Source organism: Streptomyces sp. NPDC000594 (assembly GCF_040299965.1).
In the GTDB taxonomy this organism is placed as follows: domain Bacteria; phylum Actinomycetota; class Actinomycetes; order Streptomycetales; family Streptomycetaceae; genus Streptomyces.
In genome coordinates this window covers 57,672-115,342 of record NZ_JBEPCY010000022.1, presented here as the reverse complement: position 1 = coordinate 115,342, position 57,671 = coordinate 57,672, and the positions used below count along the sequence as shown (strand labels likewise).

44 protein-coding genes (2 of these 44 cut by a window edge) are annotated in these 57,671 nt (G+C 73.3%); 19 read left to right on the top strand and 25 right to left on the bottom strand.

Annotated features, from left to right (window positions below):
* A protein-coding gene (locus ABT354_RS26080; RefSeq protein WP_351497988.1) for a MerR family transcriptional regulator crosses the window boundary here: on the bottom strand, nt 1-646 show its 5' portion. 125 nt of this gene lie to the left of the window's left edge; only the first 646 of its 771 coding nucleotides appear in the window; the start codon lies at nt 644-646; its stop codon lies beyond the left edge, outside the window.
* A 297-nt stretch (nt 647-943) separates the two neighbouring features.
* Between ABT354_RS26080 and ABT354_RS26075 the strand changes: the two genes are divergently transcribed.
* Together ABT354_RS26075 and ABT354_RS26070 are read left to right on the top strand one after the other, a co-directional pair.
* Nucleotides 944-1,696 (top strand): carbonic anhydrase, encoded by a 753-nt coding sequence (locus tag ABT354_RS26075; RefSeq protein WP_351497986.1) that lies wholly within the window; start codon nt 944-946, stop codon nt 1,694-1,696.
* Nucleotides 1,697-1,956: 260 nt separating this feature from the next.
* Nucleotides 1,957-3,186 (top strand): cytochrome P450 family protein, encoded by a 1,230-nt coding sequence (locus tag ABT354_RS26070; RefSeq protein WP_351497984.1) that lies wholly within the window; start codon nt 1,957-1,959, stop codon nt 3,184-3,186.
* A gap of 158 nt (nt 3,187-3,344) precedes the next feature.
* Here the strand turns inward: ABT354_RS26070 and ABT354_RS26065 are convergent, their stop codons facing one another.
* Nucleotides 3,345-4,586: a S8 family peptidase gene (locus ABT354_RS26065; protein WP_351497982.1), complete on the bottom strand. Its 1,242-nt coding sequence runs from the start codon at nt 4,584-4,586 to the stop codon at nt 3,345-3,347.
* A 425-nt stretch (nt 4,587-5,011) separates the two neighbouring features.
* Between ABT354_RS26065 and ABT354_RS26060 the strand changes: the two genes are divergently transcribed.
* Nucleotides 5,012-5,998 carry an aldo/keto reductase gene (locus tag ABT354_RS26060; RefSeq protein WP_351497980.1) on the top strand — a complete coding sequence of 329 codons (987 nt, stop codon included), beginning with the start codon at nt 5,012-5,014 and terminating at the stop codon, nt 5,996-5,998.
* 59 nt (nt 5,999-6,057) lie between these two features.
* Here the strand turns inward: ABT354_RS26060 and ABT354_RS26055 are convergent, their stop codons facing one another.
* Nucleotides 6,058-6,624 carry a DUF4291 domain-containing protein gene (locus ABT354_RS26055; protein WP_351497978.1) on the bottom strand — a complete coding sequence of 189 codons (567 nt, stop codon included), beginning with the start codon at nt 6,622-6,624 and terminating at the stop codon, nt 6,058-6,060.
* A gap of 155 nt (nt 6,625-6,779) precedes the next feature.
* Between ABT354_RS26055 and ABT354_RS26050 the strand changes: the two genes are divergently transcribed.
* Entirely contained in the window at nt 6,780-8,042 is a 1,263-nt protein-coding gene (locus tag ABT354_RS26050) for an acyl-CoA thioesterase/bile acid-CoA:amino acid N-acyltransferase family protein (protein WP_351497976.1), read from the top strand.
* Between the two features lie 101 nt (nt 8,043-8,143).
* On the opposite strand, the gene ABT354_RS26045 is transcribed toward ABT354_RS26050, so the two are convergent.
* Entirely contained in the window at nt 8,144-9,022 is an 879-nt protein-coding gene (locus ABT354_RS26045; RefSeq protein ID WP_351497974.1) for a hypothetical protein, read from the bottom strand.
* 331 nt (nt 9,023-9,353) lie between these two features.
* On the opposite strand from ABT354_RS26045, the gene ABT354_RS26040 reads away from it, so the two are divergent.
* From ABT354_RS26040 to ABT354_RS26020, 5 genes are all read left to right on the top strand, one after another.
* Nucleotides 9,354-10,067 carry a DsbA family protein gene (locus tag ABT354_RS26040; RefSeq protein ID WP_351497972.1) on the top strand — a complete coding sequence of 238 codons (714 nt, stop codon included), beginning with the start codon at nt 9,354-9,356 and terminating at the stop codon, nt 10,065-10,067.
* A gap of 107 nt (nt 10,068-10,174) precedes the next feature.
* A complete protein-coding gene (locus tag ABT354_RS26035) occupies nt 10,175-10,954 on the top strand; it encodes an SDR family NAD(P)-dependent oxidoreductase (protein ID WP_351497970.1) in 780 nt (259 codons plus the stop codon).
* A 100-nt stretch (nt 10,955-11,054) separates the two neighbouring features.
* Complete coding sequence (locus tag ABT354_RS26030) at nt 11,055-11,294, top strand: hypothetical protein (protein WP_351497968.1); 240 nt, start codon at nt 11,055-11,057, stop codon at nt 11,292-11,294.
* Nucleotides 11,295-11,398: 104 nt separating this feature from the next.
* The gene (locus ABT354_RS26025; RefSeq protein ID WP_351497966.1) at nt 11,399-12,055 is read left to right on the top strand and encodes an NADPH-dependent FMN reductase; all 657 of its coding nucleotides are present in this window, start codon (nt 11,399-11,401) and stop codon (nt 12,053-12,055) included.
* Between the two features lie 197 nt (nt 12,056-12,252).
* On the top strand, nt 12,253-13,191 hold the full coding sequence (locus tag ABT354_RS26020) for a metallophosphoesterase family protein (RefSeq protein WP_351497964.1): 939 nt from the start codon (nt 12,253-12,255) through the stop codon (nt 13,189-13,191).
* Between the two features lie 67 nt (nt 13,192-13,258).
* On the opposite strand, the gene ABT354_RS26015 is transcribed toward ABT354_RS26020, so the two are convergent.
* Nucleotides 13,259-13,531, bottom strand: a complete 273-nt coding sequence (locus ABT354_RS26015) for a hypothetical protein (RefSeq protein ID WP_351497962.1) — start codon at nt 13,529-13,531, stop codon at nt 13,259-13,261.
* 89 nt (nt 13,532-13,620) lie between these two features.
* Here ABT354_RS26015 and ABT354_RS26010 point away from each other — a divergent pair, with 89 nt between their 5' ends.
* The gene (locus ABT354_RS26010; protein ID WP_351497960.1) at nt 13,621-14,229 is read left to right on the top strand and encodes a GNAT family N-acetyltransferase; all 609 of its coding nucleotides are present in this window, start codon (nt 13,621-13,623) and stop codon (nt 14,227-14,229) included.
* A 242-nt stretch (nt 14,230-14,471) separates the two neighbouring features.
* On the top strand, nt 14,472-15,491 hold the full coding sequence (locus ABT354_RS26005) for a methyltransferase (protein ID WP_351497957.1): 1,020 nt from the start codon (nt 14,472-14,474) through the stop codon (nt 15,489-15,491).
* Nucleotides 15,492-15,524: 33 nt separating this feature from the next.
* On the opposite strand, the gene ABT354_RS26000 is transcribed toward ABT354_RS26005, so the two are convergent.
* From ABT354_RS26000 to ABT354_RS25990, 3 genes are all read right to left on the bottom strand, one after another.
* Nucleotides 15,525-15,770: a hypothetical protein gene (locus tag ABT354_RS26000; RefSeq protein WP_351497955.1), complete on the bottom strand. Its 246-nt coding sequence runs from the start codon at nt 15,768-15,770 to the stop codon at nt 15,525-15,527.
* The gene (locus tag ABT354_RS25995) at nt 15,767-16,048 is read right to left on the bottom strand and encodes a hypothetical protein (RefSeq protein ID WP_351497953.1); all 282 of its coding nucleotides are present in this window, start codon (nt 16,046-16,048) and stop codon (nt 15,767-15,769) included. The genes ABT354_RS26000 and ABT354_RS25995 overlap by 4 nt, the downstream gene beginning before the upstream one ends.
* Before the next feature lie 187 nt (nt 16,049-16,235).
* Nucleotides 16,236-17,588: a M64 family metallopeptidase gene (locus ABT354_RS25990; protein ID WP_351497950.1), complete on the bottom strand. Its 1,353-nt coding sequence runs from the start codon at nt 17,586-17,588 to the stop codon at nt 16,236-16,238.
* Nucleotides 17,589-17,726: 138 nt separating this feature from the next.
* Between ABT354_RS25990 and ABT354_RS25985 the strand changes: the two genes are divergently transcribed.
* Nucleotides 17,727-19,067: a helix-turn-helix domain-containing protein gene (locus ABT354_RS25985; RefSeq protein WP_351497948.1), complete on the top strand. Its 1,341-nt coding sequence runs from the start codon at nt 17,727-17,729 to the stop codon at nt 19,065-19,067.
* 119 nt (nt 19,068-19,186) lie between these two features.
* On the opposite strand, the gene ABT354_RS25980 is transcribed toward ABT354_RS25985, so the two are convergent.
* From ABT354_RS25980 to ABT354_RS25950, 7 genes are all read right to left on the bottom strand, one after another.
* Complete coding sequence (locus ABT354_RS25980) at nt 19,187-19,429, bottom strand: ferredoxin (protein WP_351497946.1); 243 nt, start codon at nt 19,427-19,429, stop codon at nt 19,187-19,189.
* A gap of 47 nt (nt 19,430-19,476) precedes the next feature.
* Complete coding sequence (locus ABT354_RS25975) at nt 19,477-20,721, bottom strand: cytochrome P450 (RefSeq protein WP_502983500.1); 1,245 nt, start codon at nt 20,719-20,721, stop codon at nt 19,477-19,479.
* A 192-nt stretch (nt 20,722-20,913) separates the two neighbouring features.
* The gene (locus ABT354_RS25970) at nt 20,914-21,693 is read right to left on the bottom strand and encodes a GNAT family N-acetyltransferase (protein WP_351497943.1); all 780 of its coding nucleotides are present in this window, start codon (nt 21,691-21,693) and stop codon (nt 20,914-20,916) included.
* A gap of 97 nt (nt 21,694-21,790) precedes the next feature.
* Nucleotides 21,791-22,837 (bottom strand): phosphotransferase family protein, encoded by a 1,047-nt coding sequence (locus tag ABT354_RS25965; protein WP_351497941.1) that lies wholly within the window; start codon nt 22,835-22,837, stop codon nt 21,791-21,793.
* Between the two features lie 86 nt (nt 22,838-22,923).
* Nucleotides 22,924-26,508 (bottom strand): S8 family serine peptidase, encoded by a 3,585-nt coding sequence (locus tag ABT354_RS25960; RefSeq protein ID WP_351497939.1) that lies wholly within the window; start codon nt 26,506-26,508, stop codon nt 22,924-22,926.
* A 288-nt stretch (nt 26,509-26,796) separates the two neighbouring features.
* Nucleotides 26,797-27,954, bottom strand: a complete 1,158-nt coding sequence (locus tag ABT354_RS25955; RefSeq protein WP_351497936.1) for an XRE family transcriptional regulator — start codon at nt 27,952-27,954, stop codon at nt 26,797-26,799.
* Nucleotides 27,955-28,297: 343 nt separating this feature from the next.
* On the bottom strand, nt 28,298-28,828 hold the full coding sequence (locus tag ABT354_RS25950; protein WP_351497934.1) for a CGNR zinc finger domain-containing protein: 531 nt from the start codon (nt 28,826-28,828) through the stop codon (nt 28,298-28,300).
* Nucleotides 28,829-28,853: 25 nt separating this feature from the next.
* On the opposite strand from ABT354_RS25950, the gene ABT354_RS25945 reads away from it, so the two are divergent.
* Nucleotides 28,854-29,765 (top strand): AEC family transporter, encoded by a 912-nt coding sequence (locus tag ABT354_RS25945; protein WP_351497932.1) that lies wholly within the window; start codon nt 28,854-28,856, stop codon nt 29,763-29,765.
* Nucleotides 29,766-29,945: 180 nt separating this feature from the next.
* On the opposite strand, the gene ABT354_RS25940 is transcribed toward ABT354_RS25945, so the two are convergent.
* The gene (locus ABT354_RS25940) at nt 29,946-32,528 is read right to left on the bottom strand and encodes an amino acid adenylation domain-containing protein (protein WP_351497930.1); all 2,583 of its coding nucleotides are present in this window, start codon (nt 32,526-32,528) and stop codon (nt 29,946-29,948) included.
* Nucleotides 32,529-33,441: 913 nt separating this feature from the next.
* On the opposite strand from ABT354_RS25940, the gene ABT354_RS25935 reads away from it, so the two are divergent.
* Nucleotides 33,442-34,377, top strand: coding sequence for an MBL fold metallo-hydrolase (locus ABT354_RS25935; RefSeq protein WP_351497928.1), 936 nt, complete (start codon nt 33,442-33,444; stop codon nt 34,375-34,377).
* A gap of 58 nt (nt 34,378-34,435) precedes the next feature.
* Here the strand turns inward: ABT354_RS25935 and ABT354_RS25930 are convergent, their stop codons facing one another.
* The 5 genes from ABT354_RS25930 to ABT354_RS25910 all read right to left on the bottom strand — a co-directional run bounded on the left by ABT354_RS25930 (nt 34,436) and on the right by ABT354_RS25910 (nt 39,797).
* Complete coding sequence (locus ABT354_RS25930; protein WP_351497926.1) at nt 34,436-35,665, bottom strand: MFS transporter; 1,230 nt, start codon at nt 35,663-35,665, stop codon at nt 34,436-34,438.
* Nucleotides 35,662-36,195 (bottom strand): GNAT family N-acetyltransferase, encoded by a 534-nt coding sequence (locus ABT354_RS25925; RefSeq protein ID WP_351497924.1) that lies wholly within the window; start codon nt 36,193-36,195, stop codon nt 35,662-35,664. The genes ABT354_RS25930 and ABT354_RS25925 overlap by 4 nt, the downstream gene beginning before the upstream one ends.
* On the bottom strand, nt 36,195-37,382 hold the full coding sequence (locus tag ABT354_RS25920; RefSeq protein WP_351497922.1) for a type III PLP-dependent enzyme: 1,188 nt from the start codon (nt 37,380-37,382) through the stop codon (nt 36,195-36,197). The genes ABT354_RS25925 and ABT354_RS25920 overlap by 1 nt, the downstream gene beginning before the upstream one ends.
* The gene (locus tag ABT354_RS25915; protein WP_351497920.1) at nt 37,376-38,710 is read right to left on the bottom strand and encodes a DUF6271 family protein; all 1,335 of its coding nucleotides are present in this window, start codon (nt 38,708-38,710) and stop codon (nt 37,376-37,378) included. The genes ABT354_RS25920 and ABT354_RS25915 overlap by 7 nt, the downstream gene beginning before the upstream one ends.
* A gap of 64 nt (nt 38,711-38,774) precedes the next feature.
* The gene (locus ABT354_RS25910) at nt 38,775-39,797 is read right to left on the bottom strand and encodes a phytanoyl-CoA dioxygenase family protein (RefSeq protein ID WP_351497918.1); all 1,023 of its coding nucleotides are present in this window, start codon (nt 39,795-39,797) and stop codon (nt 38,775-38,777) included.
* 1,135 nt (nt 39,798-40,932) lie between these two features.
* Here ABT354_RS25910 and htpX point away from each other — a divergent pair.
* From htpX to ABT354_RS25895, 3 genes are all read left to right on the top strand, one after another.
* The gene (htpX, locus tag ABT354_RS25905; RefSeq protein WP_351497916.1) at nt 40,933-41,847 is read left to right on the top strand and encodes a zinc metalloprotease HtpX; all 915 of its coding nucleotides are present in this window, start codon (nt 40,933-40,935) and stop codon (nt 41,845-41,847) included.
* 11 nt (nt 41,848-41,858) lie between these two features.
* Nucleotides 41,859-42,455, top strand: a complete 597-nt coding sequence (gene pspAB, locus ABT354_RS25900) for a PspA-associated protein PspAB (protein ID WP_351497914.1) — start codon at nt 41,859-41,861, stop codon at nt 42,453-42,455.
* 195 nt (nt 42,456-42,650) lie between these two features.
* Complete coding sequence (locus ABT354_RS25895; protein WP_351497912.1) at nt 42,651-44,426, top strand: lysyl oxidase family protein; 1,776 nt, start codon at nt 42,651-42,653, stop codon at nt 44,424-44,426.
* 153 nt (nt 44,427-44,579) lie between these two features.
* Here the strand turns inward: ABT354_RS25895 and ABT354_RS25890 are convergent, their stop codons facing one another.
* A complete protein-coding gene (locus ABT354_RS25890) occupies nt 44,580-45,953 on the bottom strand; it encodes a lysine N(6)-hydroxylase/L-ornithine N(5)-oxygenase family protein (RefSeq protein ID WP_351497910.1) in 1,374 nt (457 codons plus the stop codon).
* Nucleotides 45,954-46,000: 47 nt separating this feature from the next.
* Here ABT354_RS25890 and ABT354_RS25885 point away from each other — a divergent pair, with 47 nt between their 5' ends.
* On the top strand, nt 46,001-46,948 hold the full coding sequence (locus ABT354_RS25885) for a methionyl-tRNA formyltransferase (protein ID WP_351497908.1): 948 nt from the start codon (nt 46,001-46,003) through the stop codon (nt 46,946-46,948).
* An 85-nt stretch (nt 46,949-47,033) separates the two neighbouring features.
* Here the strand turns inward: ABT354_RS25885 and ABT354_RS25880 are convergent, their stop codons facing one another.
* From ABT354_RS25880 to ABT354_RS25870, 3 genes are read right to left on the bottom strand one after another with little or no spacing between them, the layout of a single operon-like run.
* Nucleotides 47,034-47,942, bottom strand: coding sequence for an ABC transporter ATP-binding protein (locus tag ABT354_RS25880; protein ID WP_351497906.1), 909 nt, complete (start codon nt 47,940-47,942; stop codon nt 47,034-47,036).
* Nucleotides 47,943-47,946: 4 nt separating this feature from the next.
* On the bottom strand, nt 47,947-49,071 hold the full coding sequence (locus tag ABT354_RS25875; protein WP_502983499.1) for a FecCD family ABC transporter permease: 1,125 nt from the start codon (nt 49,069-49,071) through the stop codon (nt 47,947-47,949).
* Nucleotides 49,072-49,073: 2 nt separating this feature from the next.
* The gene (locus ABT354_RS25870; RefSeq protein WP_502983498.1) at nt 49,074-50,099 is read right to left on the bottom strand and encodes a FecCD family ABC transporter permease; all 1,026 of its coding nucleotides are present in this window, start codon (nt 50,097-50,099) and stop codon (nt 49,074-49,076) included.
* Between the two features lie 184 nt (nt 50,100-50,283).
* On the opposite strand from ABT354_RS25870, the gene ABT354_RS25865 reads away from it, so the two are divergent.
* Nucleotides 50,284-57,671: the start of a non-ribosomal peptide synthetase gene (locus ABT354_RS25865; protein ID WP_351497902.1), read on the top strand. 10,639 nt of this gene lie beyond the right edge of the window; only the first 7,388 of its 18,027 coding nucleotides appear in the window; its start codon is at nt 50,284-50,286; its stop codon lies off the right edge, out of view.

Here is a 57,671-nt window from a genome sequence, read left to right as displayed (position 1 = left end):
TCCGGGTCCGCCACTCCGCCAGCACATCCCCGAGGGCGGCCGGGTCCCCGGCGGCGCGCAGCTGCTCCACAAAGGTCCGCACCCGCTCCAGCGGGAGTCCGCCGCGCCGGAGTTGGCGCACGACATGGGCGTCCCGCACCACATCGGGCGGATAGCGGCGGTGGCCGGTGGCCCGATCGCGGTACGGGCCCAGGATGCCAGCCTTCTCCCAGGCCCGCAGGGACGCGGGGTGCACCCCGAGCCGATGGGCGAGCACGCCGATGAGCAGATCCCCGGCGGGGGCGGAGCGGACGGCGGCGGGACGCGGCGCGGCCGTGAGGGCGTCCAGCGCGGCGGCGACCTCGTCCAGTGTGTCGCGCTCCCGCAGCAGTTCGGCATGGGCCCGGTCGACCAGCCGGAAGAGGGTCGCCTCGTCGCCCCGGTGGGCGGCGCGCAGCAGCTCGGCCGCCGTGCGATGGCCGTACCCCGCGCGCAGGGCGAGAAAGGCCCGCAGGGCGGCGGCGTGGACGGGGGTGTAGCGGCGGTGGCCGCCCGTGCCGCGCAGGGCCGGCGGGAGGATGCCGTCCTCCTCGTAGTTGCGCACGGACTGGGTGGACAGACCGTGCTCCCGGGCCAGATCGGCCGGGCGCAGGGCTGCTGGGGTCATGACGATCGCCTCTCTCGCCTCCGTATCACCGCGTCATCGTCCCCCGGACGCGGGTGCGACGGCCACGGCGGTCCCTGCGGGCGCGGCGAGGCCCTGGATACACCAGATGTGCCTGGTGGCGCAGGCATATCACCGGGGCGGGAGTTCACCCGAGTGATCATGTGAGGCCTATGAGAAAGCTTTCATGTAGATGAACAGATTGTCATAAGAATGTGAATGTGTGAATCGAAGGTGAACGCGCCTCTACGTTCCATGGCCATGACAGCAAACATTGAGCAACCTCAGGATGGCCATCAGATGAACGACGGTCGCCCGGAGGCCGGTTCACCGTCCCGGGAGAGCGCCGGACGCCGGACCGTGCTCCGGGCGGCCGTCGGCGGCGCCTCCGTCCTCGGCGCGATGGGAGTGCTGGGGAGCGGTACGGCCATCGCCGAGCCCCGGCCCGCCGACTCGCCGCGGACGAGGCCGCGGACGCCCACCGCCTCCCTCCAGTTGCTGACCGAGGGCAACCGCCGCTGGCGCACCCTGAGCCAGCGCTACCCCCACCACGACCTCGCCGCCCGGACGCGGGCCATCTCCGGACAGAGCCCCTTCGCGATCGTCCTGGGCTGTGTCGACTCCCGGGTCCCCCCGGAGCTGGTCTTCGACCGGGGCATCGGGGATCTGCTGACGGCCCGTTCGGCCGCACAGGTGCTGGACCAGGCCGTCGTCGGCAGCATCGAGTACGGGGTGCTGGCCCTCGGCATACCCCTGGTCCTGGTCCTCGGCCACCAGTCCTGCGGGGCGGTCAAAGCCGCCATCGAGGCGGACCGGACCGGAGAGACACTGCCCGGCAGCATCCAGTACCTCGCCGAGCAGATACGGCCCGCCATCGACCGGAGCCAGACGGGCGACGCACAGGTGCGGGCGACCACGGACGCCCAGATCCAGCTCGTCAAAGCGCAGTTGTCGGCCAATCCGCAGCTCTCCCCCCGGATCGCCGACGGACGGCTCGCCGTGGCGGGGGCCCGCTACGACCTCACCAGTCAGTCGGTGCATCTGCTCACCTGACCTGCGCGGAAGCGCCGTCCCCGCCGCGCCCGGCCACCCCGGGCGCGGCGGGCCGCGCCGGCGCACGACCGGGAGAGGGGGGGCTGATTCCGGTCTTGGACCGGGGGCGGCGGTCCCGCACAATCGCATCAGGGTGTGTCCTCGGCCGGCGGGAGAGCCCCCGGAGGAAAGGGCCCCCCGGGGCCGCTCCCGGGGATCCGTGCCGGCCGGCGGACCACAGCCAGGGCACGAGCCGAACGGCACTTCACCGGAGGTCTCGCATGACCGGCACAGGGACCCGTCCCATGGTCCTCGACAGCAGTGGCGGCGACCGTCTCTTCGCACAGCTCGGCGAACTCCGCTCCGGTGGCGCGGCGGTCCGGGTCGAGCTGCCCGAGGGCGTCGTCGCCTGGTCCGTCACCCGCCCCGACATCCTGCGGAGACTGGCGGCCCACCCCCAGGTGTCCCGGGACGCCCGGGGCGTCTGGCCGGGGTACCGGCCGGGCGCCATCGCCTGGCTCTACCCATGGGTGGACAACCGCTCCATGGCGACCAGCGAGGGGCTGGAGCACAAACGGCTGCGGAAGATGATCGGCCCGGCCTTCGGGCCGCGCAGACTCGCGGCGCTGCGGCCCCGGATCGACGCGATCGTCGCGGATCTGATCACCGATCTGGAGACGGCGGGGAAGGACGCCCCGCTGGATCTGCGGGCCCGTTACGCCCATCCCCTGCCCACCCGGCTGATGTGCGACCTCTTCGGCGTCCCGGACGAGCAGCGGCCCCCGATCATGGCGGGCATGGACCTGGTCCTGGACACCGGGGTCCCCGAGGAGCAGGCACGCCGGATCGACCACGACCTCAAGGTGGCGATGCGCACCCTTCTGGCGACCAAGCGCGTCACGCCCGGCGACGACATGACCAGTCTGCTGCTGACCGAGCACGACGGGGACCGGCTCACCGAGGAGGAGATGGTCGCCACCCTGCTGCTGATGATCGGCGCGGGGACCCAGACCGCGGTCGCGCTCGTCGTCCACGCGGCGCGGGCGCTGCTGCGCCATCCCGACCAGCTGGCCGCCGTCCTCGCCGACCCGGCGGGGTGGACCGAGGTGATCGAGGAGACGCTGCGGCTCCATCCGCCCGTGGTCCATCTGCCGCTGCGGTTCGCCCGGGAGGACATCGACCTCGGTGACGGTACGGTGATCGCCGCCGGGGACGCCATCATCATGGGCTTCGGTGCGGCGGGCCGCGATCCCGGACTCCATGAGCACGCGGAGGAGTTCGACATCGACCGCGCCGACAAGTCCCATCTCGCCTTCGGGCACGGGATCCACCACTGCCTCGGGGCACCGCTCGCCCGGCTGGAGGCGGCGGTGGCCCTGCCGGCGCTCTTCGGACGCTTCCCCCGCCTGGCGCTCGCGGACCCCGACACCGTACCGGAGCCGCACCACTCCTTCATCGCCAACGACATCGACGCGCTGCCCGTCCTGCTGGACGGCGGCCCGGCCCGCTGACACCCATCGGTGGCGGCGGGGGACGCGGAAGCCCCGCCCCGGTGACGGTCGGGTCCCGGGGAGCCGGGGCCGTCGGTCGCGAGGGCGGGGCGCTGTCCGCTGGGCCGGGGCCGGGCCGGTGGAGCGGCCAGGCCCCGGCGTCAGCCGGTGATGCGGTATCAGCCGACGTACAGCAGCCGGTTGGGCGAACCGGCACCCGGGTTGGTGACCACACCGGGAGTGGAAGCGGCCACCAGGGCGGCCGAGACCTGCGCCGGGCTGGCCGACGGGTTGGTCCCGGCATAGATCGCCGCGGCTCCGGCGGCATGGGGCGCCGCCATCGAGGTGCCGGATATCGTGTTGGTCGCGGTGTCACTGGTGTGCCAAGCCGAGGCGATCGAGCTGCCCGGGGCGAAGAGGTCCAGGACCGCTCCGTAGTTGGAGAAGCTGGACCGGGCGTCGGTGTTGGTGGTCGAGCCCACCGTGATCGCCTCGCCCACGCGCGCCGGGGAGAAGCCGGAGGCGTTGGCGTTGCTGTTGCCCGCCGCCACGACCGTGGTGACACCGGCGGTGATCAGTCGCCGCACGGCCGCGTCGATGGTGGCGTTGGCGCCGCCGCCGAGGCTCAGATTGGCGACCGCGGGCCGCGCCGCGTTCCGGGCGACCCAGTCGATACCGGCGACGACCTGGGCGGTGGTGCCGGAACCGCTGTTGTTGAGCACCCGGACACCGACGATACGGGCCCGCTTGGCGACACCGTAGGAGGTGCCGGCGACGGTACCCGCGACATGGGTGCCATGGCCGTTGCCGTCCTGGGCGACATTGTCGTTGTCGACGGCGTCGTATCCGTTGAAGGCCCGGCCGCCGAAATCGCTGTGGGAGATGCGGACACCGGTGTCGATGATGTACGCGGTGGTGCCCGCACCCGCGCTGTCCGGGTAGGTGTAGCTCCGGTTGAGCGGCAGCCGCCGCTGGTCGATCCGGTCCAGACCCCACGAGGGCGGGTTGGTCTGGGTGGCCTGGATGCTGACCTTCTGGTCCTGGGCCACGGCGGCGACCGAGGGGTCGGCGGCCAGCTTCTTGGCCTGGGCCTCGGAGAGCTGGACGGCGTACCCGTTGAGCGCGGTGGTGTAGGTGCGCTTGATCTTGGCGCCGTACTCCTTGGCGAGGGCCCGGCCCTCGGCGGAGGCGGCACGGACCTTGCTGTCCCGGAGCGTGACGATGTAGCTGTTCTTGATCGCGCCGGGCTCTCCCGCGTCTAGAATGCGGCCCTCACGCTGTTCGGGAGCGGGGGCGGCCGTCGCCGGAAGGGCGGTCATGAGCCCCAGGGTCAGGGCGCCCGCCACGGCGGCGCCCAGCGGGGGGAGCAGACGCCGGGAGCGGGAGGGGTTCGACCGACCGGTGTGACGCGTGGATTCCATCTGAGGGTTCCTCCTCATCGATGGTGCAAGTGGGGGGATGCCTACGCCGTCCGCCACCTGCGGGGCAGCGGACAGACGGGCAGCGGGATGTATGACAAGGCCATGACAACCTGCTGCCGCCTCAAAGATGAGCCGTCGCATAGGAATTGCACAAGGGTTCCTGCGCTCACGTCACACGTACGACACGTGCAGACACGTACACGCCATGAAACAGCGGAAGCGCCCGCCCCAAACGTGATGTGTCCCACGGTCCGCCGAAGGGCCGGAAAGCAACGGCTCCGTGCTCCTGTCCCGCCGCCTTCCGGGCGGGAGTTGACTTGGAGCGCACTCCAGCGGCGAGTCTCTTGACCGGCGCCCGTGGCGGACACGGGGCCGCACCGCACGGCCCTGTGCGCGCACGGACACGTACACATAAGGGGACATCCATGAAGTACCGCCGGATAGGCAGCCACCCGGACACCCGTCGCGAGGTGAGCGTGTTGTGCCTGGGGGCCATGCTCTTCGGCACCCGTACCGACGAGCAGACCTCCTTCGCGATCCTCGACCGCTATGTGGAGGCCGGGGGCACCTTCGTCGACACCTCCAACAACTACGCCTACTGGCTCAACGGCGGCCAGGGCGGGGAGAGCGAGAGCGTGCTCGGCCGCTGGCGCCGCAGCCGGGGCATCGGCGACGAGATCACCATCGCGACCAAGCTGGGCGCCCGGCCGCTGGCCCCCGGCACCGGCTTCGTGGAGAACCGTGAGGGGCTCTCCGCCGACACCATCCGGGCCGCCGCCGAGGAGAGCCGGGAGCGGCTGGGCATGGAGCGGCTGGATCTGCTGTACGCCCATATCGAGGACCCGGAGACACCGCTGGAGGAGACCGTCGAGGGGTTCGCCGCGCTCGTCGCCGAGGGCACCGTCGGGCTGCTGGGCGTCAGCAACCACTGGGCGTGGAAGGTGGAACGCTCCCGGGCCGTCGCGGCGGCGGCCGGACTGCCGGGCTATGAGGTCCTCCAGTACAGCCACAGCTATCTGCGGCGGCGCACCGACCAGCCCGACGCGCTCTCCCCCGACGGTGCCTGCGGCATCGTGGACGGCAATCTGCTCAGCTATGTCCGTGCGGAGCCCGCCCTGGCGATGGTCGCGTACACCCCGCTGCTCAGCGGGGCGTACACCCGGGAGGACAAGGAACTGACCCGCGATCTCGACCATGCCGGCACCCCGGTGCGGCTGGCGGCCCTCGCGGAGGTCGTCCGGGAGACCGGTGCCACCGCCAATCAGGTCGTGCTCTCCTGGCTGATCGGCGGCGAGGTGCCGATCGTGCCCCTGGTCGGCGCCTCCTCCGTGGCGCAGCTGGACGAGAGTCTCGCGGCGGTCGACCTGGAGCTGACCGAGGAGCAGCGGGCGAGGCTGGACGGCGCGTACTGACGCCGGGCGGGTACGGAAGCGGGCGGACGGGGTGAGCGGGCGGGGTACCGGGGTACGGGTCAGCCGTCGATGTCCAGCCGGGCGGCGATCTCCCGGGGCACCGGATAGGGCCGTTCCACCGGGAGGAGCCGCTGGGCCCGCGCCGCCTGACCGCCCCGTACCAGGGGTGCGATGCTCCTCACCCGGGGGGTGACATCGGTCAGTTCCACCACCCACTTCTCGGCGTAGTCACGGATGAGGTCCCGGCCGATCCCGACCTGGATGCTGTAGTGGTTGAGGGCGGCTCCACGCGGTGAGCGCTCGGGGTCCCACTGGACATGGACGGACGCCCGCTCCACGGCGTCGGGGTGGGAGGTGGTCAGCACCGCGCGGGACAGCGCCTCCTCCCATCCCTCCCGGGTGATCCGCACCGCGAGGATCCGCTCCTGGCCCGGTTTGCGCGCCCAGTTGCTGCGGTGCATGAGCCAGAGGAAGGACGGCTTGATCCAGGTCATGCGTCCAAAGGAGAACGGGGGGACGAAGCGGCCCGCCTTCAGCGCGGCATCGGCCACGGCCGGGGAGTACGCCTGATGGATGACGATCGTTCGGTTGTCGTACTGGGCACGTATCTGACGCAAGGGGACCATAACGGGGATGCTGCCACCACGGGTGAGGGCGGGACCAGCCGTTTTCCGCGGGGTGGCCACCGGTCCGGGGCCGGCACCCCGCCCGGACTCCCCACCCCCTGAATCCCCTGGTCCGGAGCCTGGTTTGGACCTTTCCGCTGATCCACCATGTCCTTATGGAAAGTTCGACCTTCAAAGGGCTGCTGGGGCTGGTGGTCCTGTCCCTGCTGGTGACGGGCTGTGCCGATGACACGGACGGCTCCGAGGGCAAGGGCGACCGTCCGGTCATCTCGGTCGACAAGGTGACGGCCCTGGTGGACGAACCTGTCCGGGTACGGGTCTCCGGGCTGCGCGCGGGCGAGAAGGTGACCGTCACCTCCGAGGCCGAGGACAGCGCCGACGCCACCTGGACCGGCCGGGCGACCTTCACCGCCGACCGTACCGGCACCGTCGATCTGAGCCGTGCCAGGCCCACCTCGGGGACCTATCGGAAGGCCGACCGCTGGGGGCTGTTCTGGTCGATGGAGCCACCGGCCGGGGATCCGGACGAGGACTCCTTCTACCCCACCCGTGATCCGGAGTCGGAGCGGGCGTACACCCTACGGCTCACCGCCCGTGCCGAAGGGCGGCCGGCCGCCCGCAAGGAGCTGACCCGCCGTCTGATGGACGAGGGTGTCACGGTCCAGGCGATCAAGCCCGCCCGGGACAAGGTCACGGGCCGGCTCTATCTGCCCCCCGCCGGGATGCCCCGCCGCGCACCCGTGCTGGCCTTCGGCGGCTCCGAGGGCGGACTGTCCATGGGCGGCGACGCGGCACTGCTCGCCTCGCGCGGCCATGCCACCCTGGCCCTCTGCTACTTCCGCTGCGGAGACGGGCCCGACTCGCTCAACGACATCCCGATGGAGTACTTCGCCACCGCGGCCCGGGTACTCGGCCGGAAGTCCGGCGACGGACATGAGCGCATGGCGGTGCTGGGCATCTCCCGGGGCAGCGAATCCGCCCAGCATCTCGCCCAGAACCACCCGGAGCTGATCCGCGACGCGGTGGTCTACGGCCCCGCCGACCAGTACTACATGGGCTTCCCGCACCATGAACGTCACGCGTGGACGGTGAAGGGGAAGCCGGTGAAGCCGGGGCCGATCCCGCTGGACCGGGTACGGGGCCGGGTGCTGGCCATCGCCGGGGGCGAGGACACGCTCTGGAAGTCGGCCCCGATGGCCGAGTCCATCGCCGACCGCAGCGGGAAGTCCGGACGGCACCGTGCGCTGATCTACCCGGAGGCGGGGCACGCGGCCATCTCGTTCCCCTCCTTCCCGACCGGGACGGTCGTCTTCCACCAGGTCGGCGATGTCACCCTGCCGCTCGGTGGCAGCCGGGCGGCCGACGCGCAGGCGCGGGCGGACAGCTGGCCGCGCGTCCTGGAGTTCATCGGGCGCTGACCCCGCCCCGGAGACGACGGGGGACTACGGGGGGGCGGCGGGGGGACGGCGGCACCCGGGGGCCCGGGGATCACGGCGTGATCGCCGCCGGTCGCGGTCGATCACGGCCGGGGCCGCTGCCGGGTGCCGGAACCGGCGTCGGGGCGGCTGTCGGGGCCGCGCTCCACGGTTGCGGAGGCATCGCGGTGCGCGCCGTCGTCCAGCCAGATCCGGGCGATCCCGGCGGCGGTGCGCAGTCCGCTCTCCCCCGGCCGGGTGACCGCGTGCCACAGCGCGGCCGGATCGCGCGGCATGACCACCGAGTCCACGGCCGTCTCGGTACCGGTGTCCGTACCGTTGTCCATCGGGTTGGGGGTGGCGGTGAGGATCTGGGTCCCGGGGCCGGCCGGCCCGAAGGTCCGGCCGGCGCGGACGCCGACGGCGGCCCGGACCGCATCCCGGGCGGCCTCGGCCGCCGAGCCCCGGGCGTAGCCGACCGTCACCCTCAGATCGCCGCGTCCGCCGTCCTCGCCGCTGCTCAACCCGGTGATGTCGAAGAGCCGGGGATCGAGACGGCCGCTGCGGACGAGTTCCCAGGCGTCGTCCGGGACCAGCAGCGGCTTCCCGTCGTGGAGGCGGAACCGGAGCGCGATCCGCTCGCGGCCCTCGGCCGACCGGAAGCCGAATATCCGCGCCCTGTCGTCCCCTTCGGTGCCGACCTGGACCCGGTCGCCGGTGATCAGGGTGATTCTCCGGAATCCGGGCAACCGGCCGTCCGGCGGAGCCCCGGACCCGGCCCTGGCCCCGTCTCCGTCTCCATCTCCGTCCGCGTCGCCGCCGTCCCCGTCCCCGGCATCCGCATCGGCGCTCCGGAGCTGTGCCGGGCTCTCCGCCTTGACCGGCGGGGTGGTGGGCAGTGATCCGTTCAGCTCCATGAGGAGCGCTCCGGAGGCCGACACGATGGCCGCGGCGATGGCGATGTCGTGGCGTCTGGTGAGCACCGTTCTCCCTGCGTCCGGACGGGAGCCGGGTGACAGGGCTCCCCCTGCCGGGTGAACCGTCCAGGGGGTGCATCAGGTTGGCCTACTCTGAACACTTGTCTAAAAATGATCGGCGAGCCCCTGTCCACCGAGGCAGCCCCGCACTCTCCCAGGAGCCTCAGGCTCAGGGAAACCGCAGGTCGTCACGGTGAAACAACGGCCGGTCCACAGGGGGCGCACGGCCGGCCCAGCGGTGCGGCAGCCCATCTGTTTTCCGCCACTCTTCCGCCACCCTTCCGTGACTCCTCCGCCCCCCCCCTTCCGTCCTCTCGCACTGGAGCCGTCTCCTCTCATGTCCCCCGATATCCGCCCCGGCCGTCGGTCCACGGTCGTCATCGCCGTCACGGGCGCCGTGATACTCCTGCTCGCCTGGGCCTCCCGCACGGCCGAGCGGGACACCGCCGGACGCAAGGAACAGGCCCGGAGCGAGGCCGCCGCCCCCTCCTCCCATCCGGAGACCCGGTCCGGGCACCCGGACCAGCAGGCGCTGGGCCGGCCCGACGCCCCCGTGGTGATGGTCGAGTACGCGGACTACCGGTGCGGCTACTGCGGACGCTTCACCCGCACCACCGAGCCCGAACTGATCGAGCGCTATGTCGACCAGGGGATTCTGCGGATCGAGTGGCGCCACTTCCCCGTCCTCGGCGAGGAGTCGGAGCGCGCGGCCCGGGCCGCCTGGGCCGCAGGCCGGCAGGGCCGGTTCCAGGAGTTCCACACGCTCGCCTACGACCCGGGGGCCACGGCGCGGGCCGGGGGCTTCACCGAGAAGGGCCTGACGGCGCTGGCGCGCCGGGCCGGGGTCGCCGATCTGGAGCGCTTCACCAGGGATCTGCGCGGGCGCGGGGCGGCGGCGGCCGTACGCGCGGACCGGAAGGAGGCGGAGCAGGCCGGGATGAACTCCACTCCGTCCTTCCTCATCAACGGGGTGCCGGTCATCGGGGCCCAGCCCACGGAGGTCTTCGTCGAGGAGATCGAGGACGCGTACGCGGACACGGCTGAACGGTAGGCGCGGCGGCGCCACCGAGCGCGGTGCGCGGCAGGGCGGGGCGGGGCGGTGGTCGCTGCGGGGCGCGGCAGGGCGGGGCGGTGGGAGGTACCGCCTAGGGTGCGGGAATGGACTCGCGCGCGTATCTCTCGGATCTGTTCTCGCTGGACGGCATGGTCGCGGTGGTGACCGGCGGGAGTTCCGGTATCGGCCGGGCCATCGCCGGGGCGCTCGGCCGGGCCGGGGCGGCCGTCGTGGTCGTCGCGCGGGGGCGGGAGGCGCTCGATGGGACCGTCGGGGAGCTGACGGCCGACGGCTGCCGGGCCGCGTGGGTCACCGCCGATCTGGGCGACCGGGACCGGCTGCGCGCCGCGGCGGACGAGGCCGCGGCGGCCTTCGGCGAGCCGGACATCCTGGTCAACTCCGCGGGGATCAATCTGCGGCCCCCGATGGACGAGTTGAGCGACCCCGTGTGGGACACCACCCTGGCGGTGAATCTGTCCGCGCCGTATCTGCTCGGGCAGCGCTTCGGCCCCGGTATGGCCGAGCGGGGCTTCGGCCGGATCGTCCACATCACCTCCCAGCAGGCGCACCGGGCGTTCGTCCAGAGCGGTGCGTACGGTGTCTCCAAGGGTGGCCTGGAGTCGCTGGCCCGCTCGCAGGCGGAGGCGTGGTCACCGTCCGGGGTGACCGTCAACACTCTCGTCCCGGGCTTTGTGGCGACCCCGCTGAACGCCAGGATCTCCGGCGACCCCGGGCGCTCCGCGGCGCTGGCGGCGCGGACCATGGTCGGACGCAACGGTCTGCCGGGGGACTTCGCCGGGGCGGCGGTCTTCCTGGCGAGCCGGGCCTCCGCCTATGTCACCGGGCAGTCCCTCTTCGTGGACGGCGGTTTCTCGGTCCACTGACATCCACTGACGCCTTTTCAGCGAACGGGCCGTCAGATGGGCGCGGCTCCATCAGGGTGATGCCTCCGCCCGTTTCGGGCGTCGGCTCGTTGTCCGTTTCATGATGGTCTTCCATGTGATCCGCTGTCTGGACTGCCGGGGCATCGGCACCGCCGCCGACACGGGTGAGCCGCTCGAACCCCTGATGGCCGCCGCCCTGGCGCACCGCGCCAGCGAGCATCCGCACACCGCCGAGTACGACATCCTGACGGTGGAGACCTGTACGCCGATGCCCGGGTGGGAATCGCTCGCGGAGACGCCCGCCGCCTGGGCCAATACCTGGCTCCGCCCCGTCTTCTGAGCCGCCCCGCGCCGGCCGGGTGACGCGTCCGGGCGGGGTGACGCGTTCGGGCGGGCCGGGCGGGGATCGGGGCGGACGGGTCGCCGCGGCAGTACCGTACGCGTGTGACGCATTCCTCACCGGACCCGCTGCGCATCCTGGTGCTGTCCGGCTCCGCGCGGACCGGCTCGCTCAACACACGGCTGTCCGCGCTGGCCGCCCGGGTCGTCGCGGCCCGGGGCGCGCTGACGGAGTCGGCCACCGTCGGGGAGTTCGCGGTGCCCGCCTACGACGGGGACCTGGAGGCCGCCCAGGGCGTGCCCGAGGGCGCCCGGAGGTTCAAGGAGGGGCTGGAGCGGGCGGACGCCTTCATCGTCGCCTCCCCCGAGTACAACGCCTCGCTCCCCGGCACGGTGAAGAACCTCATCGACTGGGCCTCCCGCTTCCGCCCGCAGCCCTTCAACGGCCGCCATGCGCTGGTGATGTCGGCCTCGCCGTCCATGAGCGGGGGCAATCGGGGGCTGTGGGCGCTCCGTGTCCCGCTGGAGCATCTGGGGGCGCGGGTCTACCCGGACATGTTCTCGCTGGCGCAGGCGCATACCGCGTTCACCCCCGAGGGGCTGCTCGCCGACGCCACCCTCCAGGGGCGGTTCGAGACCACCCTCGACGACTTCCTCAACCTGGTGGAGGCGGCGAAGCACTACCCCTGTGCCAAGAAGGCCTGGGTCGAGTACCTCGGGGAACGGCCGGCGGCGGTCATCGACCGCGCCCAGACCGGGTGATCGCCTCCGCCCGGACCGGATGACGACCCGTACCGGGACCGGATGACCGCCCGCGGACCCGGCGCCGGGCCCCGCCGGGCGCCTGCGGGGAGCGCGCGCCCTTGATCGTCCGGGGGTCGTGGGGCAGCATCGGTGGCCTCACCCACCGGAGGTCCGGCAGCGCGCCGGCCGGGCTCTCCCCATCAGTCTGGACAGCCATGCCGCACACACCGCCGGGCCCCGCCGCGCCGGACGAGCCCCTGCCCCCGCCCGCCCGCGCGACCGGGCCCCGGCTCCTCGCGGTGAGCGACCTGCATGTCGGGGTGGGCGACAACCGCCCGGTCACCGAGGCGCTGCGGCCGAGTCACGAGGGCGACTGGCTGATCGTGGCCGGGGACGTGGCCGAGCTGACCGAGGACATCGGCTGGGCGCTGGGGCTGCTGGCGGAGCGCTTCGCCAAGGTCATCTGGGCGCCCGGCAACCACGATCTGTGGACCACCCGGGACGACAGCGTCCAACTGCGCGGCGAGGAACGGTACCGGCATCTGGTCGAGTTGTGCCGGGGGCTGGGTGTGGTGACGCCCGAGGATCCCTGGCCGGTGTGGCGGGGGGCCGGCGGCCCGGCGGCGGTGGCGCCGCTCTTCCTGCTCTACGACTACACCTGGCGGGTTCCCGGGGCACGGACCAAGGAGGAGTCCCTGGCGCAGGCGCATGAGGCGGGGGTCGTCTGCACCGATGAGTTCCTGCTCCACCCGGACCCGTATCCGAGCCGGGACGCCTGGTGCCGGGCCCGGGTCGCCGAGACGCTGCGGCGGCTGGAGGCCCATGACCCCTCGGTCCCGCTGGTGCTGGTGAACCACTATCCGCTGGTACGGCACCCCACGGACGTACTGCGGTATCCGCTCTTCGCCCAGTGGTGCGGCACGGAGCTGACGGAGGACTGGCACCGCCGCTTCCCCACCACCGCCATGGTCTACGGGCATCTCCACATCCCGCGTGCCGATCTGTACGACGGGGTGCGGTTCGACGAGGTGTCGATCGGCTACCCGCGCGAATGGCGCCAGCGGGGGCACCCGTTCGGGCTGCTGCGGCAGATCCTGCCGCACCCGGAGCCGCTGGTGACCGGCTGGTCCGGGCCGGACCTGACGACGGCCTGACCGGGACGGAGCCGCCCCGGGGGCGGTCGTGGGCGAGCGCCGCGGCCCGGAACCCGCCGCAAGGCCGTCACCGGATGTCGCCGCGCCAGGCCCAGGCGCGGGCGCCGGGCTCCCTCGGCCGGTACACCGCCCGGCCGCCGGCGCCGTACCGGCCGATCTCGGTCGGCAGCGCCGCGCCCTCGTCCCGCTGCCGGTCGCCCCAGCCCGTCACATCCAGCAGCAGCCCGTCGAGCGGCCCGCCCACCAGCTCGGCGTAGGCCCGGCCGGGACGCGGACCGGGGTCGGGGTCGTCGTGGTCGGCGCCGTAGACCCGACCGCGCATGATCTGCTCGTCGTCCATGAAGGCAGCATCGCAGCCCCCACTGACAACCGCCCCGGCACGGAGGAAAGCCGGTGACCCGGTGATCCACTTCTGTCTACCCTGGGCCGATGGCCGAGACGACAGCGGACACGACCGTGGGAACAACGGTGGGGACGACGGTGGAGATACGGGAGATGGTCGAGGGCGACATCGACGCCGTCTCGGGGATCCGGGTGGCGGGGTGGCGATGGGGGTACGCCGGCATCGTCCCCGCGTCGTATCTGGACGCCATGACGGTCGCCGAGGACGCGGTGCGGCGGCGTGCGTGGTTCACCCATCAGCAGCGGCGTTCCCTGGACCTGGTCGCGGTCGACGGCGGGGTACCGGTGGGCTGGATCGCCGCCCGGCCCGGCGCGAACGGACCGGACGAACCGAACGGGTCGGGCGGGTCGGACGGACCCGGCGCGGGTGAGGTCCTCGCCCTCTATCTGCTCCCCGACCGGGTGGGCCGGGGCATCGGCCGGGCGCTGCTCGCCGGGGCGCACACCCGCCTCGCCGAGCGGGGGTGCCACCGCTCGGAGCTGTGGGTGATCGAGGAGAACCACCGGGCGCGCCGCTTCTACGAGCGGGCGGGGTACCGGGCCGACGGGGCCCGCCGGGACGATGTGTACGACGGCACCGCGCTGCCCGAGATCCGCTATCGGCGCTCCCTCGGCGGAGCCGGCTCCCCGAACTGACGGGCCGCGGGCCCGGACCCGCCGTACGGCCGCCGGAACGGACGGCACCGCACCGGCCCCCGGCCACCGGGCCGCCGGATCACGCGCACACCACCCGGTTCCGCGCACGACCCTGGCGGCGGGCGTCGACCATCGGCCATGATCGACTTTTCGCCGCCGCGCAACGCCCGTACCCCCTCCACCGTCTTCGCGGGCGAACGGCGCCGATGCCGGACCGCTTCCGCCCAAGGAGACCCCCGCGTATGACCACTTCCTCCGTCGCCCTCTCCGACGCTCTCGTCTCCCGGTCCTGGGGCTTCCTCGGTGACCGGGCGCTCCAGACCGCGGCCGAGATCGGGGTCGCCGACCATGTCGCCCACGGCCCGGCGTCGCTGGACGCGCTCGCCGAGGCCACCGGTACCCTGCCGGACGCCCTGGGGAGGCTGCTGCGCCCCCTGGTGGCCGACGGCTTCCTGGGGCTGGACGAGGACGGCGCCTATGTCCGTACCGAGCAGAGCGCCCTGCTGGAGTCCGCCCACCCGGAGACCCTGCGCCCGTGGTTCCGGCTGATGTACCGGATCACCTACCGCTTCCTGGACGACCCGCTGGTCACCCTGCGGACCGGGCGGCCGTCCTTCGAGAGCCGGTTCGGTGACACCTACTTCGGGCACATGGCCCGGAACCCCGAGGACAGCGCCGTGTTCACCGCCGCGATGGACAGCTTCTCCCGGCGGACCGCCCGTGCGGTGGCGGCCGCGTACGACTTCTCCGCGGCCGGGCTCACGGCGGACATCGGCGGCGGTGTGGGCACGCTCACCGCGGAGATCCTGGCCCGTCATCCCGGCGCCCGGGGTGTCCTGCTGGATCTGCCGGAGCCGGCCGGGGCGGCGCGCGCCGCGCTGGACGCGGCCGGGGTGGGCGACCGGGTCGAGGTGGAGACGGGTGACTTCTTCGCCGCCGTCCCGGCCGCCGACACCTATCTGCTCTCCTGGATCCTGCACGACTGGGACGACGAGCGGGCGCTGGAGATACTCCGGCGGTGCCGCCTGGCGCAGCGCGGCGGGGAGCGGGGGCGGTTGCTGGTGGTCGAGGCGGTGCTGCCGGAGCGGCCCGCGCCCGGGTTCGCGGGCTGTCTCGATCTGGTGATGCTCTTCGGTCTGGGCGGCCGGGAGCGGACCGAGGGGCAGTACGCGGAGCTGTTCGCGGCGGCGGGGTACCGGCTCACCGGGACCCGGGCGCTGGAGGCGCCGGGGATGCAGCTGATCGAGGCGTGCCCGGTCTGAGCCCCCGCCGCCGGTGCTGGGCCCGGGGGCGCGTCAGGGCGGCCCCTGGGCCCGGGTGACGGAGAGGACCCGTACCCCCGCGGAGACGTAGTAGACCGTCACACAGCCGCCGACCAGGGCCTGGCGGTAGTCGGGCTCCCGGATGGCGACGGATCCGGCTCCGTAGGGGTCGGCGGCGAGCGACCGTACTCCCATGTCGAAGCGGTCGCGCGCGGGGCCGGTGAGGGCGTCGAGGCAGACGCGTGCCTCGGTGGAGTACTGCACCCGGTAGGGGTTCACCGGTCGTTCCCCGCCCGTCCGTCGTCCAGTTGGCCGAAGCCGGTGAAGTCGCCGGTGCGCAGCTGGTCGGCGAGGGCGTCGTCCTCGTCCCTGGCCTCCTGGGGCAGGCCCCAGCGGGCCGCGATGAGCGGCACGTCGAGGAGGGGGGCCGAGCCGATCTCCCGGTCGAAGGCGGCGCGCTGGTCCTCGGGCAGGGAGTCGCGGATGCCGTCGAGGGTGCCGGGCAGATCCACGATCCGGCCCCCGATCCTGGTCCGCAGCACGGGTTCTCCGGCCATGGCGCGCTCCTCCCCCGGTCCCCCGGACCGATGTCCTGTCGTCCCCTCGGTGCTCCCCCTGAGTCTGCCCCGGGGTCGGCGGCGGAGTCGGGCGTACGGGATCCCGCGCCGGTGGCGGTCGGGCCGTCCGCACGCCCCCGCCCGGGCACCTCAGGGTGTCCGGGCGGGGCGGGGGATCGCGGCTCGGTCAGAGCCGTACCTTCCAGCTGACGCCGGTCTTCAGGGTAGCGGCGATCTTCGGGTCGCGGACGGCGGGGGTACGGTCCTCCACGGAGACGGTCAGGGTGTGGGGACGCAGATCGAGGAGGTGCTTGACCAGGTGGGTGACGGGGACTTCGGTGCGGCCGGCGAGGTGCTTCAGCTCCTTGCCGTCGAGCCGCCAGCGGACGCGCAGCTGCCGTCCGTCCTCTCCGGTCAGCCGGGGGACGGTGACCTTGGCGCGGTGGCGCAGGCGCAGGGTACGGTCGGTGGGGGTGACGGCGGTGACGGGCTTCGCGTGCCGGTAGAAGCCGGCGATCATGGCTTCGACGCCGGGCAGGTTGAAGGGCTTGCCGTTGGAGCGCATCAGGGAGTTGTCGGTGGGCCGGTTGAGGCCCTGGACGAAGTAGCCGCCGCCCTCGTAGGCGCCGATGGTGCCGCCGTCGGGCGAGGTCTCACCGAGCCAGCGGTGCCACTTGACCCGGTCCCGGCCGATGGCGTCGGCACCGAGGGTGGAGATGTTGGAGTCGGCGGGCTCGGGTCCGGTGTACCGCTCATAGCCGGGATAGCCGGGATAGAAGTACTCGTCCGCGAGTTTGCCGAGGGAGTGACCGGTCTCATGGATGGCGACCTGGCCGGACTTCTCGTTGTTGGCGGAGGCGGTGGCGATGCCCTCGTACCCCAGGGTGGCGCTGGGCTGGTTGTATCCGGCGCCGCCGTACTTGGCGCTGTTGGCGAGGACGATGACGAGGTCCGCCTCGGGCGCCTCGGCGACATAGCGGTCGACCTTGCGCTCGTCGACACAGAGCAGCCGCTCGATGTCGGCGCACCAGAAGTAGGTGCCGAGGGCGGTGTCGCGGACGGTGGCCTTGTCGGGGTCGCCGGAGACGCCGGACTCGTTGGAGACGGCGTCGACGGTCCAGACATTGAAGAGGTTGCGGTAGGTGGTGTACGGCTCGACGGCCGTCAGCTCGGCCCACTTCTCCTGGGCGTCGGCGCGGAAGTCGCCGAGTTCGGCGGTGGTGTAGCCGTCGCCGACGACGACGATGTCCAGGCGGTCGGCGGTGGATCCGTTGTCGACCAGCTTGGTGACGGTGCCGTCCTGGGACCGCTCGGTGGCGGAGAGCCGGGGCGCGGGACGGCTCTTGCCGTGCTGCGGGACCTCGACATGGCCGGAGCCGGCGGCGGTTCCGTCCTCGGGGCCGGGTATCTCGACCTCGACCACGGGCGGTGCGGCGGGGGCCGGGCCGGCGACCGCGCTGCCGGGGGCGGTGGCGAGTACGGCGGTGACGGCTACGGCCACACCGGCCGCCGTCATGGCTCTGCGCAGCGCTGGGCGCATGGGTCCTCCCCAGAAGGCGAGTTAAATGACTCAATAAATCCGATGAATGGCGCGTTTAAGCTAGAGGGGCGCTGGGGTGATGCGCAATGGCCCACCGCCCCCCAATACTGTGGACTGCCAGTCACCAGGGGGTTTTTCATGGATGAACCAGTCGAGATCGGGCGAAGAGTACAGCGACTCCGCGCCGAACGGGGACTGACCCAGCGGCAGCTCGCCGAACCGTCGTACACCCCCGCGTACATCTCCACGCTGGAGTCGGGCAAGGTCCGGCCGTCGGAGACGGCGCTGCGCTTCCTCGCCGGCCGGCTCGGCACCTCGTACGAGGAACTGGCGACGGGCCGCCCCGCCCATCTCGCCACCGAGCTGCGGCTCGGCCTCACCGACGCCCAGCGGGAACTGGCCACCGGCGCGGCCGACGACGCGGCCGTGAGCTTCCGGCGGCTGCTCACCGACGCCGAACATCTGGAGCTGCTCCCCGAACAGGCCGAGGCCCTGCTCGGGCTGGGCGACTGCGCGCTGGAGTCCGGGGAGCTGGAGGACGCCGGGCGCCACTTCGAGAGCGCCGAACAGCTGCTCGCCGGGGAGCCGCTGCCCCGGCGGGCCCGCGCGCTGCGCGGCCGGGCCATCGCCCATCTGCTCGCCGGGGAGCTGCGGTACGCCTGCTACCTCCTGGAGAACGCCATCGACGAGCTGACGGCGAACGGCATGGGCGACCCGGAGGCGCTGGTCCTGCTCTACACGGCCGTGATCGGTCCCTATATCGACATGGGCGCGCATGCCCGCGCCGCGCACGCCGCCGAACTGGCCCTGGCCCTCGCCCCCCAGGTGCAGGACCCGGCGCTGGTCGCCGGGATGCACCGGCAGGTCGCCCGGACCTTCCTCGCGGAGGGGCGCAACGAGGACGCCGACGCCTCCCTCGCCAAGGCCCAGACCATCTACCGGCAGCTGCGGCTGCGCACCGATCTCGCCCACTGCCACTGGATGCGCGGCTATGTCCACGCCCAGAACGGCGAACTCGACATCGCCGAGCGGGAGCTGCGGACCGCGCGGGACATGCTCACCGCCAAGCGGGCCACCCTCTACACCGCCCAGGTGGAGGTGGAGCTGGCGGATGTGCTGCGCAGACTGGAGCGGTACGAGGAGGCCGGGCGGCTGCTGTCGGCCCTGCTGGAGCTGGACGACCGGCACGGCGCGGTGCACGCGGGCGGTGCGCACCGGCTGCTGGGGATGATCGCGGAGGAGCGGGACGAGCCGGAGACCGCCGAGGAGCACTATGTCCGGGCGCTCGGGCTGCTGGAGCGGAGCGGCGCCAGCGGCGATCTCGCGGACCTCTGCCGGCTCCTGGGCGATCTGCTGCGCCGCACCGGCCGGGTGGAGGCGGCGCTCGATGTGTACCGCACGGGCCTCGGGCACCGGGCGGCGCCCGGGACGACCACCTTGGGGCCGTCCCCGGCCACTCCCCCGTTCCGGCTGGGCTGACCCGCCCGGCGCGGGCCCGGTCCGTACGCCGCCGCCGGGGGTACGGGCGCGACGGGGGCCGCGCCCGTACCGGCGGGTGGCGCCCCGGGCCGGTGTCCGACCGGGGCGGCGGGGGACCGTCAGGGCCGGTGCCCCGGCCCGCCGGGGACCCCCCGGCGGGAGCGGGCCCGGTCCACCACGGTGATCGCCCCGGCGGGGCAGACCCAGGCGGACTCCCGGGCCACGGCGTGCAGTTCGGCGCCGGGCCGGCCGTTCAGCAGCAGGACGAGCCCGTCCTCACCGTCCTGGTCGAAGAGTTCGGGTGCGGTCAGTGCGCACATCCCGGCGCCCAGGCAGCGCTCGCGGTCGACTTGGAGCTCCATCGTCTTCTCCTCCGAGGTCCGTCGTCTCTCCTGCTCCCGCCGCTCCGCTACCAGGTGACCGGGAGCCGGTGGACGCCATAGACATCCAGGCCCGCACGGAGCGGCACCTCGTCGGCCGGGACGGCGAGGCGGAGCCCGGGGAAGCGGGCGAGCAGCGCGGGCAGCGCGACCCGCATCTCGACCCGGGCCAGTTGCTGGCCGAGGCACTGGTGGATGCCGTGGCCGAAGGAGAGATGGCCGGTGGCGCGGCGGCGCACATCGAGGGTGTCGGGGTCGGGGAAGCGCTCCGGGTCGCGGTTGGCGGCCTGGACGGAGAGGGTGACGGTCTCCCCGGCCCGGATCACCGCCCCTTCCAGCTCGACATCCTCCAGGGCGGCGCGGAGCCCGGTGTGGGCGATGCTGAGATAGCGCAGCAGCTCCTCGACGGCCTGGTCGGCGAGTTCGGGCTCCGCCCGCAGGGCCGCCAGCTGTTCGGCGTTGCTGAGCAGGGCGAACGTACCGTGGGCGAGCATATTGGCGGTGGTGTCGAGACCCGCGCCGAGGAGAAAGCCCCCGACGCCGCTGAGTTCGTCGTCGGTGAGGTCGCTCTCCGCGATCAGATCGCTGAGCAGGTCGTCGGTGGGGGCGGCGCGCTTGGCGGTGACCAGGCCCCGGATGTATCCGGTGAGCGCCTCCATCGCCGCCATCTGGTCCTCCACCGTGGCGTCGATGCCGCTCAGGTCCGCCGCGTGCCGCCGGAAGATCTCCCGCTCCGCGTAGGGCACGCCGAGGAGTTCACAGATGACCTGGGCGGGAACGGGCTGGGCGAAGGACTCGACGAGATCGGCTCCCGGGCCCCCGCGCTCCATGGCGTCCAGGTGCTCGGTGGTGATCTCCTCGATCCGCTCGGTCAGCAGCCGCATCCGGCGCACGGTGAACCGGCCGGCGAGCTGGCGCCGGTAGCGCGTGTGCTCGGGGGCGTCGATCCCGGTGAGATCGCCGTCGGGGGCGGCGGGCAGCTCGGCCATGCCGAGATCCGCGAAGGGGTAGTGCATCAGCTCGTAGCGGGAGGAGAAGCGGGGGTCGGCCAGGATGCTCCGGACGGCGGAGTGTCCGGTGGCCAGCCAGCCGAGGTGTCCGTCGGGGTAGCGCATCCGGGCGATCGGTGCGCGGGAGCGCAGCTCGGCCAGTTCCCGTGGGGGGTCGAAGGGGCAGCCCTCGGGGCGGTCCATGGGCAGCGACACCGGTTCGGCGAGGGAGATCACCGGACCCGTCGCCTGCTCGGCGGGGTCTGTCGACGGCCGGTCCTGCATCGTGTCCTCCTGTGACGAATGGCGGCGCCGTGCTGCGATGCGCCGGTCCCTGGTGCGCCCGTCCCCCGTGCGCCCGTCCTCCCCGCACGGGAATGGCGTCACCCGGTGCGGCTTATGGCGTCACTATGGCACCAGGCATGTGCCACTACAAGGCGATGATGGCACTGCCGTAGCACCATGGCGGAAAATGACTCACGGACCGTCACTTTCCGCCGGGTGTAAAGAAGTTGTACCTCCGGACCCCCGGGGATCGCGCCACATCGGCCACATCACCGGCCCGCCGTACGGCAGTCGGAGCAGCGGTTCCCGGACGGCGAAGCCGAGCCCCCGGTACAGCTCACGGGAGCGGGCGCTGCTCGCCTCCAGATAGACCGGGGTCCCCTCGCGGTCGCAGCGGTCGAGCACCGGGCGCATCAGCGCCGTTCCGCGCCCCTGGCCCCGATGGGCCGGATGCACTCCGATCATCCACAGATAGAGATGGGGACGGCGGGGGTGGATCAGCTCCGTCAGGAGACCCATGAGTTCGACGCGTTCATTGCCCGGGTCGACCGCCGCCCGCAGGATCGCCCCGTCGCTCTGCCCGTCACCGCCACCGCCGTGACCGCCGCCATCGCCGTCACCGTCGCCGTCACCACCACCATCGCCGTCGCCGTCATCCGGAATGTCCCCCGGGCCGCTCCGGCCGGTCGCCCCGGGGCCCGGCGGCATCGGCAGCCAGAGCGCGGCGGCCGTACCGTCCACGGCGAGGTCGACCCGGCCGGCGCCGAGGACGATGTCCACGAAGGCACCCACCAGCAGGGGGTGGCGGGCGCGCCGGCGCGCCGGGTCCGGGAAGACCCAGTGGCTCACCGGGTCTTCGGCGAAGGCCGTGTCCAGCAGCCGCACCACGGCTTCCCGGTCCCTCTCCCCGGCCTCCCGGACCCCGGCCCCCGCGCCGGCCGACTTTCCCGTACCGCTCGTCCCGTCGTTCACTTCCGTACCGCTCCCTTCGTGCGTCCCGTGACCGGGACCTCGCCCATGGCATCACCCACGGCCCCGCCCACGGCCTCCTACCCGGGAGCCCCGGGGCTCAGCCCCAGCGGTCGAACAGCGCCTGGAGATAGTCCTCCAGCCGCCCCGCGAGCAGCTCCGGTGTGAGGTCGGTACGGCCCGACTCGCGCCAGGGGACGGCCACCTTCTCCGCGTCGGGGGCGAAGGCGAGGGCGTCCAGGACCCGCCAGTACAGATGGGCGCGCGGATCGCCGTCGAGTTCACCGCCCTCGGCGCGGTAGAGGCCGGCGAAGACCAGACCCGCGTCCGGCCCGTGCAGCAGGGCCAGGGTGGTGGCGCAGTGGGCCACATCGAGGTCGGCCGGTCCCCAGGAGGTCTCCACCCAGTCGACGACCCCGGTGATCCGCAGGGTGTCACCCGCCCCCTCGAAGAGGACATTGCCGGGATGGAAGTCCCGGTGGAGGAAGCGGCCCCGCCAGGGCGGCGCCGCCCCGGCGATCAGCTCCACGGCCCGCCGCCAGAGCGCGGGGCGCCCGCTCCGCGCGGGGGGACGGACCCGTTCCGGTGCGGTCCATGCCTGATAGACGCGGGGACGGGACCGCTCGGGGACCGCGATCCGGTGCACGGCGACCAGCTGCCGGGCGAGCAGCGGGGCCCGCGCGCCCGCGTCGGCGTCGTCCAGCCGGATCGTCCCCGGCAGCAGGGACATCAGCAGGGAGGGGTGGTCGCAGCGGTCGGCGGTGGCGTCCAGACCGCGCAGCCGGGCGACCGGCACCGGTGAGCCGGCGAGCAGCCGCAGGATCTCCGCCTCGCGCGTCAGCAGCCCTTCGGCGTGGCGCACATAGAAGGGCTTGACGAAGGAGCGGAGCACCAGCGGGGCGGGGTCGTGCGGCCCTTCGAGGTCGAGGCGGCGCATCACGGAGGTCCAGCCGCCGCGCAGCCGGACGGCGGAGGCGATCCGCTCACCGTCGCCGAGGTGCGAGGCGGCCCACTCCCGGGTCGCTCCCCAGGGCTCCGGGTGGTCGCCCGGGTCCGGCCGATGGCCCGGGTCCGGGTCCGGGTGATCACCCGGTGAACCCCCGGTGGTGGTCGACGTGTCCCTGGCCGGTCCGCTCTCCCCCGTCATACCCGTCACTCTAGCCACGCGGCCGGAACGCCGGAGGGGCCCGTACCGCCGGGTGGCGGTACGGGCCCCGGGTGGTGCGGGTGCCGTCAGCTCTTGTCGGGGCGCTCGGTGACGCGGAGCGCGTTCAGCAGCGGCTTGCCGTAGCCGCTGTGGGCGACGAAGCGGACGTTGAGCGTGCCGTCCGTCACGGTGACGGTGTAGGCGCGCTGGACGGCGGCGTAGGAGCCCGCCTCCAGGGCGATGTCGAGCGACGGCAGCACCTCGGTGCCCTCGGCGAGGACGTCGAAGACCCGCTTGTTGGGCCGGGCGCTGTTCACCTCGGCGAAGCCCAGCTCGACCGTGTAGACACCGTTCGGGACGTTGTCGAAGCGGTACTCGTACATCCCCTCACGGGCGGTACGGAAGAGCCGGGGGTCGTCGGTGCCGGTGATGGCCCGGGTGGTGGACCGGGTGGAGGTGTTGCCCTGGTATCCGTAGGAGCCCGCGCTGTAGCGCCGGTCCGGGGTCCAGGTGTCACCGAGGCTGTCCACGGCCTCGGCGCCCGCCCCGGTGTCCAGGGCGGCCTGGTAACGCGGCACGATGATCTTGACGGGTACGGTCACCACCGGGGCGCGACCGCTCCGGGACTCGACGCGCACATCGGCGGTGAGGACGGCGCCGGGGGTCAGCCCGGCGGTGTCCACCGAGAGTGTCAGGGCCTGCTTCTGACCGGACGCCAGCTCGCCCGAGGCCGGACCGACGGTCAGCCAGGGGGCGTCCTCGGTGACCGTGTACGGGGTCGCGGAGCCGGTGTTGGACAGCTCGATGGCGCGGGTGCGCCGCTGGTCCCCGGGGGCGACGATGTCCAGCGCGGTCCGTGAGGCGGCGACCTTGCCGGTCTTCAGCGACTCGGTGACCGTCACCACGGAGTCCGCGCCGACGGTGATCGTGGAATCGCCCTTCTCATAGGCGGGGGCGGTCACGGAGACGGCCTGCTGCCCGGCGGGGGCCTGGACGGTGTAGCTGCCGTCGGCGGCGGTGACGGCGGTGGTCGCCGTCGCTCCCGTGCCGACGGTGACCTCGGCGCCCCCGACCCCCTTGCGGTCGTTGGCGTCGACCACCTCACCGCGGACCACACCGTGCCGGGTGGTGCGGAAGGAGAGGGAGAGACCGTCGCTGAGGACCGCGCTGTTGAAGGAGTAGGAGAAGGCGTCGGTACCGGCGGCGTTCTCCACCCCGATGGTGGCGCCCGAACCGGCCCGCAGCCCGGTGCCGGTGGTGTCCTTGTAGTGGTACGAGACCCTGCCGTCCTCGCCGATCAGCGTGGAGACGGAGAAGCGCTCGCTCTGGGCCGCCCAGTGGGAGATGTTGCGCCACTCGATGACGAAGGAGCGGTGCGGTGCGGCACCGGTGACCCCGGTGTACACGGCCGCGTCCGCGCCGACGAGCAGGTCGTCCCAGAACGGGTAGAGGGCGGCGTTCGGCGTGCCGGTGCTGGGGATCTGCACATTGGTGTCGCTGGTGTGCGCCCCGCCGAAGCTCACCGTGCCATTGGTGCCGATGTGCGCGTTGGCGTAGTTCCTGCCGTACAGCGGTACGGGGAACGGCAGCCGGACGGCCTCGGTCACGGAGTCGCCGGTCAGGGCGAGCTGCTGGGTACCGGCGACATAGCCGGAGCCGCTCTGGGCCGCACAGGCGTAGCCGAAGGTGTCGGTGCGCCGGGGCAGGCTCACCGTGGCCTCGGTGGGCCCGGCGACGGAGATCGCGGCGGTGCCCGCCGTCAGGCAGCGGTGGGTGGTGGAGGCGCGCAGGGTGTAGTCGCCCAGCGGCAGGGTCACCTCGAAGCGGCCCTGGGCGTCGGTGGTGGCGGTGACCGGGGTGTCGACGACGGTGACCGAGGCCTGGGCCACGGGTTCGCCGCCCGCCTGGACGGTGCCGGTGACCGTGGCCGACGCGCTCTGGGTGAGCTGGAAGTCCTCGGTCCTGGTGCCGCCCTCGGCGACCGGGACGGCGGCCGACGAGGCGGTGGTGTAGCCGAACTTGGAGACCGTCACGGTGTAGCTGCCCGCCGTCAGGGCCGGGAAGGTGTAGCGGCCCTGGGCGTCGGTGACGGCGGTGCGGCCGGTCGGACCGTCGGCGACGACCCTGGCCCCGGCGACCGCGGTGGTACCGGAGGTGACGGTGCCGCCGAGCGCGCCGACGGGTCCGCGCGGGGCGGCCTGGACGGCGGCGAGCGCGTCGAGACGGCCCTCACCGAAGACATTGTTGTCGGCGGGGGTGCCGCCGCAGGTGGTGGCGTCCACATCGACGGCGCTCTGGTCGAGCAGGCCCTCGGTCTGCGCCAGGTCGTTCTGGAGGGCCGGCGACGCCGACCAGATCAGGGCGACGGCGGCGGCGGTGTGCGGGGAGGCCATGGAGGTGCCGGAGAACGATCCATAGCCGCCGTTGCGGACGGCGGAGCGCACATTGGCGCCGGGCGCGGCGATGTTGGGCTTGATGCCGCCCTCGTCACCGGCGCCCCGGGAGGAGAAGGAGGCGATGGCGTTGTTGATGTCGAAGGCGCCGGAGCTGTACGAGGCCACATAGTCGCCGGGTGAGCCGCTGGTGGCGCAGGAGGGGCCGTTGTTCCCGTTGGAGAAGGCGGGGAAGATACCGGCGGCGCGCCAGCTGTTCACGACCGTCTTGTACCAGGGGTTGTGGGCGGCGCTGCCCCAGGAGTTGTTGACGATGTCCGGGGCGAGATCGGGGCGCGGGTTCTGGCCGGAGCGGTCGGTGGGGGCGAGGATCCACTGACCGGAGGCGAGCAGGGACGCCTGGGAGCAGGAGCTGCTCTCGCAGCCCTTGGCGGCGATCCACCGGGCGCCGGGGGCGACACCGATCTTGTTGGCGCCGCCGTCGTCGCCGACCATCGTGCCCATGGTGTGGGTGCCGTGGTCGTTGTTGTCGCAGGGGGCGGTGCCCGAGCAGATGCCCGCGGGGTCGAACCAGTTGTAGTCGTGGCTGTAGGTGCCGTCGGCGTTGCGGCCCCGGTACTGGTCGTCCACGGCGGGGTGCTGGTAGTCCACACCGGTGTCGATATTGGCGACGACGATGCCCTCGCCCCGGACGCCGAACTGCTCCCACACCTGGGGGGCCTTGATCCGGTCGATGTTCCACTCGACGGCGTCGACGGCCCGCTCGCGCTCGCCCTTGATGGGCTTGGGGATGGAGACGGTGTCCTCGGCGTCGATCCGGGCGACCTCGGGACGCTGGGCCACGGCGTCGGCGAGCTTGGGACCGCCGACGACCCGTACGGCGTTGACGATCCAGTACGAGGTGTACTCGGCGCGGGCGTTGTCGAGGGCCCGCACCAGATCGGCCTGGGTGCGGCGGGCGTGTGCCCGCTGGGCGTCGACCACGGCTTCCGCGCGGGCCGCCTTGGAGGAGGCGCCGCGGGTGGCCCGGGTGAGGTCGGCGGCGCTGTCGAGGTAGACCCAGAAGGCGGTCTTCCCGTCGTCGAGCTGCTTCTGGAGGCGGGGTTCGATCTTCCGCTCGGCCGCGGAGGGCGACGGGGCGGCGTCGGGGGCGGGCGCGGCGAGTGCCGTGCCTCCCCCGAGGGGTAACAGGACGAGCGAGAGCAGCGCGGCGCAGGCCGTGCGCAGGGGTCTGATGCGTCCGGTCCGTCCGGTCCCTCTGGTGGTCCGTGGTGCCACGTGGTCTCCTCTTGCTGGAGGCGGGGGTCGCCCGCCCGAGAAAGTGCAGGAAACGTGCGTGGTTCAGGTGCGACTCACCCGATTTGTTGCCATGAACGGGTCAAGAACCGGTGCCATCGTGGAACACCGGGCACCCGGGGACAAGAGGGCCTGCGCGCCCCGGGCGTGTCCCGCGTCCCCCCGGCCCCCGGGGAGACCCGGCGGGGCTCCGGGGGCCGATCACCCCGTGATGGCTGTCCGCCCCGCCTCCCACCGGGGCGGGGCGACGGGGCGGACGCCCGCACGGGCTCAGGGAGCCCCTTCCTCCCCGGTCGGATGGAAGAGGAAGATGAACGGGTTCTCCATGCCGCACTCCATCTGGCGCAGCCGCGCCCACTTCCGGTCGGCCTCCGGAGCGCCGAGGCAGAGATCGGGCCCGCGGTCCTGGATGTCCACCCGCAGATGCTCGGCCCGCAGCCGGTATCCCTTCTCCGAGAAGGGCGGTTTCTCCGGATCCCCGCCGAGGAGCACTTCCTCCATACGGAACAGCTCCGCCCGGCCCAGCCGGTGGCCGCCGCAGCGCGCGACGGTGATGTCCGCGGCGGCGGTCCCGGCGTCGGCCACCCCCAGGCAGCGGTCGGGCCCGCCCCCCGGCGAAGGGAGGACGAACCGGTAGGTGCCGGCGGGAGTGACGCGCAGCGTGACCTCGGTCTGGCCCTTGCGGCACGCCGTCATGTAGGCGACACCGATCACCCTCTCCGGAGCCTCCGCGCCCTCCGCCAGGCAGTGGTCGCTCGCCGTGCTCATCAGATAGGTCCCGCGGGGCAGCGGCGGCGACAGGGACGGGCCGGCGGCCGCCGGTTCCCGCGATCCCGCCCCGGCCTCCTGCGACTGGTCCGCCCAGAGCACCGCGGCGATCACCGCGAGCGCGCTGAGGGGGACGACGACACTCCCCCGGCTCCCCCGCCACCAGGAGAACAGCCGGTCGAGCAGCCGCCGGCGGCCCGTCCCGGCCATGGGTCTCTCCTCCGGGGCGGGTGGCGCCGGGCCCGCGCGGCCCCCGGAAACCGACTCCCCGGTCCCCCTCGCCGGGTTCCTCGGGTAGCAGACGGTGCCATGGCAGCCGTCACCGCACTCCCCTCCGTGCCACCGGTCCCGGGCGCCTTCCCCGCCCCGGGTGCCCTCCCAGCGCTCGGCGATCCGCCGTCGGGCGGTGAGCCACTCCTCGGCCGCCTCGTCGCATCCGCCGCAGCCCTTCACCACGGCGAGGACCACGGCCTCGCTCGGGAGTTTGTCCCGGGTCAGGGCGTTGGCCAGGGTGCTCCGGCCGACGAACCGCCCCTCGGCCGCGGCCTTCTGTTCCAGTTGGCGATAGGTCAGCCCGGTGACGGTCTTCATCGTGCGCAGCGCGGCGACGAACGCCCCCGCGCCGCCGTCCAGCGGTGGTCGTAACAGAAAATCCTCCATGTCTCTTTCCCCCGTTCTGTGAGACGCAAGCAAGCTAGCCCAGGTGGTACTCCCCGGCCAGGACCCACGTCACCTTCCCGGCCATACTGCGGGACGGACCGTACGGCAACCGGTTGTTCCCGTACGGCGGGTCGCCGGGGTCATCACCACGGGATGGCCACGCAATCCCCCCATACGGAAGCCGACCGCCCGTACTGCCCACGCCTGGGCGGCACGGGCGGTGACGCCGACGGCGGTACGGCGGGACCACAGGAAACCATTCCGTGTCGCCCCGCACCCGAGCACATTCTTTTCGGCCCCCGCCCGCTCGGCCCAACGAAAGCGCACGTCCGCCGGTGCCCGATCACCGGCTCCGGTACGGAGCGGCCGCCCGGTAGCGGGCGACCGCGTCGGCGTTGCCGCAGCGGGCGGAGCAGTAGCGGCGGCGGCCGCCCCGGGAGCTGTCCACGAAGACCCGTCCGCAGCGGGACCGGTCGCAGCCGCCGAGACGGGTGCCGCCGGTCCACGCGGTAAGCACGGCGAGCCCGCCCGCCGTCACCGCCCGGACCCGCGCCACCACGTCCTCCTCGTCGGCGACCAGATGGAGATGGGGCCGCAGACCGTCGTGGGTCGTCAGATGGATCCGCCCGGCGGCGTCGTCCAGCAGGGCGTTGAGCACGGCGCACCGCTCGTCGGCCGAGGCCGCGGTGAAGACCGGGCGGAGTCTGCGGGCCCAGGCGCGCAGCGCGGCGGCGGCCCGGTCGTCGAGGGCGGGGCGGCGGATGGTGTGCGCGCGCAGCAGCCGTTCCAGTTCGGCGCCGTCCGGGTCGTCACCTGCGTTGACCAGGTCCGCGGCCAGTTCGGGCCCGGTCCGGTTGTCATGGTTGAAGTGCACTGACCCATTACCGCATGCTCGCCCGATGATCGTCACCCTCGAAGCCGTCGTCCCCGTCGCCCTGCTGATCGTCCTCGGCTGGTGGCTGCGGCGGGACGACCGGCTGGGCGGCCGGGCCTTCTGGGATCCGCTGGAGCGGGTCACCTATGGGGTGCTCTCCCCCGCGCTCTTCCTCTCCTCCATCGCCCGCGCCGATCTGGGCGGGGCGGACCCGCTGCCGATGGTGGGCGCGCTCGCCGGGTCGACGCTGGCCGTCACCGGGGTGCTGCTGGCACTGCGGCGGGTGCTCGGCCTGGACGGCCCCGGGTTCACCTCGGTGGTCCAGGGGAGCATCCGGCTGAACACCTATGTCGGGGTCATCGTCGCGGCCGGTCTCCACGGTACGGAGGGGGTCGCGCTGTTCGCCCTGGCGTCGGCGGTGCTGGTGCCGCTGGTCAATGTGGTCTGTGTGGCGGTACTGGCCCGGCACGGGGAGGGCGGCGGCGGGCTCGGCACCCTGCCCCGGCAGCTGGCCACCAACCCGCTGATCCTGGGGTGCGCCGGCGGGCTGGCGCTCAATCTCTCCGGACTGCCGCTGCCCGCGCCGCTGTTGGGGACGGCGGAGATCCTCGGGGAGGCGGCGCTGGCCTGCGGCATGCTCTGTGTGGGGGCCGCGCTCGCCTTCCGCCGGGCGCCGGGGGCGGGCCGGGCGCTGGCACTCGCCACCCTGCTCAAGCTGGTGGCGCTGCCGCTGCTGGCGGCGGGGCTGTGCCGGCTGTGGGGGCTGGACGGCCCGGCGGCGACCGCCGTGGTACTGATCCAGGGGCTCCCCACCGCGGCGTCCGCCTATGTCCTGGCCCGCAGGATGGGCGGGGACGCACCGCTGATGTCGGTCATCACCGCAGGGCAGACGGTGCTCGCGCTGATCACCCTGCCACTGGCGCTCCAGGCGGTCTGAGCGGGGGCGCCGCCGTCACCGCCGCCCGCCGAACCGTCGCGCCGACCACCGACCACCGACCACCGAACCGTCGCGCGGAGCACGGCGGCATTGTGGGGCGCGGGCCCGGCTCGTACAATCCGTACTGCCCGCCCGGGGCGCCCGGGCACGAGGAACCCCTGCCGCGGGAACGCGGGAAGCCTACACTCCGACCTGGCCGAAAATCGCCGGTGCGCCCGGGGGTGTGGAGTCGCCGTCCGGCCCGGTCCCCCGACGGCCGTCCGCAGGGAGCCTCAGTGAGCGCGGGAGCGGGTCGGTCCAGATCCGTTCGACCCGGGCGAGACAGTGCTCGCGATCACCGGCGGTTCCCTCGCGCCGCCAGCCGGGGGGCAGTTCCCGCCCGGCGACATGGAGGGCGTACTGCTCCTCGTCGTTGACGACGACCTCGTACCGCCGGGACACTGCCTCCCTCGGCCCCTCCGCACGGGAGACCGGAGCGGGGGCGACCGCCGGCGGGTCGGCGGGCGGCGGGTCGGCGCGCCGGACGGGCTCCTCCGGCCGCCCGGTCAGCCGGGCGCGGTCCACCTTGCCGGTCGGGGTCAGCGGGACCTCGCGCAGCACGGTGAAGGCGGTCGGGACCAGACCGACGGGCAGCCGGGCGAGGGCATGGCGGCGCAGCACGGCCGCGTCCGGCGGGGTGGTGCCCCGGTACTGGACATAGGCGGTGAGCACCGGGTCCGCCGGGTCGCCCGCCACGACGGCCCAGGCCGCCTCGACCGCCTCATGGGTGGTCAGGGCGTACTCGATCTCCCCCGGTTCGATCCGCAGCCCGCGCAGCTTGACCTGGTCGTCCAGCCGGCCCAGACACTCCAGCCGGCCGTCGGTGGTCCAGCGGGCCCGGTCGCCGGTGCGGTAGAGACGCGCACCGGGCTCACCGGAGAGGACATCGGGGACGAACCGCTCGGCCGTCAGACCCGGACGGCCCCGGTAGCCGGTGCTGACCCCGTCACCGCCGACGACCAGCTCCCCCGGACACCCCGGGGGCAGTGGTTCCAGGGCGTCGTCCACCACATACACCCGGGCGCCGGGGACCGGCCCGCCGAGCGGTACCGGGCGGGCCTGCCCCGGCCCGGAGTCGGGGACGGGGGCGGTGCCCGCGGTGGCCAGTACGGTGATCTCGGTGGGCCCGTAGAGATTGCGCACCCGGTCCACCCCGGCCGCGTACAACCGCGCGACCAGCGCCGCCGGGGGTGCCTCGCCACCGAGGCAGACCAGCAGCGGACCGGGCGGCAGCTCCTGCTCCCGCAGCAGGTCCTGGAGGAGGCTGGGGACCGCGCACACCCGGGTGGGTGCCCGGTCCGGGGGCAGTTCGGCGAGGTCGTGCAGGGTGTCGAGGAGTTCCAGGGTCCCGCCGGAGAGCAGCGTGGGCAGGATCTCCACCAGCGACATGTCGAAGCAGACGGAGGCGGTGGCCGGGGTGCGGGCGAGTGCTTCGGGCGGGGTGTCGCGGAGGGCCCAGCGGACGAAGTGGTCGAGGTTGCGATGGCTGACCACACACCCCTTGGGGCGCCCGGTGCTGCCGGAGGTGTAGAGGGTGTACGCGGCGGAGCCGGGGTGGGCGGGCGGGCGCGGGAAGACGGCGCCGGGAGGGGCTTCGGCGGGGAACTCCGCGTCGATGGTCTCCCAGGGGCCGTCGGGGAGGCCCGCCGCGCCGACGGTGTCGACCAGCACCCGGCGGGCCCCGGAGTCCCGGAGGGTGAAGGCGGTGCGCTCGGCCGGATAGGCGGGGTCGAGGGGGAGATAGGACCGGCCGGAGAGCAGGATGCCGAGCAGGGCGGCGATCAGCATGGGGGTACGGGCCATGCAGAGGCCGATGGGCTCGTTCTCGGGGACGCCCCGCTCGTCCAGCAGGGCGGAGATCCCGGCCGCCGCGGCGAACAGCTCGGCGTGGTCGAGCGGTTCGGTGTCGTACCAGCGGAGCGCCACCGCGTCCGCCCGCTCGCGCAGGACCGCCTCGGCGAGTCGGGCGAGCGGGACGGCGGGGGCCACCGGGGCGCCCGTGCCCGCGCGGAGCAGCGCGGCCCGGCGCTCGCCGTCGAGCAGGCGCAGCGCGCCGAGGGGGTGCCCGGGGCGGTGCACGGCGTCGGCGAGCAGGGTGAGCTGGGTGTGCGCCATCTCCTCGATGAACGGGGCGTCGTAACGGGCGGTGTCATAGGTCCAGCACAGGACGGGCGGGCCGGACGGGGGTGCGAGGAGGGCGGTGACGGTGAGTGCGCCGGAGCGGACGGCGTCGGGGAGGGCCGCGCCGCTCGGCGCGGGCACGGGTGCCGGGGCGCGGCCGATGGCGAAGACGGTGGCCGGAGGCGGGGCGTCCCGCTGCTCCGGTGCGGCCGGCGCCGTCCCCGCCGCCATGGCCGGTGCCGTCGCCGCCGCCGTGCGGACGGCCTCGTGGGCGCGGCGCACCAGTGCGGTGAAGTCCGGATCGCCGTCGGTACGACAGCGCAGCGGAAGGGGTCCGGACCCCTCCCCGGGGAGCGCGGGCCCGGGGCCGTACCCGATGGCCGGCTCCGGCTCCCCGGTACAGCGGGTGAGCAGGGCCAGGAACCCGGCGAGCAGCACGACGGCCGGGGTGGTGCCCTGACGGCGGGCCAGCCTCTGCACGGCGTCGGCCGTGGCGGGCGGCAGCGGGGAGAGATACGAGGCCCAGCCGGCGGAACCACTGCCTCCGGGCACCGTCGTGGGCAGGGCGGTGGTCGCGGCGGTCCGCTCCGTACGCGTCGGCAAGGTCCTACCCCCACATGTGTGCCGTCGATGGTGTCGCCCGGACGCGAACGGTGGCGTGCGGTCCCCCGTCCCGATGCGGGGTCGGGTCGGCCGGGGATGTCCGTGGGCGTCCTGGGATCTGTGTATCCCACCTCCCGGCGGGGGAGAAGCCGGGCCTTGCCGGAAACCGGCCCTGGCCGCCCGTGCCGGCCACCCTGGACCGAGCAGGGGCCGGGCGGCTGTCCCGGTCACCGGAGTGGGCACAAGCGGAACGGCCCATGAGACGGGTGTACGGGCAAGGGTGCACCCTGCGGCGGCATTCGGGCGGCGGTACGGGATGAAGCGGAGGCCCTGGGCAGGGTCTGCGGCCGGGTGCCGTACGGGCGGTAGCACAGGGGACCGCCCCCATGGGTGCCGACCGGGTCGCGCCGGGGGCCGGGGGATGGCCGGACCGGGCGCCTCCGGTTCATGGGTGCCGGGCCACCGCCGGGCCGTGGCCCTGGTCATCCCGGGGACAGGTGGGATCATCCCAGGAGTTACGGGGGTGGCGGCGCGGGCGGCGGAACCGACCCCGGCCGGCCCGCCGGCGGGCCCCGGGCACCGTCGCCGCCCCACCGTCACACCACCCGCTCCACGCCCCACCTGTCCCGTGAGTCAAAAGGCCGAAAGTCGATCGGCGCACCACGCGGTGATGTCCCGCGCACTCCGCCGACCACCGCCGCCGACCACCGCCGGGGCCGGGAGACCCGGGCAGCCCGGGGCTCTCCTATGACCGGACATATCACGTGATGATCGACTCCGCTCGGCAGGGCTCCCCTGGTCAGCCGGGGGTACGGGGGAAACAGAGGTCCGTCCCCCTTCCATCGGCCACCGGGCCGCGAGGACCCTGACCTCCACGAACCCGGCCCGTGCCGCCCGAGGAGTGAGTCATCCCATGAGTGATATCCCCGCCCCCCTCTCGCTGTCCGCGACGGCCGGCACATCCGGGTCCCCACTGGCGGCCCCCGGCTGGTCCGTGGACGACCGCTGCACCGACTGCGATGTCGCCCGGCAGCTCGCCCCGGATCTGATCGGCCGGGTCGGCCGCACCTCGAAGGTGCTGCGCCAGCCACGCGACGCCGCCGAGGAGCGCCGGATGCAGCTGGCCGCCTTCGCCTGCCACACCCGCTCGGTGCGCCCCGCCGCCGGCCTGCTGGACCCGGCGGCCGACCCCTATCCGGCCGCGCTCGACGACACGGTCCTGCTGTGCGGACACAACTCACCCCGGACGGCGGGGGCCAACTCCTATCTTCTGCGGCGGCCGGGCGGCGGGCTGATGATGATCGACACCCCCCGGTGGAGCGAGTCACTGGCGGCACGGTACGAGCGGCTGGGCCCGGTCACCGATGTACTGCTCACCCATCAGGACCATGCCGCACACGGCCGGACCTGGGCCGACCGGCTGAAGGCCCGGCTCTGGATCCATGAGGGCGACATCGAGGCCGCCCCCGACGCCGACCGGGTGCTGCGCGGCACCGAACCGGTGGAGGTGGGCCCGGGGGTGGTCGCCCATCCGCTGCCGGGGCACACCAAGGGGAGCGTGCTCTATGTCGCCGACGAGCGGTACTGCTTCAGCGGGGACAGCTTCTACTGGGCGCGCGCCACGGACGATCTGGAGATCGCGGAGAGTGTCGTCTGGTACTCGGTGGAGGAGCTGGCCGCCTCCCTGGACCGTACGGTGGAACGGCTGCGCTGCGCATGGGTGCTGCCGGGTCACGGCGGCAGCAAGAAACTGACGTTCCATCAGATGCGGGAACGGCTGCTGGCACTCGCCGAGCGCACCCGGAAACTGCGGCCCCGGCCGGTGGACTTCGCCGCGATCCGCTGGTGAGCCCCGGGCGGGCCGTCCGCGGCGGGCCGGATCCGGGCCGCCGCGGACGGGGCGCGACTCACTTCTCGGCGGGTGCGGGCCACTGGATCCGGGTGGCGCAGAGCGACACCAGCACGGCGGAGGCGGCGACCGCTCCCATGCCCCACACCAGACTGGTCCCCCCGGCGATGAAGCCGATGAGCGCGGGACCGGCGAGCAGCCCCGTGGTGCCCATCGCGGCCACCAGGGCGAGCGCGTCCGGGCCCTGCCTGGCCGCGGCGACATAGACACAGGGGGTCACCGCCGCCACGCCGAGACCGACACAGGCGAAGCCGAGCAGGGCCGGGACCACTCCCCCGACCAGCAGACCGAGCCCGAGGCCGAGACCGGCGAGGGCGCTGCCGAGGACGACGATCCGGCCGTCGCCCCAGCGGGTGCGCCAGTTGTCGGAGAAGATCCGGGCGAGGACCATCATCACCGAGACCACGGCGATGCCCAGGGGGGCCAGTTGCTCCGACGCCCCGGCGGCATCCTCCAGATAGAGGGCGGACCAGTCGTTCATGGAGCCCTCGGTGACGGTGCCGAAGACCATGGCGAGGCCCATCCAGATCGTCACCCGGGAGGGCAGGTTCAGCTTCCGGCGGGGCTTCGCCCCCTCCTGCTCCGTCCCCTCCCGCTCCGCCGCCGATTCCTCCGCGGCGGTGTCCTCCTTCGCCTCGGCGGTCCCGGGAGCGGTGTCCTCGGCGAGCAGCCCGGGTCGGGCAGCGACGATGAGCAGGAGCAGCAGGGCGGTGGCGATCCAGAAGTGTGCCGCCAGGGAGGAGGTGAAGGTGTTCACCCCGGAGGCGAACAGCGCGGCGAGGAAGGAGCCCGCGCTGAAGGTCGCGTGCAGTTTGCCCATGGCGGTACGGGCGAAGGCGGCCTCCAGGGCGGCGCCCTGGGCGTTCATGGCCACATTGAGGCAGCCCACGGCGACCCCGTCGAGGCAGATGACGGCCAGGGCGACGGGGTAGTTGGGGGCGGCGGCGAGCACCGGCAGCAGGGCGGCGAGGACCACCGCGGAGACGGTGGCGAGCTGCCGTGAGCCCAGGCGCCGCATCAGCACGGGGACCAGCGGGAAGGAGGCCGCCGCGCCCGCGCCGCAGGCCATCAGCAGCAGACCGATCTCGGTCTCGCTCAGACCGAGGCCGGACTTGAGCGCGGGCAGCCGGGCGGCCCAGGTGGCGTACTGGAACCCGAGGAAGAGGAAGAGCCCGCCGATCGCCAGCTGGGCGCGGCGGAAGTCCGCGGGGACCTGGAGCGTGGTCATGGGCGTGCTCCCGGTGCGGCGGTGGGGAGGTCAGGGCCGAGGGAACGGGACATGTAGACGGCGCGGCTGCCGTACCCCTGGGGCAGGGGGGTGTCCGGGTGGGGCCGGTAGCCTTGCGCGGCCCAGAAGGGCCGGCTGCCCTCGACGGCTATCAAGGAAATCCTTTCGAACCGCCGTGACCGGGCCGTGGCGGTGAGACGGCTCAGCAGATGGCGGCTGAGGCCGCCGCCCTGGAGATCACGGGCGATGACGAGATCGTGCAGATGGAGATTGGTCGAAGGGAAAACGGAGTCCTCCGCTCGGGACAGATCCGGGTACCGGAAGGGGGGATAGGGCAGGGCGAGCACATAGCCCGCGAGGCGCCGCCGGTGCTCCAGTACGAAGCAGGTGGCGGGCGAGGCGGCGGCCCTGGACTCCAGGGCCGCCCTGCTCTCCGACAGCGCGCAATCGGCGTACGCGCCGGCTTCGAGTGCCACGATGCCGTCCCAGTCGTCCGCGGTGATGGAGCGTACGCGGAAGTCGTGGTCCACTATCCGCGTCCCTCCCGCAGCGGTTCCCTTCCGGCCCAGGCATGGGGAAGGGGGCTGAATCCGTTGAACCCCCGGGTGGTGTAACTGGTGCTGTACGCACCGCAGGAGAGGATCCAGACGGGGTCCCCAGAGGCCACCCCCCGGGGCACCGGGACGAAGCCCCCCTCGGCCGCGTAGGCGTCGTCACTGTCGCAGGTGGGTCCGGCGATCATGGCGGGAACCTGCTCGGCGTCCGGGTGCGAGGGGAAGACCAGACGGTAGCGGAGTGCGTCCATCTCGTACAGCCCGTTGAACTTGCCGCAGCTGAGGTAGAGCCAGTACTCGGGGGCGCCGCCGGAGCGGCTCCGGGAGGAGAGCCGGGCCACATGGGCGCGGATGGCCCCGTGGTCGGCGACCAGATGGCGGCCGGGTTCGATGAGGAAGTCCAGCGGGGCCCGTGAGGACTCCCGCAGCCGTTCCATGCCCTCCCGGATCACCGCGAAGATCTTGTCCAGCGGGGGGTCCAGCCGATCGCCCCGGCGGTCGAGATAGCCGAGGGCGGGCAGCCCGCCGCCGAGGTTGACATGGTCCAGCTCGATGCCCCGCCGGCCGAGGTCGGCCACGACCTCCGCCAGGGTGTCGAGGCTGTCCCGCCACGCGTCGGCGGTCATCTGCTGGGAGCCGACGTGGATGGAGAGTCCCGAGGGGGTGAGCCCCAGCTCCCGGGCCCGCATCAGTACCCGCACCGCGTCCTCGGGCGAGCAGCCGAACTTCCGGGTCAGCCCCCACAGGGCCCCGTCCCCGCTGGTGGTGAGGCGGCAGAAGACCCGGGCGCCGGGGGCGTGGGCCGCGATGGCGGTGACGTCCTCGACGCTGTCGGTGGCGAAGTCGCGGATGCCCAGGCGGTGGGCCTCGGCGATGTCCCGGTCGGACTTGACGGTGTTGCCGTAGTGGACCGCGCCGGGCGGGGCCCCGGCGGCGAGCGCCTGGACGATCTCCCCGGGGCTCGCGGCGTCGAAGCCCGCACCGCACCGGGCCAGCAGGGCCATGACCTCATCGACAGGGCAGGCCTTGAGGGCGAACCGGACGGCGACCCCGGGAAGTTCATGGATCAGGGTGGTGTAGCGCTCCTCGATGCCCGCGAGGTCGAAGACGATCCGGTCCCCGGTGGCGGCGGTCAGCGCGGCGCGCAGCTCGGTGGTCAGCACGGCGGTATTCCCTCCCCGCCGGCGGCCCGGGGGACGGCCGTGGCCCGGCTCGCCCCGACCAGCGGCCCCCAGGCCTCGATCAGCAGGGCGAAGTCCTCGATATCGGCCTGGGCCTCGTCCAGCAGCCGGGGTCCGCGCGCCGCCAGCAGATCGGCGCAGGCCGTGTAGGGGTCGCCGAGCCGGCGGTAGGCCTGTTCCAAGACCTCCAGCCGGGTGATGTTCTCGGCACGGTCGAGCAGGCTGCTCTCCCGGACGAGCCGGGCGACCTCGTCGGCCCGGATCCGGTGGTCGGCGTCGAGGAGCGCGGTCCCGGCGTCGGCCATCCGGTCGTAGACCTCGTGGAAGTAGAGCATCGACAGCAGGAACTTCGCATAGCGCAGCTGGTAGGCGAGGAGCCCTTCCGGTGTTCTGCGCTCGGGGGTGTAGTAGTTGACGATATGGCGGTTGTGGAGGACGCCGGGGAGGGTGGCGTCGTGGACCGCGTGGATGAGGAAGTAGTCGCTGCCGATGGTGTCGACGGCGGGCGGCAGCGGCAGTGCCTCGTACACCCCCTGGTGGAAGCTGATGTTGCACATGTCGACGCGCATCGGGTCGACCTGGGTGAGCAGGGTGTCGTCCCCGGTGAAGGGGGTGTGGCCGGCTCCCCGGAAGGACTCGTCGACGAGGGCGTCGCGGCGTTCGCCGGACCAGGAGGCGGGGGCCCACAGTCCGATGATGTCGCGGTGGACCTCCTGGTCGCGTCGCTCGATGCCGCCGAGGTCGACGGAGGGTTCGCCGATGAAGGAGGCGGCCACCATCGAGACGGGTTTGGCCAGGTCGGCCTGGACGAGGACGGTCCGGTCGGCTCCGGCGGCGGCGTCGGCGGCCGGCTTTCCGAGGAAGGCCAGCTCCTGCCGGAGCGGGTGGACGGGCCGCCCGTCGTGGAACTGGTAGCGGCTGTCGGAGTCCCTGCGGTGGACGGAGGAGCAGCCGAGGGCCGCGGCGAACAGGAAGGCGCGGTTGGTGCAGGCGCCGTAGGAGACCGCCCGCGGGAGCATGAGGTCGAGCAGATGGTCGGGTTTGGTGGCCCCGGAGCGGTGGATCGCCTCCTGGAGGAAGGCGCGCTGGCGCGGCTCGTCCAGATGGTGGGTGACCACGCCGGGGACGGCGGGCAGTTCGCGGACGGCCCGTGCGTGGGCGGCGGCGGTCCGTTCGTCGGAGGAGTCGAGGATCAGCAGGTGCACCTCGACACCGAAGTGGACGGCCGCGTCGGCCGCCTCCTCGGCCAGGGCCGCGATGGTGGTCGCGCATTCACGGTTGGTGGGCAGGGCCAGGCAGATCTTCTGCATGCGGGTCTCTCGTCGTACCGGATCTCTGGGCGTTCCGGATCTCTGGGGTCCGTGGTGGGTGGTCTCACCCGTGCCAGGAGTCGAGCCCCAGCAGCTTGCGTCCGAGGCCGGTCAGGGCGGCGGTGTCATAGCGCTCGGACTCATGGCGGATGGCGTCGCCGACGAGGGTCCGGTTCCACTCGGGGGTGGACAGCGTCCGCCAGGACTCGACCCGGGAGCGGCGCAGCTCCTCGTGGGACTCCAGGGCGGGCATCATCGACAGGTACTGGACCGCGCGGACGCCGCCCGCGGAGGTGTTGGGGGCGACCCCGTGGGCCAGGAGACCGTTCCAGATGAGCAGGTCACCGGCGCGCAGCTCGGGCCGGATCACGGGGAACTCCGCACGGTCGACGGCGGGCCGGATGGGGTCGCGGTCGGCGGGCTGGGCGACCTTCCACGGCTCGAAGCGGTGGAACAGCTCCGGGTTGCACTGGAATCCGCCGTGGTCCGCCTGGGTGTCGTTGAGCGCGATGATGCCCTGGACCCGCTGGGGCAGCACCCCGAGGGTGGTGTCGACATCCCAGTGGAGTTCGATGTCGAAGCCCTCCTCGGTGGGGGCGATGAGGGCGCGGTCGCGGTTCTTGACGTTCGGCGGGTTGAGGTTGAGCCGGTCCAGCGTCACCCACAGCTCCTCGCAGTCCCAGACGTCCACAAAGGAGTCGTAGACCCGCTGGGCCTGGCGGCTGTCCCAGATGAGCTGGTGGTGGTAGGCCTCGACAAAGCCGTAGATGTGCAGCTCACGGTCGAGGTCGGTGCGGTAGGGCCGCTCCTCGTACCAGGTGTCGGGCCGGTCGGGGTCGAGGCCCTGGAAGTCCCAGGCGAAGTCCAGCAGCCGGAGCGCGGCGGCACGGGGGATCGCCTCGCGGACCACGACGTAGCCGTACTTCTGCCAGAAGGCGTAGTCGTCCTCGGAGAGGACGCGCAGCTTCTGGGACTTGTCGATCTCCCGCAGCTGGGTCTGGGCGAGATAGGACTCGCCGTCCGCGCTGAAGTAGGGAAGGGCGGACGGGGCGCGGTGCAGATAGCCGGGGCCGGGGTGTGCGGGCATGCGATCACTCCAGGTGGGAGAGGTGGGTGAGGGAAGGCACCGGACGCCGTCGGCGGGGTCCGGGCAGGGCGGGGCGCCGGCCCGGCCGCCCGGGGGCGGTCACGGTCGGTGCGCCGTGTGTCGCGCGGTGCGGCGGCGACGGATGGTGTCGCTCACGCCGGTCCGCCGGATCCGGGGCGGGCCGCCGGTGGGCGGGCGTCCCGGGGACGGCGGAATGCGTCGATACGGGTCGGTACGAGGGTGGTGGCCGGGGGTCCGCCGGTCATCGGGGTGGGGCGGACGGACCCTGCCGGGGAACGGCACGACCGGGGCCGCACAGGGCGGACGGGCGCACGGCGAACAGCGCCGGCGGGCATGCCGACGTCAGCGTCGGCGGGGCCACCGGTGGGAACGGTCCGCGGGGCGGACCGGCCACCCCGGGCAGGGGAAAGGGCGGTACGGGGAAGGGCTGGGCCGGGGTGCTTTCCTCCTTGGCATCGCTGTCCCGCACCAGGGCATGGCAGGCCCCGGGGGACGGGCGCGTTTCATGGCGCGCCGGACGGTCCACGCTCGTCCGGCGGGAAGGACGGCCGGGTCTGGCCCGCTCCGGTCCTCGATGGCACCAAGGTGGACTAGACCAACTTTCCGTGTCAACCCCCCTCGCATGCTGCCATGGTTGACGTGTCGTCGGCGACCCGCCGGGGGGCCCGGACCCGGCTTGCGTGGCCGGGAAGAGCGGGTAAGGTGCGGGGCGCCGGACCGGATCCGGGGTGAGTTCCGCCCCCGTCGGCCGTTCCTCCGTGCCTGCGTCAGCGCTGCCCGGAGCCCGCCCCGAGGCCCCCGCCGAAGCTCCCACCGCAGCCCCTCCGAAGTCACCGCCGACCATCCGCCCGCCCCCTTCGCCGCTCACCGACCGCAGACGGCCCATGACCGTGGGCCACCCCGGGCCGGGTCCGGCGGGAGCGGCCGGACCCCGGCGCGGCGCCCCGGTCCGGCCGGCGTCACGGCCGCAGTCACAGCCGAGGCCACGGCCCAGGTCACGGCCCAGGTCACGGCCCAGGTCACGGCCCAGGTCACGGCCGACATCACGGACGGCCTCGCGGAGGAGCACAATCGAGTGAGGGGGTGGACCGCACACAGCCCGGAGGGTGATCCGATGGCAGCCACCCGGAGCCGGTCCCGGTATGTCCCGGACCGGGGACTCACCACCCGCATGGCGACCACCATGTTCCTGATCGGCCTGCTCTACGTGGTCTTCGTGGGGGTGCTGCTCGCCCTGATGCGGGGCGCCTGGCCGCTGATCCTGCTGATCGCGGGCGGGCTGTTCATCGCCCAGTTCTGGTTCAGCGACCGGATCGCCGCCCGGGGCATGGGGGCCCGCGAGGTCACCCCCGAGGAGGCACCCGAGCTGCATGGCGCGGTGGACCGGATCTGCGCCCTGGCCGATATGCCCAAACCCCGGGTCGCCATCGCCCAAAGCGATGTCCCCAACGCCTTCGCCACCGGCCGCAGCCAGAAGACCGCCCTGGTCTGCGCCACCACCGGACTGCTGCGCCAGCTGGAGCCCGAGGAGCTGGAGGGCGTTATCGCCCATGAGCTGTCCCATGTCGCCCACCGCGATGTGGCCGTGATGACCATCGCCTCGTTCCTCGGCGTACTGGCCGGTCTGATCACCCGGTTCTCGCTCTACAGCGGCCTCGGCCGGGCCGGGCGCGACAACAACGCGGCCCTGGCCATGGCGCTGATCCCGCTGATCAGCGCGGTGGTGTACGTGATCAGCTTTCTGCTGACCCGGCTGCTTTCGCGCTACCGGGAACTGGCCGCCGACCGGGCCGCGGCGCTGCTCACCGGCCGGCCGTCGGCGCTGGCCTCGGCACTGACCAAAGTCACCGGCGAGATGGCCCGGATCCCCACCCGGGATCTGCGCCAGGCCGAGCCGTACAACGCCTTCTGGTTCGCCCCGGCCTTCGCCTCCCGCGAGAGCCTGGCCCGGCTGCTCTCCTCCCACCCCACGCTGGAACGGCGGCTGGAGCAGCTGGCGCGGATCTCCGCCGGACTGGCCAGGCCCTGACTGGAGGGGCGATGGGCTTCCTCGACGCACTGCTGGGCCGCACCAGGCCGGTCAGACCCGATCTGGACCGGCTCTTCGGGATCCCGTCGGCGGCGATCACCCTCCAGGCGGGGGCGGATCTCCTGCCGACCGGATCGGGTTCGGTCTGCTTCGCCAGCGTGGAGGGCGGCGCCTTCGCCACGCTGCGCACCGAGGTCCAGGAGCTGCTCGACGCCGACACCGGCCGGGGCGGGGTACCGGTGGAGTTCCAGCGGGACGCGTACGGCTACAGCTGGCTGCTGGTGCGGCAGCCGGCCGAGGACACCGCGTCCCTGGTCAACGATCTGCACGCGGTCAACACCCTGCTCCAGGAGGCGGGGTTCGGGCCGCAGCTGCTCTGCTCGCTGGTCTCCTTCCACGAGACCTCGGGGCCGGGCGCGCTGGCCCTGGTCTATCTCTACAAACGGGGGACGTTCTACCCCTTCGCACCGGTTCCCGGGGCCGCGGAGCGGCGGGACAACGCGCTGGAGCTGACGGTCCGGGCGCTGCTCGCCGACGACCTGCCGATGGAGTCCGATCTGTCCCGGTGGTTCCCGGTCTGGGGTGCTCCAGGGCTCACCGAAACATGATCACCGGACAATCTCTTATCAGCCAGACATACTCTTTTCAGCCAACCTCGCCGGAATGCCCGCCACCATGCAACCCCAGACGCCGTTCCTCCCTCTCCACCGACAGGTCACACCCGTACGCCCCGCGTCAGCGCCGGCCCCGGTGAGACGTGACCGCCATCGAACCGTCACGTGAATCCGTAAGACAGAGGAACGATGAACGCAATCCCACGTACCCGCCTCTGGCGCTCGGCGCTCGCCGTCTCCGCGGCGCTCGCGGTCACCGCCGGTGTGGCCGCCGCAGCACCGGACAACGGCAGCAAGAAGGCCCCCGCCGCACCCGGCACCCCGCAGCTGAGCCTGCTCGCCGCCGTTCCGTCGGTGACCTGGACCCGCTACAAGGCGGAGGGCGAGTTCCCCGGCGGCATCTTCGACGCCGACCTCGGTCTGCATCTCGCCTCCGAGAAGGCCCCCTTCGAGCTGCGTCTGAAGCGCGGCTCCTACGACAAGCCCATCGCCGTCGAGCAGATTCTGCACGACGGCAAGAAGAGGACCGTCAAGAAGCTTCCCGCCGGGCTGGTCAAGGACTTCGCCGGGCTGCCCGACTTCGTCGAGGTCACCTTCACCGACAGCAAGGGCAAGGTCGTCCGCAAGACCAAGGACAGCTTCTGCCCCAACAACGCCTCCGGCCGGCTGCGGCCGACCGGGCCGCAGTCCTCGCGCTTCCCGCAGGGCTGCCCCGGTAACCCGCTGACCGTCGGCTCGGTCTGGGGTGTCGAGAAGGACTGGGGCACCAACATCTACAACGGGCACTACGAGTGGGACGGCACGCCGTTCGACCTGCCCGTCGGTCAGTACACCGCCAAGGCGACGGTGGGGAAGAAGTACCGCGATCTGTTCGGCATCCCGAACAAGTCGCACACCGTCAAGGTCAAGGTGGAGGAGTACGTCGAGGAGGAGGGTCCGGTCGGCGGCGTGGCACAGCGCCTGGCCGAGCGGGGCCACTCCGGTGAGGGCGGCCACGCCGACCACCACGCCGGTCACGCGGGCCACGCGGGTCATGGCAAGAAGCCCGCCATGTCCCTCGCCCAGGCGACCGGTGGCACCGGCCCCTCGTACAACGTGGGCCACACCCCGTACCCGCCGGCCGGACCGGCGCTGCCCTGGGCGCTCCAGAAGAACGCGCGCTCGGTGGCCAATGTCGGTGACCGCGCCGGGCAGACGGACGGCTCGGCCCAGGCGGCCGGCGACCGTCCCAACGCCAAGCGCCCCACCGGCAAGGCGAAGGTGCCGAACGTTCCCAAGCCCGACCTGCGCTCGCTGCCGGCCTTCGGCATCGAGATCCAGCAGCCGGACGAGACGGGCAAGCCCGGCAAGGACTTCATGTCCTTCGCCGCCAATGTGTGGAACGCCGGACCGGCCGAGCTGGTCGTCGACGGCTTCCGTGCCAAGGGCAAGGACGTCATGGACGCCTATCAGTACTTCCACGACGCCAACGGCAAGCAGGTCGGCTTCTCCCCCGCGGGCTCGATGGAGTGGGACCCGCGTGAGGGCCACAACCACTGGCACTTCGTGGACTTCGCCAGCTACAGCCTGCTGAAGGCCGACAAGAAGGAAGCGGTCCGCAGCGGCAAGGAGGCGTTCTGCCTCGCCAACACGGACGCGGTCGACTACACGGTGAAGGGCGCCAACTGGTCGCCCGACAACACCGACCTCTCCTCCGCGTGCGACGGACCCACCCGGGTCTCCATCCGCCAGCGGCTCGACGTGGGCTCGGGTGACACCTACACCCAGGATCTGCCGGACCAGGCGTTCGACATCACCACCCTGCCCAACGGCACCTACTGGATCCAGGTCAAGGCCAACCCGGCCAACCGCCTGACCGAGACCAACACCAAGAACAACACCGCCCTGCGCAAGGTCGTGCTCGGTGGCAAGCCCGGCGCCCGGACCGTGACCGTGCCCGCGCACGGCCTGGTCGACGACCACTGACCCGGTCGACGGCTGATCACGGGGGAACACGGGTCCGTCCGGTGACGGAGGGCCCCGTACGACACCGTCAGCACCCTCTGTGAAACGGGGCCCGGTGGCATCGCAAGCGCCACCGGGCCTCCGTCTGTCCGGGGCACCCCGGACCCGCGCCGATCAGGGGCGGCCGGGCCCCTGGGCCGGTTCCGCCCGGGGGGCGCCACCGCGCCGGCCGATGAGGGAACCGAGGATCTCCCCCGCCCGTACCGCGGTGTGGGAGAGCAGGGTCGAGGTCAGCCCATGGCTGTGCTCGGTACCACCCTGGAGATAGATGTCCGCCGCGACCCCCGCGACGGTCTCCACCCGGTGGTCGCGCCCGACGACCAACTCGTCCTCCTCGTCACGGAGGCAGAGCTTGCCCAGGTCGCCCAGGCTCTCACCGATGCCCTGCGGCTGATATCCGGTGGCATGGACCAGCAGATCGGCGGCCAGCTCCTCCCGCTCCCCCGTCGGCAGGAACTCCACGGTGACCCGCAGCGCGTCCGGCCCGGGGACGACCCCCCGGATCCGGGAGGCGTTGAGCATTCTCAGCCGGCGTCTGCCCTGCACCTTCTCCTGGTACATGGTCCGGGAGAGCGATTCGATCAACTCCAGGTCCACCACCGAGTAGTTGGTGGACCGGTGGTAGTCGTCCAGGGCCTGCTTCACCTCGCGCGGGGCTCCGTAGTAGTGGTCCACCGCCTCGGGATCGAAGATCCGGTTGGCGAAGGGGCTGTCATCGGCCGGTGTATAGCCGTACTTGGCGAAGACGGAGCAGATCTCGGCCTCGGGGAAGGTGCGGTGGAGATAGCCGACCGCCTCGGCGGCGCTCTGCCCGGCACCCAGAACGACCGCACGGCGCACCGGGGTTCCGGCCGCCCGCACCTCCGCGACCCGGGGCAGCAGTTCACTGGTGTGCCAGATCCGGTCGGAGAGCACCGTACCCGGCGGAAGATGGGGCTCCAGGCCGGTGGCGACCGAGAGGCGGCGGGCCCGGTGGACCGTGGTGACACCGGCCGGATCCCTGCTGGTGACATCGAACCAGCGGACCTCGCCCTCCTCGGTGACCGGCTTGACCGAGACGACCTCCGCCCCGTACTCCACCACTCCCCCGACCCGCGCGGCGGCCCAGGCGAAGTAGTCGTGGAACTCGATCCGCAGCGGGAAGAGCGTCTTCTGGTTGAGGAAGTCCACCAGCCGTCCGCGCTCCCTGAGATAGCAAAGAAAACTGAAGTCGCTGGTCGGATCGCGCATGGTGACCAGGTCCTTGAGGAAGGACACCTGCATGGTCGCGTCGTCGATGAGCATGCCCCGGTGCCAGCCGAAGCGTGGCTGGCGCTCCAGGAAACAGGCGGCGATCCGATCCGCCTCGGGAGCCCGCGCGTTGTGTTCCCTGACCGCGATGGCGAGGGCCAGATTCGAGGGTCCGAAGCCGATGCCCAGGATGTCATAGATGGTGCCGGACGGGCTGTGCAGTGCGTTCACCACGTCGTCGCCTCCCTCAGCAGGCATATGTTAGATAAGGTTAGCCTTACCTTGCAATGTCCTGAGGAGGATTCATGCGGGTCGTCATGTTCGGCTATCAGACCTGGGGTCATCGCACGCTGCGGGCGCTCCTGGAGTCCGGGCACGAAGTGGTCCTCGTGGTCACGCATCCCCGCAGTGACCATGCGTACGAGAAGATCTGGGACGACTCGGTCGCCGACCTCGCCGAGAAGCACGGTGTCCCGGTGCTGCTGCGCGACCGGCCCGGCGACGACGGGCTGTTCGCGGCGCTCCGCGAGGCCCGGCCGGACATCATCGTCGCCAACAACTGGCGCACCTGGCTGCCGCCGGAGATCTACGACCTGCCGCCGCACGGCACCCTCAATGTGCATGACTCGCTGCTGCCGAGGTACGCCGGTTTCTCCCCGCTGATCTGGGCCCTCATCAACGGCGAGCGCGAAGTCGGCGTCACCGCGCACCGGATGGACGCCGAGCTGGACATGGGCGACATCCTGCTCCAGCGGTCGGTGCCGGTGGGCCCCCGGGACACCGCCGCCGACCTCTTCCACCGTACGGTCGATCTGATCGGACCGATCGTCACGGAGTCACTGGAGCTGATCGGTTCGGGGCGGGCGGTGTGGACACCCCAGGACCGTTCCCGGGCCAGCTTCTTCCACAAACGGGCGATCGAGGACAGCCGGATCGACTGGAACCGCCCGGCGGAGGAGCTGGAGCGGCTGGTGCGCGCCCAGTGCGACCCGTACCCCAACGCCTTCACCCATCACCGGGGCCGGCGCATCCGTATCGTCTCGGCCTCGGTCTCCCGCAAGTGCTACGGGGGCACCCCGGGGCGGATCTTCATCAAGGAGGACGACGGGGTGGTCGTCGTCGCCGGCGCGGACGCCCGCTCGGGGGACCGGCGGGGGCTGGTGATCAGACGGCTGCGGACCGAGGACGGGACCGAGCTGGCGGCGGGGGACTTCTTCCGGACGATGGGGGGCTATCTCACCGCCCGGCCCTGAGCACCGCCGGGCCCCGGCGCGGTCCCGGCGCACGGGGCGGGGCGGGGCGGGGCGGTCGGGGCGGGGCGGTCGGGCGGGACGGCCGTCAGACCTTGGCGACCGAGACGGCGCCGGGGCTCTCGTGGTACCGCCCCATCGGGATGACCATCGGGGTGCCGCTGACCGGGTCCGGGGCGATCCGGCAGCGGAGCCCGAAGACCTCCTCGACCAGCTCGGCGGTGATGACCTCGGCGGGATCGCCCTCGGCGACGATCCGTCCCGCCTTCATCGCGATCACATGGTCGGCGTAGCGGCAGGCCTGGTTGAGGTCGTGGAGGACCATCACCACGGTGCGGTCCTGCTCGCGGTTGAGATCGGTCACCAGGTCCAGGACATCGATCTGGTGGGCGAGGTCGAGATAGGTGGTCGGCTCGTCGAGCAGCAGTACGGGGGTTCCCTGGGCGACGGCCATGGCGATCCAGGCGCGCTGCCGCTGCCCTCCGGACAGCTCGTCCACCGGGCGGTCGGCCAGCTCGCTCATCCCGGTGGCGCGGAGCGCGTCATGGACGGCCCGCTCGTCGCCCTGGGACCACTGGCGCCACCAGGTCTGGTGCGGGGAGCGGCCCCGGCCGACCAGGTCGATCACGGTCAGCCCTTCGGGGGCGACCGGCGACTGGGGCAGGATGCCGAGGCGCTGGGCCAGTTCCCGGGTGGGTATCGCGTGCAGCGAGCGGCCGTCGAGATGGACCGCGCCCGCCGCCGGGGCCAGCAGCCGGGCCAGCGCGCGCAGCAGGGTGGACTTGCCGCAGGCGTTCGCCCCGACGATGGCGGTGACCCGGCCGGAGGGCAGGGCGACATCGAGGTCGTGGACCACGACCCGGTCGTCGTAGGCGAGCCGGAGTCCGGCGGCCCGCAGATCGGGGCCGCCGGTCGACAGCTCGGGACCGGCGGTCGGCAGACCGGAACCGGTGGGCGGCAGATCGGGACCGGCGGGCGGCGTGGTCTTCGTGGACATGGAATCAGCCTCCTGAGCCGGCGCGGTTGGCGCGGATGAGCAGCCAGAGCAGTACGGGGGCGCCGAGGACGCCGGTGACGACGCCGACCGGGAGCTCGGTGTCGTCGATCAGGGTGCGCGCGATCAGATCGGCGACCAGGACGACCAGGGCCCCGGTGAGCCCGGCGGCCAGCGGGGGCGGCCAGGCGGTCCGCGCCAGCCGCTGGGCGATCTGCGGCGCGGCGAGGGCGACAAAGGCGACCGGTCCCGCGGCGGCGGTGCCGAAGGCGACCAGGCCGACGCCGGTGATCAGGACGGCGAGCCGGACCGGCTGCACCCGGGTGCCGAGGGACCGGGCCACGTCGTCGCCGAGCTGGAGGGTGCGGAGCAGCCGGCCGAGCAGCAGGGCGACGGGGAGCAGCACCGCGACGGCGATGATCAGGGGGTTGATCTGGTCCCAGGTGCGGCCGTTGAGATTGCCGACGAGCCAGCCGAGGGCGGCCTGGGCGTCCATCTGCTTGCCCCGGGCCATCAGGAAGTCGCTGACGCTGGTGCAGATCCAGGCGACGCCGACGCCGACGAGGACGATGCGGTAGCCGGTGGTGCCGCGCTTCCAGGCGAGCAGATAGACGAGGAGGGCGGTGGCCAGGGCGCCGAGGAGGCCGAGCCACTGGGTGGGCAGTGCGGCGTCCCAGCCGAGGACGATGCCCGCGACGACGGCGGCGCTCGCGCCCTGGGTGATCCCGATCATGTCGGGGCTGGCCAGGGGGTTGCGGGTCATCGTCTGGAAGAGGGCGCCGGAGACCCCGAAGGCGACTCCGACCAGCACCGCGGTCAGCGCCCGGGGCAGCCGCAGCTCCTGGACGATCAGCTCGGTACCGGGGTCCCCGGATCCCACCAGCGCGCGGGCGACCTCGGTGAGGGAGTAGGGGATGTCGCCGATCGCGATGGACCAGCAGAAGGTCAGGGCGACGGCGGCGGCGAGGACGGCGCAGACCAGGGCCTGGCGGGGGCGGAGCACTCCGGATACGGGGGGCATCGCCAGCCGGAAGGGGATCCTGCCGGGCTGCCGGGCGGGGCCGCCGGGCCGCTTGTCGACGCCGGGCCGGTCCGCCGGGCCGGCGGGGTGGTCGGTGAGGAGGTCGGTCATGCTCACAGCTCCGCGAGTCGGCGGCGGCGGACCATCACGATGAAGAAGGGTCCGCCGATGAGGGCGACCAGGATTCCGGCCTGGATCTCGGTCGGTTTGGCCAGCAGCCGTCCGGTGATGTCGGCGGCGAGCAGCAGCGAGGGGGCGAGGACGGCGGAGAGCGGCAGCAGCCAGCGGTAGTCGGGGCCGATGCCCGCGTACTGGGTGAGGACCCGGGCCACATGGGGCACGATCAGGCCGATGAAGACCACCGGGCCGATGACGGCGACCGCGCCGCCGGTCAGCAGGGTGACGGCGGCCACGCCCAGCAGGCGCAGCGGGAGGAGCCGGACGCCCAGCGAGGTGGCGACGTCGTCGCCGAGGGCGAGCCGGTTGAGCGAGGGGCCGAGGGCGAGCGCGATGAGCGCGCCGGCCAGCAGGAAGGGGAGGATCCGGGGCAGGACCGCCTGGTCCTGGTTGGCCAGGGTGCCCGCGGACCAGAAGCGGAAGCGGTTCAGCGCGTCCGGGTCGGTGAGGGCGATGGCGCTGGTCACCGAGGTCAGCAGGGCGGTGACGGCGACACCGGCGAGGGCCAGTTTCACCGGGGTGGAGCCGGAACGTCCGAGTCCGCCCATGACATAGACGAGGACGCTGGCGGCGAGGGCGCCGCCGAAGGCGAACCAGATGTAGCCGTAGGCCGAGCCGAGGCCGAGGACTCCCACGGCGAGCACGATGGAGAAGGCGGCACCCGCGCTGACCCCGAGGAGGCCGGGGTCGGCGAGCGGATTGCGGGTCAGGGCCTGCATCAGGGTGCCGGCGAGCCCCAGCGCGGCTCCGGCGGCGACCCCGAGGGCGGTCCGCGGGACCCGTACCGACCAGACGACATTGTCGATCCGGCTGCTGGGGGCGGACCCGAGGAGGGTGTCCCACACCTGGCCGAGGGGGACGCCGAGGGCGCCGACGGAGAGGGAGAGGGAGATGAGGGCGACCAGCAGGGTCACGGAGAGCACGGGAAGGAGGACCGCGCGGGGGCGTTTCGCTGTGGACACCGGGCTCCCCACGTCACTTCGTTAGGTTAGGCAGACCTTCAATGTAAGCCACGCGGGGCCGTCGGATGACCCGTCTGCGAGGACACCCTGTTGATTTAGGTAATGCTTACCTTAGTATGACCCGGGCCCGCTCCCGGTCATGGCCGGGAACGATTCCTTTTCCTTTACGGGAGGCTCGGCCACCGTGTCAGGTTCCGAGGAAGTCGCCGTCCCCGCCGATCCCGAAGCCGCCGCCACCACCGATGCCGGGCCCGACGCGAGTCCCGGGGCCGGGTCCGATGCGAGTCCCGGGGCCGGTCCCGATGCGAGTCCCGACGCCGCCGAGGCGGCCCTCGCGTACTGGCGCAAGGAGCTGACCCCACCGCCCCGGGCGATGACCCTGCCGATGACGCTCCCGGCGGGCCGGCCCGGAGCGCCCCGGCCGGAGCGCGGCTGGGCGCGGGTGACCCGCCGCTTCGACCGGGATGTCCCGGACGCCGCCGGGATCACCGGGGTCGCCGCGCTGCTGGCGCTGCTCCACCGGTACGGCGGGGAGAACGATCTCACCGTCGGCCACGAGGGGCTGCCGGTACGGGTCCGCCTGGACGGGGACCCTTCCTTCGGCGAACTCGTCCGAAGGGTGGCACGGGCCGTGGAGGGGGCCCGTGCCCACCGGTTGCCCCTCGTGGTGCTCACCCGGGAGCTGCGGACCGGGGCGGCGGCGGGTGAGGAGGCGCCGTTCTTCACGACGGCGTTCACGACGGCGTTCACGACGGCGCCCGGGGCGGTGGCCGACGGGACCGAGCCGGTGGCGGTGGCCGACGGGACCGAGCTGGTGGTGGCGGCCGACGGCGGCGGGCTGAGCGCCGCGTACCGTACCGACCGGCTCGACGGAGCGGCGGTCGAGCGGTTCCTCGGCCACTGGGCCACCCTGCTCGCCGACGCCCCGCGCCGCCCCGACACACCGGTCACCGCGCTCGATGTGCTCACCCCCGGCGAGTACCGGCGCACCGTGGTGGAGTGGAACGCCACCGCCCATGATCTGCCGCCGCGTACCTGGCCGGAGATGTTCGCCGACCAGGTACGGCTGCGGCCCGGGGCGACCGCCCTGGTCCTCGGCGACGAGCGGCTGACCTACGCGGAGCTGGACGAGCGGGCCAACCGGCTCGCCCACGCCCTGATCGCCCGGGGCGCGGGCCCGGAGCGGATCGTGGCGCTGGCGCTGCCCCGCTCCACCGCGCTGATCGTGGCCGAGGTCGCCGTCCTCAAGTCGGGCGCGGCGTATCTGCCGATCGACCACGACTACCCGGCGGACCGGATCGCCTACATGCTCCGGGACGCCGCGCCCGTCGCCCTGGTCACCACCGAGGAGAGCGCGGCGGAGATCCCGGGGCGGGAGTCGATGGCCCGGGTGGCGCTGGACTCGCCCGCCTTCGCCGCCGAGCTGGCGACCCTGCCCGCGCAGGACCCGGGTGACACGGACCGGGGCGCTCCGCTCACCGTTGCCGGCGCCGCGTATGTCATCTACACCTCGGGATCGACCGGCCGCCCCAAGGGCGTCGTCCTCACCCATGGCGGGGTGGCCAAGCTGGTGGCGACCCAGCGCGACCGCTTCGGTGTCGGGCCGCACAGCCGGGTGCTCCAGTTCGCCTCGCCCAGTTTCGATGTGGCGTTCTGGGATCTGTGCCTGGGGCTGCTCTCCGGCGGACGGCTGGTGATCGTCCCGTCGGAGCTGCGGGTGCCGGGGGCGCCGCTGGCCGATTACGCCCGGGAGCACGGCATCACCTTTATGATCCTGCCGCCCGCGCTGCTGGCCGCGATGCCCGAGGGGCTGACGCTGCCCGAGGGGGCGACGCTGCTGGCCGGAACCGAGCGGGTCTCGCCCGAGCTGGTGGCCCGCTGGGCCCCGGGCCGGATGATGTTCAACGCGTACGGGCCGACGGAGGCGACCACCAACTCGACCCTGGGGCTGTGCGACCCCGCCGTGCCCACCGGGGCGATCGTCCCCATCGGGGTCCCCGACCCCGGGACCCGGGCCCTGGTCCTCGACGCCCGGCTGCGGCCGGTGCCGGCCGGGGTCACGGGCGAGCTGTATCTCGGCGGGGAGGGGCTGGCCCGGGGCTATCTCGGCCGGCCGGGGCTGACCGCGGAACGGTTTGTCGCGGATCCCTTCGGGGCGCCCGGGGAGCGGCTCTACCGCACCGGCGACCTCGTCCGGTGGCGGGCGGACGGGCGGCTGGACTTCCTCGGCCGGACCGATGCCCAGGTCAAGATCCGGGGCTTCCGGGTCGAGCCGGGCGAGATCGAGTCGGTCCTGCGCCGCCATCCCGCCGTGGACCAGGTCACCGTCGTGGCGCGGGAGGACACCCCGGGCCGGCGGATGCTCGCGGCGTATGTGGTGCCCGCGCTCGGCGGCGGACCGGAACCGGACCGGGAAACCCGCGACGCCAGGGACGGTAGCGGCGGTAGCGACGGTGGGGATGGTAGGGACGGTCAGGACGACACGGACGGCGGGCCGGAGCACGCGCGGGTCGACGCGTGGCGGGAGGTCCATGACCTGCTCTACCGGGCGGCGGCCGGATCCGACGGCCTCCGGGAGGACTTCGCCGGCTGGAACAGCATGTACGACGGGCGGCCCATCCCCGTCGCGGAGATGCGGGAGTGGCGCGAGGAGACCGTCGCCCGGATCCGGGCGCTGCGCCCCCGCCGGGTCCTGGAGATCGGGGTCGGCAGCGGACTGATGCTGGCGCGCCTCGCCCCCGGGTGCGAGACGTACTGGGGCACGGATCTGTCACCGGAGGCGGTACGGGCGCTGCGCGCGCGGCTCGCCGGCGACCCGGAGCTGTCGGGGCGGGTGGAGCTGCGGGCCCAGCCCGCGCATCGGACGGCGGGGCTGCCGGAGGGGTTCTTCGACACGGTCGTCCTCAACTCGGTGGCCCAGTACTTCCCGAGCGCCGCGTATCTCACCGAGGTGCTGCGGAAGGCGCTCGCGCTGCTGGTGCCCGGAGGCTCCGTCTTCGTCGGGGACGTCCGCAATCTGCGGCTGCTGCGGACGCTCCGGGCGGCGGTGGCCGCGCGGGCGGACGGCGGCGGGGATCCCGCCCGGTCACGGGCGGCGGTGGGGCGTGCGGTGGCGTGGGAGGGCGAACTGCTGCTGGACCCGGACTTCTTCGCCGCGCTCGACGGGGTCACGGCGGACATCCGCGTCAAACGGGCGGCCCACCACAATGAGCTGAGCCGCTACCGCTACGACGTGGTGCTCCGCCCGGCCCCCGCGCCCGTACCCGACCCGGCCCACGACCCGCTCCCGCTCCCGTCCCCGCGCCTGTCGGGGGCACCGCAGGGCAACTTCCCCGAGGAGCACGAGGAGTACGTCGTCCCCTGGGGCCGGGTCGGCGGCACCGCCGGGCTGACCGGGATCGTCGCCCAGGGGTACCCGCGGATCCGGGTCACCGGTGTGCCCAATGCCCGCCTCGACGGCGATCTCGCGGCCCGGCGGGCCCTGGACGGTGACCCCGGTACCCCCGGGCCGCCGGGCGTGGATCCCGAGGTGTTCCACACCGTCGCCGCCGAGCACGGCCTTCGGGCGACCGTCACCTGGAACGGACAGGACCCCGACGGCGCCCTCGATGTCGTCCTGGAGCGCGGCACCGGCCCCGGCGACACCCCCCGTACCCCGGTCTACATCCCCGGCGGCGGCCGTCCGCTCGCCAACCGGCCCGCGCCCTTCCGGGACATCACCGCACTCCTCTCGGCGCTGCGGAAACACACCGCCGCCTGGCTCCCCGAGTACATGGTGCCCGCCGCCTTCGTCCCGCTGACCGCGCTCCCGGTGACCGCCAGCGGCAAGCTCGACGCCAAGGCGCTCCCCGTCCCCGACTACACGGCGGTCAGCTCCGGACGGGCCCCGCGCGACGCCCGGGAGGAGCTGCTCTGCGCGGTCTACGCCGAGGTGCTGGGGGTGCCCTCGGTCACCGTGGACGACGACTTCCTGGCCCTGGGCGGTGACAGCATCGTCGCCATCCGGCTGCTGATCCGCGCCCGTGAGGAGGGCCTCGACCTCACCGTGCGGGATGTGTTCCGCCATCGCACGGTCGCCGCGCTCGCCGTCGCCGCCCGGGACCGCGCGGCCGACGGGACCCCGCCCGCCCCGGCCGGGCCCCTGGTAGTCCTGGCCGAGGGCGAACGGGAGCTGATCCAGGGCGCGGAGCCACTGGACATCGCGGAGCTGCTGCCGCTGACCCCGCTCCAGGAGGGCTTCTGCTACCACGCCCTCGCCGGGGCGGACGGCGGTGACTCCTATGTCGTCCAGCAGAGCGTGGAGCTGGCGGGTCCGGTGGACGGCGCGGCCCTGCGCCGGGCCGCCCAGGCCCTGCTGGAGCGGCACGCCCCGCTGCGGGCCGCCTTCCGGCAGCGTCCCGACGGCTCCCCCGTGCAGATCGTCGCCCGGGGCCTGGAGCTGCCCTGGCGCGAGACCGCCGCCGCCGATGACACGGCGGCCGAGGAGATCGCCGCCGAGGAGCGGGCGCACCCCTTCGACCTGGCCCGCCCGCCGCTGCTGCGCTGCGCCCTGGTACGGCTGGGCAAGGAGCGCTTCCGGCTGCTGCTGACCTTCCATCACATCGTCGCGGACGGCTGGTCCCTGCCGGTGCTCCACCGCGAACTGCTCGCGCTGTACGGGCCGGAGAGGGCGGCGGGGGCGGCGGGGCCCGAGCCCGCGCCGCTGCCGCCCGTCACCCCGTACCACCTCCATCTCCGCCGGCTGGCGGCGGCGGACCACGAGGCCGCGCGCGCCGCCTGGCGTACCGCGCTCGCCGGTCTGGAGGAGCCCACCACCCTGATCGAGGCGACGGCGACGGGTGCGCCGCACCGGCCGGGGCGGGTACGTCTGCCGCTGCCCGAGCGGACCACCGCCCGGCTCACCGAGCGGGCCCGGGAGCTGGGTGTCACCCTCGGCACCGTGGTCCAGACGGCCTGGGGGCTGCTGCTGACCGCCGTGACCGGCCGCGACGACGTGGTCTTCGGCACCACCGTCTCCGGCCGGGACGGCGCCCTCGCCGGGGTCGAGTCGATGGTCGGACTCTTCATCAACACCGTGCCGACCCGGCTGCGGTACCGGCCCGCCGAACCCCTGGCCACGCTGCTCACCCGGTTCCAGGAGGAGCAGTCCGCGCTCCTGGACCACCAGGGGCTGGGTCTCGCGGAGATCGGCCGGCTGGCGGGGCGCGCCGGGGCCGGTGAACTCTTCGACACCCTGGTGGTCTTCGAGAACTATCCGGGGGAGAGCGGGGTCGCCGACGCCTCGGGCCGGGTGCGGATCACCGGTCACTCCTTCCAGGACGCGGTCCACTATCCGCTCGCCCTGGTCGTCAAACCGGGGGCCCGGCTGGAACTGCTGCTCAAGCATCACACCGAGCGGATCGGCACGGCCGCCGTACGGAGTCTCGCGGACCGGCTGGCGCTGCTGCTGGGGGCGCTGGCGGATGACCCCGGCCGGCCTGCCGGGTCGGTCCCCCTGCTGACCCCGGCGGAGGTGGCCGGGGCCCATCCGCACGGGGAGCGCCGGGAGCTGCCCGCCACCACCCTGGCCGCCGCCCTGGCCGCGCGGGCGGCCCGTACCCCCACCGCCACGGCCGTCGTCCATGAGGGCGGACGGCTGACCTACGCGGAGCTGGCGGCCCGCTCCGGGGCGGTCGCCGAACGGCTCGCCGCCCTCGGCGCCGGGCCGGGCACGGTGGTGGGTGTGGCGGTGGAACGCTCGGTGGAACTGATGGTGGCGCTGGTCGGCGTGGTCGCCTCCGGTGCGGCGTATCTGCCCCTCGACCCGGAGTATCCGGCCGACCGGGTGGAGCGGATGCTCACCGACTCCGGCGCCGGTCTGGTGGTCACCACCCGGCAGCTGGCCGGCCGGGTACCGCCGGGGGTGACCCCGCTCCTGATCGACGCGTCCGGCCCATCGGACACGACAGACGCACCGGACACGACAGACGCACCGGATGCGACCGGCACCGCACCCGACCCCGGACCGCCCCAGGTACGTTCGGCCCATCCCGACGACGCCGCCTATCTCATCTACACCTCGGGCTCCACCGGCCACCCCAAGGGGGTCGTCGTCAGCCACCGGGCGGTCCTCAACCGGCTGGCCTGGATGCAGCACCACTATCCGATCGGCCCCGGGGACCGGGTGCTCCAGAAGACACCGTCCAGCTTCGATGTCTCGGTGTGGGAGTTCTTCTGGCCCCTGCTGGAGGGCGCCGCGGTGGTGCTCGCCCGCCCCGACGGACACCGGGACCCCGCCTATCTGAGCGCCCTGGTCCGCGCCGAGGGGATCACCGCGCTGCACTTCGTCCCCTCCATGCTGGAGGCGTTCCTGCGCTCCGGCGAGGTGACCGGCGACCCGTCCTGGGCGGGCCCGCTGCGCCAGGTCTTCAGCAGCGGCGAGGCGCTCCCCGCACGGGCGGCCCACCGGTGGCGGGAGCTGACCGGGGTGCCCCTGCACAATCTGTACGGGCCGACGGAGGCGGCCGTCGATGTCACCCACCATCCCTATGCGGGCGGGACGACGGGGACGGTGCCCATCGGCCGGCCGGTGTGGAACACCGGGCTGCGGGTGCTGGACTCCGGGCTGCGCCCGGTGCCGCCCGGGGTGCCGGGCGAGCTGTATCTGACGGGCACCCAGCTGGCGCGCTGCTACCACGGGCGGCCGGGGGCGACGGCCGAGCGCTTCACCGCCGACCCGTACGGGCCGCCCGGGTCCCGGATGTACCGGACCGGGGATCTGGTGCGGCGGCGCGCGGACGGGGTGGTCGAGTATCTGGGCCGCACCGACCGGCAGATCAAACTGCACGGGCGGCGGATCGAGCCCGGGGAGATCGAGGAGGCGCTGCTCCGCTGGCCGTCGGTGGCCCGTGCCGCGGTCACCGTGCACGGGGGTTCGCTGGTCGCCTATGTGGTGGCGGCGGGGCCCGCCGGTGTCGCGGCGTCCGCGCTGCGGGCGGCGCTCGCCGCCGAACTGCCCGCACCGCTGGTGCCCTCGGCGTTCATGGTGCTCGACACCCTGCCGCTGACCCCCAGCGGCAAGCTGGACCGGGCGGCGCTGCCCGCGCCCCGGCGGGAGCGGGCCGCCGCACGGGCCCCCCGCGACCCCCGGGAGCTGCTGTTCACGGAGATCTTCGCGGCGGTGCTGGGCCTCGCGGAGGTCTCCCCCGACGACGACTTCTTCCTGCTGGGCGGCGACAGCATCAGCTCCATCAGCCTCTCCGGACGGGCTCGGAGCGCCGGGTACGAGGTCAGCCCCCGGACCGTCTTCGACCATCGCACCCCCGCCGCGCTGGCCGCCTCCGCACCCGAACTGGCGGTCGGCACGGCCGTCGTGGAGGCTCCCGGCAGCTGGGAGCCCACCGCCGGGGAGCGGGCCCGGGTGGCGGCGCTGGCCCCCGGCCGGATCGAGGACATCTGGCCGCTGGCCCCGCTCCAGGAGGGGCTGTACTTCCACTCCACCTACGACACCGGCGCGCTGGACGTCTACACCGTCCATGAGGCGTTCGACCTCGCCGGGCGGGTGGACCGGGACCGGCTGGCCACGGCGGTACG

Excerpts from the sequence above, each read along its gene's own strand:
- ABT354_RS26075 (WP_351497986.1), top strand. The coding sequence starts at position 944 with ATGAACGACGGTCGCCCGGAGGCCGGTTCACCGTCCCGGGAGAGCGCC.
- ABT354_RS26070 (WP_351497984.1), top strand. The coding sequence starts at position 1,957 with ATGACCGGCACAGGGACCCGTCCCATGGTCCTCGACAGCAGTGGCGGC.
- ABT354_RS26065 (WP_351497982.1), bottom strand. The coding sequence starts at position 4,586 with ATGGAATCCACGCGTCACACCGGTCGGTCGAACCCCTCCCGCTCCCGG.
- ABT354_RS26060 (WP_351497980.1), top strand. The coding sequence starts at position 5,012 with ATGAAGTACCGCCGGATAGGCAGCCACCCGGACACCCGTCGCGAGGTG.
- ABT354_RS26055 (WP_351497978.1), bottom strand. The coding sequence starts at position 6,624 with ATGGTCCCCTTGCGTCAGATACGTGCCCAGTACGACAACCGAACGATC.
- ABT354_RS26050 (WP_351497976.1), top strand. The coding sequence starts at position 6,780 with ATGGAAAGTTCGACCTTCAAAGGGCTGCTGGGGCTGGTGGTCCTGTCC.
- ABT354_RS26040 (WP_351497972.1), top strand. The coding sequence starts at position 9,354 with ATGTCCCCCGATATCCGCCCCGGCCGTCGGTCCACGGTCGTCATCGCC.
- ABT354_RS26035 (WP_351497970.1), top strand. The coding sequence starts at position 10,175 with ATGGACTCGCGCGCGTATCTCTCGGATCTGTTCTCGCTGGACGGCATG.
- ABT354_RS26030 (WP_351497968.1), top strand. The coding sequence starts at position 11,055 with ATGATGGTCTTCCATGTGATCCGCTGTCTGGACTGCCGGGGCATCGGC.
- ABT354_RS26020 (WP_351497964.1), top strand. The coding sequence starts at position 12,253 with ATGCCGCACACACCGCCGGGCCCCGCCGCGCCGGACGAGCCCCTGCCC.
- ABT354_RS26015 (WP_351497962.1), bottom strand. The coding sequence starts at position 13,531 with ATGGACGACGAGCAGATCATGCGCGGTCGGGTCTACGGCGCCGACCAC.
- ABT354_RS26010 (WP_351497960.1), top strand. The coding sequence starts at position 13,621 with ATGGCCGAGACGACAGCGGACACGACCGTGGGAACAACGGTGGGGACG.
- ABT354_RS26005 (WP_351497957.1), top strand. The coding sequence starts at position 14,472 with ATGACCACTTCCTCCGTCGCCCTCTCCGACGCTCTCGTCTCCCGGTCC.
- ABT354_RS25995 (WP_351497953.1), bottom strand. The coding sequence starts at position 16,048 with ATGGCCGGAGAACCCGTGCTGCGGACCAGGATCGGGGGCCGGATCGTG.
- ABT354_RS25990 (WP_351497950.1), bottom strand. The coding sequence starts at position 17,588 with ATGCGCCCAGCGCTGCGCAGAGCCATGACGGCGGCCGGTGTGGCCGTA.
- ABT354_RS25985 (WP_351497948.1), top strand. The coding sequence starts at position 17,727 with ATGGATGAACCAGTCGAGATCGGGCGAAGAGTACAGCGACTCCGCGCC.
- ABT354_RS25980 (WP_351497946.1), bottom strand. The coding sequence starts at position 19,429 with ATGGAGCTCCAAGTCGACCGCGAGCGCTGCCTGGGCGCCGGGATGTGC.
- ABT354_RS25975 (WP_502983500.1), bottom strand. The coding sequence starts at position 20,721 with ATGCAGGACCGGCCGTCGACAGACCCCGCCGAGCAGGCGACGGGTCCG.
- ABT354_RS25965 (WP_351497941.1), bottom strand. The coding sequence starts at position 22,837 with ATGACGGGGGAGAGCGGACCGGCCAGGGACACGTCGACCACCACCGGG.
- ABT354_RS25955 (WP_351497936.1), bottom strand. The coding sequence starts at position 27,954 with ATGGAGGATTTTCTGTTACGACCACCGCTGGACGGCGGCGCGGGGGCG.
- ABT354_RS25945 (WP_351497932.1), top strand. The coding sequence starts at position 28,854 with ATGATCGTCACCCTCGAAGCCGTCGTCCCCGTCGCCCTGCTGATCGTC.
- ABT354_RS25935 (WP_351497928.1), top strand. The coding sequence starts at position 33,442 with ATGAGTGATATCCCCGCCCCCCTCTCGCTGTCCGCGACGGCCGGCACA.
- ABT354_RS25930 (WP_351497926.1), bottom strand. The coding sequence starts at position 35,665 with ATGACCACGCTCCAGGTCCCCGCGGACTTCCGCCGCGCCCAGCTGGCG.
- ABT354_RS25915 (WP_351497920.1), bottom strand. The coding sequence starts at position 38,710 with ATGCAGAAGATCTGCCTGGCCCTGCCCACCAACCGTGAATGCGCGACC.
- ABT354_RS25910 (WP_351497918.1), bottom strand. The coding sequence starts at position 39,797 with ATGCCCGCACACCCCGGCCCCGGCTATCTGCACCGCGCCCCGTCCGCC.
- htpX (WP_351497916.1), top strand. The coding sequence starts at position 40,933 with ATGGCAGCCACCCGGAGCCGGTCCCGGTATGTCCCGGACCGGGGACTC.
- pspAB (WP_351497914.1), top strand. The coding sequence starts at position 41,859 with ATGGGCTTCCTCGACGCACTGCTGGGCCGCACCAGGCCGGTCAGACCC.
- ABT354_RS25895 (WP_351497912.1), top strand. The coding sequence starts at position 42,651 with ATGAACGCAATCCCACGTACCCGCCTCTGGCGCTCGGCGCTCGCCGTC.
- ABT354_RS25890 (WP_351497910.1), bottom strand. The coding sequence starts at position 45,953 with ATGCCTGCTGAGGGAGGCGACGACGTGGTGAACGCACTGCACAGCCCG.
- ABT354_RS25885 (WP_351497908.1), top strand. The coding sequence starts at position 46,001 with ATGCGGGTCGTCATGTTCGGCTATCAGACCTGGGGTCATCGCACGCTG.
- ABT354_RS25880 (WP_351497906.1), bottom strand. The coding sequence starts at position 47,942 with ATGTCCACGAAGACCACGCCGCCCGCCGGTCCCGATCTGCCGCCCACC.
- ABT354_RS25875 (WP_502983499.1), bottom strand. The coding sequence starts at position 49,071 with ATGACCGACCTCCTCACCGACCACCCCGCCGGCCCGGCGGACCGGCCC.